The 52,576-nt window shown below is 66.9% G+C and carries 64 protein-coding genes (2 of these 64 running past the window's edge); 42 read left to right on the top strand and 22 right to left on the bottom strand.

The genetic code is table 11. The features are described 5' to 3' along the window. The 3 genes from CA833_RS04605 to CA833_RS04595 all read left to right on the top strand — a co-directional run. Window positions 1-377: the 3' portion of a Tim44/TimA family putative adaptor protein gene (locus tag CA833_RS04605; RefSeq protein WP_207079370.1), read on the top strand. It extends 331 nt beyond the left edge of the window; the window shows 377 of its 708 coding nt (coding positions 332-708); the start codon falls outside the window, past its left edge; its stop codon occupies window positions 375-377. Between the two features lie 112 nt (window positions 378-489). Continuing rightward, window positions 490-1,767 (top strand): murein transglycosylase A, encoded by a 1,278-nt coding sequence (locus CA833_RS04600; protein WP_207079369.1) that lies wholly within the window; start codon window positions 490-492, stop codon window positions 1,765-1,767. Then, window positions 1,764-2,384, top strand: coding sequence for a Smr/MutS family protein (locus CA833_RS04595; RefSeq protein ID WP_207079368.1), 621 nt, complete (start codon window positions 1,764-1,766; stop codon window positions 2,382-2,384). The genes CA833_RS04600 and CA833_RS04595 overlap by 4 nt, the downstream gene beginning before the upstream one ends. 86 nt (window positions 2,385-2,470) lie before the next feature. On the opposite strand, the gene CA833_RS04590 is transcribed toward CA833_RS04595, so the two are convergent. The 3 genes from CA833_RS04590 to ahpC all read right to left on the bottom strand — a co-directional run bounded on the left by CA833_RS04590 (window position 2,471) and on the right by ahpC (window position 8,041). After that, on the bottom strand, window positions 2,471-5,353 hold the full coding sequence (locus CA833_RS04590) for a TonB-dependent receptor domain-containing protein (RefSeq protein ID WP_207079367.1): 2,883 nt from the start codon (window positions 5,351-5,353) through the stop codon (window positions 2,471-2,473). A gap of 371 nt (window positions 5,354-5,724) precedes the next feature. Beyond that, the gene (gene ahpF, locus CA833_RS04585; protein WP_207079366.1) at window positions 5,725-7,314 is read right to left on the bottom strand and encodes an alkyl hydroperoxide reductase subunit F; all 1,590 of its coding nucleotides are present in this window, start codon (window positions 7,312-7,314) and stop codon (window positions 5,725-5,727) included. Window positions 7,315-7,474: 160 nt separating this feature from the next. Next, window positions 7,475-8,041 (bottom strand): alkyl hydroperoxide reductase subunit C, encoded by a 567-nt coding sequence (gene ahpC, locus CA833_RS04580; RefSeq protein ID WP_142632062.1) that lies wholly within the window; start codon window positions 8,039-8,041, stop codon window positions 7,475-7,477. Between the two features lie 201 nt (window positions 8,042-8,242). On the opposite strand from ahpC, the gene CA833_RS04575 reads away from it, so the two are divergent. Then, entirely contained in the window at window positions 8,243-8,635 is a 393-nt protein-coding gene (locus CA833_RS04575) for a hypothetical protein (protein WP_207079365.1), read from the top strand. A gap of 329 nt (window positions 8,636-8,964) precedes the next feature. Here the strand turns inward: CA833_RS04575 and aroC are convergent, their stop codons facing one another. Further along, a complete protein-coding gene (gene aroC, locus CA833_RS04570; protein WP_142632064.1) occupies window positions 8,965-10,032 on the bottom strand; it encodes a chorismate synthase in 1,068 nt (355 codons plus the stop codon). Window positions 10,033-10,126: 94 nt separating this feature from the next. Between aroC and CA833_RS04565 the strand changes: the two genes are divergently transcribed. Genes CA833_RS04565 through CA833_RS04550 form a run of 4 tightly spaced genes read left to right on the top strand, consistent with a single transcriptional unit; the run spans window position 10,127 to window position 11,904 of the window. Continuing rightward, complete coding sequence (locus CA833_RS04565) at window positions 10,127-10,441, top strand: antibiotic biosynthesis monooxygenase (protein ID WP_207079947.1); 315 nt, start codon at window positions 10,127-10,129, stop codon at window positions 10,439-10,441. Then, window positions 10,438-10,785 (top strand): ArsC family reductase, encoded by a 348-nt coding sequence (locus CA833_RS04560; protein WP_142632066.1) that lies wholly within the window; start codon window positions 10,438-10,440, stop codon window positions 10,783-10,785. The genes CA833_RS04565 and CA833_RS04560 overlap by 4 nt, the downstream gene beginning before the upstream one ends. 25 nt (window positions 10,786-10,810) lie before the next feature. Beyond that, on the top strand, window positions 10,811-11,392 hold the full coding sequence (gene pnuC / locus CA833_RS04555) for a nicotinamide riboside transporter PnuC (RefSeq protein WP_207079364.1): 582 nt from the start codon (window positions 10,811-10,813) through the stop codon (window positions 11,390-11,392). Beyond that, a complete protein-coding gene (locus CA833_RS04550) occupies window positions 11,389-11,904 on the top strand; it encodes an AAA family ATPase (protein ID WP_207079363.1) in 516 nt (171 codons plus the stop codon). Before pnuC ends, CA833_RS04550 begins: the two co-directional genes overlap by 4 nt. Before the next feature lie 151 nt (window positions 11,905-12,055). Here CA833_RS04550 and ubiG read toward each other — a convergent pair whose 3' ends face one another. Then, window positions 12,056-12,808: a bifunctional 2-polyprenyl-6-hydroxyphenol methylase/3-demethylubiquinol 3-O-methyltransferase UbiG gene (gene ubiG, locus CA833_RS04545; protein WP_207079362.1), complete on the bottom strand. Its 753-nt coding sequence runs from the start codon at window positions 12,806-12,808 to the stop codon at window positions 12,056-12,058. 96 nt (window positions 12,809-12,904) lie between these two features. Here ubiG and CA833_RS04540 point away from each other — a divergent pair, with 96 nt between their 5' ends. Next, entirely contained in the window at window positions 12,905-14,149 is a 1,245-nt protein-coding gene (locus CA833_RS04540) for an aspartate kinase (protein WP_185928744.1), read from the top strand. Window positions 14,150-14,228: 79 nt separating this feature from the next. Here CA833_RS04540 and CA833_RS04535 read toward each other — a convergent pair whose 3' ends face one another. Continuing rightward, window positions 14,229-14,756, bottom strand: a complete 528-nt coding sequence (locus CA833_RS04535) for a DUF2239 family protein (protein WP_207079361.1) — start codon at window positions 14,754-14,756, stop codon at window positions 14,229-14,231. Between the two features lie 91 nt (window positions 14,757-14,847). Here CA833_RS04535 and CA833_RS04530 point away from each other — a divergent pair, with 91 nt between their 5' ends. Further along, complete coding sequence (locus tag CA833_RS04530) at window positions 14,848-15,183, top strand: GIY-YIG nuclease family protein (RefSeq protein WP_142632072.1); 336 nt, start codon at window positions 14,848-14,850, stop codon at window positions 15,181-15,183. Between the two features lie 207 nt (window positions 15,184-15,390). Here the strand turns inward: CA833_RS04530 and CA833_RS04525 are convergent, their stop codons facing one another. Together CA833_RS04525 and CA833_RS04520 are read right to left on the bottom strand one after the other, a co-directional pair. After that, on the bottom strand, window positions 15,391-16,686 hold the full coding sequence (locus tag CA833_RS04525) for an acetyl-CoA hydrolase/transferase family protein (protein ID WP_207079360.1): 1,296 nt from the start codon (window positions 16,684-16,686) through the stop codon (window positions 15,391-15,393). A gap of 96 nt (window positions 16,687-16,782) precedes the next feature. Next, window positions 16,783-17,244 (bottom strand): hypothetical protein, encoded by a 462-nt coding sequence (locus CA833_RS04520; RefSeq protein ID WP_207079359.1) that lies wholly within the window; start codon window positions 17,242-17,244, stop codon window positions 16,783-16,785. A 143-nt stretch (window positions 17,245-17,387) separates the two neighbouring features. Here CA833_RS04520 and CA833_RS04515 point away from each other — a divergent pair, with 143 nt between their 5' ends. The 4 genes from CA833_RS04515 to CA833_RS04500 all read left to right on the top strand — a co-directional run bounded on the left by CA833_RS04515 (window position 17,388) and on the right by CA833_RS04500 (window position 20,682). Next, entirely contained in the window at window positions 17,388-18,407 is a 1,020-nt protein-coding gene (locus tag CA833_RS04515) for a nitronate monooxygenase family protein (protein WP_142632075.1), read from the top strand. A gap of 11 nt (window positions 18,408-18,418) precedes the next feature. After that, window positions 18,419-19,285, top strand: coding sequence for a formyltetrahydrofolate deformylase (gene purU / locus CA833_RS04510; protein WP_207079358.1), 867 nt, complete (start codon window positions 18,419-18,421; stop codon window positions 19,283-19,285). 9 nt (window positions 19,286-19,294) lie between these two features. Then, window positions 19,295-19,711, top strand: a complete 417-nt coding sequence (locus CA833_RS04505) for a VOC family protein (RefSeq protein ID WP_142632077.1) — start codon at window positions 19,295-19,297, stop codon at window positions 19,709-19,711. 95 nt (window positions 19,712-19,806) lie between these two features. Then, window positions 19,807-20,682 carry a dienelactone hydrolase family protein gene (locus CA833_RS04500; protein WP_207079357.1) on the top strand — a complete coding sequence of 292 codons (876 nt, stop codon included), beginning with the start codon at window positions 19,807-19,809 and terminating at the stop codon, window positions 20,680-20,682. A 93-nt stretch (window positions 20,683-20,775) separates the two neighbouring features. Here the strand turns inward: CA833_RS04500 and CA833_RS04495 are convergent, their stop codons facing one another. Further along, window positions 20,776-21,762 (bottom strand): CorA family divalent cation transporter, encoded by a 987-nt coding sequence (locus CA833_RS04495; RefSeq protein ID WP_207079356.1) that lies wholly within the window; start codon window positions 21,760-21,762, stop codon window positions 20,776-20,778. A 115-nt stretch (window positions 21,763-21,877) separates the two neighbouring features. Here CA833_RS04495 and msrB point away from each other — a divergent pair, with 115 nt between their 5' ends. Continuing rightward, window positions 21,878-22,282 (top strand): peptide-methionine (R)-S-oxide reductase MsrB, encoded by a 405-nt coding sequence (gene msrB / locus CA833_RS04490; RefSeq protein ID WP_142632080.1) that lies wholly within the window; start codon window positions 21,878-21,880, stop codon window positions 22,280-22,282. A gap of 89 nt (window positions 22,283-22,371) precedes the next feature. Here msrB and CA833_RS04485 read toward each other — a convergent pair whose 3' ends face one another. After that, a complete protein-coding gene (locus CA833_RS04485) occupies window positions 22,372-24,651 on the bottom strand; it encodes a transglycosylase domain-containing protein (RefSeq protein WP_207079355.1) in 2,280 nt (759 codons plus the stop codon). Between the two features lie 173 nt (window positions 24,652-24,824). Here CA833_RS04485 and CA833_RS04480 point away from each other — a divergent pair, with 173 nt between their 5' ends. Next, window positions 24,825-25,244, top strand: coding sequence for a DUF4440 domain-containing protein (locus CA833_RS04480; RefSeq protein WP_207079354.1), 420 nt, complete (start codon window positions 24,825-24,827; stop codon window positions 25,242-25,244). Between the two features lie 59 nt (window positions 25,245-25,303). Here CA833_RS04480 and CA833_RS04475 read toward each other — a convergent pair whose 3' ends face one another. After that, window positions 25,304-25,897: a hypothetical protein gene (locus CA833_RS04475; protein ID WP_207079353.1), complete on the bottom strand. Its 594-nt coding sequence runs from the start codon at window positions 25,895-25,897 to the stop codon at window positions 25,304-25,306. Between the two features lie 195 nt (window positions 25,898-26,092). Between CA833_RS04475 and CA833_RS04470 the strand changes: the two genes are divergently transcribed. Further along, the gene (locus CA833_RS04470) at window positions 26,093-26,488 is read left to right on the top strand and encodes a hypothetical protein (protein ID WP_142632084.1); all 396 of its coding nucleotides are present in this window, start codon (window positions 26,093-26,095) and stop codon (window positions 26,486-26,488) included. Window positions 26,489-26,628: 140 nt separating this feature from the next. On the opposite strand, the gene CA833_RS04465 is transcribed toward CA833_RS04470, so the two are convergent. After that, complete coding sequence (locus CA833_RS04465) at window positions 26,629-26,922, bottom strand: hypothetical protein (protein WP_142632085.1); 294 nt, start codon at window positions 26,920-26,922, stop codon at window positions 26,629-26,631. Between the two features lie 336 nt (window positions 26,923-27,258). Here CA833_RS04465 and CA833_RS04460 point away from each other — a divergent pair, with 336 nt between their 5' ends. Continuing rightward, a complete protein-coding gene (locus tag CA833_RS04460) occupies window positions 27,259-27,747 on the top strand; it encodes a COG3650 family protein (protein ID WP_242526268.1) in 489 nt (162 codons plus the stop codon). A gap of 394 nt (window positions 27,748-28,141) precedes the next feature. Here CA833_RS04460 and CA833_RS04455 read toward each other — a convergent pair whose 3' ends face one another. Then, window positions 28,142-28,570, bottom strand: a complete 429-nt coding sequence (locus CA833_RS04455) for an OsmC family protein (protein ID WP_142632086.1) — start codon at window positions 28,568-28,570, stop codon at window positions 28,142-28,144. Window positions 28,571-28,869: 299 nt separating this feature from the next. Between CA833_RS04455 and CA833_RS04450 the strand changes: the two genes are divergently transcribed. Both CA833_RS04450 and CA833_RS04445 read left to right on the top strand, forming a co-directional pair. Then, the gene (locus CA833_RS04450; protein ID WP_142632087.1) at window positions 28,870-29,259 is read left to right on the top strand and encodes a hypothetical protein; all 390 of its coding nucleotides are present in this window, start codon (window positions 28,870-28,872) and stop codon (window positions 29,257-29,259) included. Between the two features lie 214 nt (window positions 29,260-29,473). Then, complete coding sequence (locus CA833_RS04445; protein ID WP_207079352.1) at window positions 29,474-29,785, top strand: hypothetical protein; 312 nt, start codon at window positions 29,474-29,476, stop codon at window positions 29,783-29,785. A 48-nt stretch (window positions 29,786-29,833) separates the two neighbouring features. Here the strand turns inward: CA833_RS04445 and CA833_RS04440 are convergent, their stop codons facing one another. Beyond that, on the bottom strand, window positions 29,834-30,319 hold the full coding sequence (locus CA833_RS04440; protein WP_207079351.1) for a cupin domain-containing protein: 486 nt from the start codon (window positions 30,317-30,319) through the stop codon (window positions 29,834-29,836). A gap of 110 nt (window positions 30,320-30,429) precedes the next feature. Here CA833_RS04440 and CA833_RS04435 point away from each other — a divergent pair, with 110 nt between their 5' ends. After that, the gene (locus CA833_RS04435) at window positions 30,430-31,230 is read left to right on the top strand and encodes a sugar phosphate isomerase/epimerase (protein WP_142632090.1); all 801 of its coding nucleotides are present in this window, start codon (window positions 30,430-30,432) and stop codon (window positions 31,228-31,230) included. A 142-nt stretch (window positions 31,231-31,372) separates the two neighbouring features. On the opposite strand, the gene CA833_RS04430 is transcribed toward CA833_RS04435, so the two are convergent. Further along, a complete protein-coding gene (locus CA833_RS04430) occupies window positions 31,373-32,968 on the bottom strand; it encodes a GMC family oxidoreductase (protein WP_207079350.1) in 1,596 nt (531 codons plus the stop codon). Between the two features lie 495 nt (window positions 32,969-33,463). Between CA833_RS04430 and CA833_RS04425 the strand changes: the two genes are divergently transcribed. Then, window positions 33,464-34,744 (top strand): dipeptidase, encoded by a 1,281-nt coding sequence (locus CA833_RS04425; protein ID WP_207079945.1) that lies wholly within the window; start codon window positions 33,464-33,466, stop codon window positions 34,742-34,744. Window positions 34,745-34,757: 13 nt separating this feature from the next. On the opposite strand, the gene CA833_RS04420 is transcribed toward CA833_RS04425, so the two are convergent. From CA833_RS04420 to CA833_RS04395, 6 genes are all read right to left on the bottom strand, one after another. Beyond that, window positions 34,758-34,964 carry a hypothetical protein gene (locus CA833_RS04420; RefSeq protein ID WP_242526267.1) on the bottom strand — a complete coding sequence of 69 codons (207 nt, stop codon included), beginning with the start codon at window positions 34,962-34,964 and terminating at the stop codon, window positions 34,758-34,760. Between the two features lie 159 nt (window positions 34,965-35,123). Next, window positions 35,124-35,585 (bottom strand): DUF1810 domain-containing protein, encoded by a 462-nt coding sequence (locus CA833_RS04415; protein WP_142632093.1) that lies wholly within the window; start codon window positions 35,583-35,585, stop codon window positions 35,124-35,126. A 157-nt stretch (window positions 35,586-35,742) separates the two neighbouring features. After that, window positions 35,743-36,579, bottom strand: a complete 837-nt coding sequence (gene dapD / locus CA833_RS04410) for a 2,3,4,5-tetrahydropyridine-2,6-dicarboxylate N-succinyltransferase (protein WP_142632094.1) — start codon at window positions 36,577-36,579, stop codon at window positions 35,743-35,745. 225 nt (window positions 36,580-36,804) lie between these two features. Then, a complete protein-coding gene (gene gmk, locus CA833_RS04405; RefSeq protein ID WP_142632095.1) occupies window positions 36,805-37,458 on the bottom strand; it encodes a guanylate kinase in 654 nt (217 codons plus the stop codon). Between the two features lie 65 nt (window positions 37,459-37,523). Next, complete coding sequence (locus CA833_RS04400) at window positions 37,524-38,066, bottom strand: hypothetical protein (RefSeq protein ID WP_242526364.1); 543 nt, start codon at window positions 38,064-38,066, stop codon at window positions 37,524-37,526. A gap of 34 nt (window positions 38,067-38,100) precedes the next feature. Further along, window positions 38,101-38,604, bottom strand: a complete 504-nt coding sequence (locus tag CA833_RS04395) for an SspB family protein (protein ID WP_142632097.1) — start codon at window positions 38,602-38,604, stop codon at window positions 38,101-38,103. 205 nt (window positions 38,605-38,809) lie between these two features. Here CA833_RS04395 and hisB point away from each other — a divergent pair, with 205 nt between their 5' ends. The 20 genes from hisB (at window position 38,810) to rutA (ending at window position 51,996) form a co-directional block, all read left to right on the top strand. Continuing rightward, window positions 38,810-39,412, top strand: coding sequence for an imidazoleglycerol-phosphate dehydratase HisB (gene hisB / locus CA833_RS04390; RefSeq protein ID WP_142632098.1), 603 nt, complete (start codon window positions 38,810-38,812; stop codon window positions 39,410-39,412). Continuing rightward, window positions 39,412-39,705, top strand: a complete 294-nt coding sequence (locus CA833_RS04385) for a YciI family protein (RefSeq protein ID WP_207079348.1) — start codon at window positions 39,412-39,414, stop codon at window positions 39,703-39,705. The genes hisB and CA833_RS04385 overlap by 1 nt, the downstream gene beginning before the upstream one ends. Continuing rightward, window positions 39,702-40,340, top strand: a complete 639-nt coding sequence (gene hisH / locus CA833_RS04380) for an imidazole glycerol phosphate synthase subunit HisH (protein WP_142632100.1) — start codon at window positions 39,702-39,704, stop codon at window positions 40,338-40,340. The genes CA833_RS04385 and hisH overlap by 4 nt, the downstream gene beginning before the upstream one ends. Before the next feature lie 138 nt (window positions 40,341-40,478). Further along, a complete protein-coding gene (gene hisA, locus CA833_RS04375) occupies window positions 40,479-41,210 on the top strand; it encodes a 1-(5-phosphoribosyl)-5-[(5-phosphoribosylamino)methylideneamino]imidazole-4-carboxamide isomerase (protein WP_207079347.1) in 732 nt (243 codons plus the stop codon). Continuing rightward, window positions 41,207-41,452, top strand: a complete 246-nt coding sequence (locus CA833_RS04370; RefSeq protein ID WP_142632102.1) for a hypothetical protein — start codon at window positions 41,207-41,209, stop codon at window positions 41,450-41,452. Before hisA ends, CA833_RS04370 begins: the two co-directional genes overlap by 4 nt. 21 nt (window positions 41,453-41,473) lie before the next feature. Next, window positions 41,474-42,235, top strand: coding sequence for an imidazole glycerol phosphate synthase subunit HisF (gene hisF / locus CA833_RS04365; protein WP_142632103.1), 762 nt, complete (start codon window positions 41,474-41,476; stop codon window positions 42,233-42,235). A 125-nt stretch (window positions 42,236-42,360) separates the two neighbouring features. Then, complete coding sequence (locus CA833_RS26870; protein WP_242526266.1) at window positions 42,361-42,561, top strand: PEP-CTERM sorting domain-containing protein; 201 nt, start codon at window positions 42,361-42,363, stop codon at window positions 42,559-42,561. Window positions 42,562-42,611: 50 nt separating this feature from the next. Further along, window positions 42,612-42,938 (top strand): phosphoribosyl-ATP diphosphatase, encoded by a 327-nt coding sequence (locus CA833_RS04355; RefSeq protein ID WP_207079346.1) that lies wholly within the window; start codon window positions 42,612-42,614, stop codon window positions 42,936-42,938. Window positions 42,939-42,983: 45 nt separating this feature from the next. Next, the gene (locus CA833_RS04350) at window positions 42,984-43,361 is read left to right on the top strand and encodes a histidine triad nucleotide-binding protein (protein WP_142632105.1); all 378 of its coding nucleotides are present in this window, start codon (window positions 42,984-42,986) and stop codon (window positions 43,359-43,361) included. A gap of 133 nt (window positions 43,362-43,494) precedes the next feature. Continuing rightward, window positions 43,495-44,007 carry a YbgC/FadM family acyl-CoA thioesterase gene (locus CA833_RS04345; RefSeq protein ID WP_142632106.1) on the top strand — a complete coding sequence of 171 codons (513 nt, stop codon included), beginning with the start codon at window positions 43,495-43,497 and terminating at the stop codon, window positions 44,005-44,007. After that, on the top strand, window positions 44,007-44,717 hold the full coding sequence (gene tolQ, locus CA833_RS04340) for a protein TolQ (protein ID WP_207079944.1): 711 nt from the start codon (window positions 44,007-44,009) through the stop codon (window positions 44,715-44,717). The genes CA833_RS04345 and tolQ overlap by 1 nt, the downstream gene beginning before the upstream one ends. 77 nt (window positions 44,718-44,794) lie before the next feature. Beyond that, on the top strand, window positions 44,795-45,187 hold the full coding sequence (locus tag CA833_RS04335) for an ExbD/TolR family protein (protein ID WP_370584544.1): 393 nt from the start codon (window positions 44,795-44,797) through the stop codon (window positions 45,185-45,187). A 15-nt stretch (window positions 45,188-45,202) separates the two neighbouring features. Beyond that, window positions 45,203-46,195 carry a hypothetical protein gene (locus CA833_RS04330; RefSeq protein WP_207079345.1) on the top strand — a complete coding sequence of 331 codons (993 nt, stop codon included), beginning with the start codon at window positions 45,203-45,205 and terminating at the stop codon, window positions 46,193-46,195. After that, on the top strand, window positions 46,192-47,616 hold the full coding sequence (gene tolB, locus CA833_RS04325) for a Tol-Pal system beta propeller repeat protein TolB (protein ID WP_207079344.1): 1,425 nt from the start codon (window positions 46,192-46,194) through the stop codon (window positions 47,614-47,616). Before CA833_RS04330 ends, tolB begins: the two co-directional genes overlap by 4 nt. A gap of 152 nt (window positions 47,617-47,768) precedes the next feature. After that, entirely contained in the window at window positions 47,769-48,293 is a 525-nt protein-coding gene (pal, locus tag CA833_RS04320; RefSeq protein ID WP_370584573.1) for a peptidoglycan-associated lipoprotein Pal, read from the top strand. A 134-nt stretch (window positions 48,294-48,427) separates the two neighbouring features. After that, on the top strand, window positions 48,428-48,964 hold the full coding sequence (locus CA833_RS04315) for a J domain-containing protein (RefSeq protein ID WP_207079342.1): 537 nt from the start codon (window positions 48,428-48,430) through the stop codon (window positions 48,962-48,964). Between the two features lie 57 nt (window positions 48,965-49,021). After that, window positions 49,022-49,756, top strand: coding sequence for a pyrimidine utilization protein B (gene rutB / locus CA833_RS04310; protein WP_142632111.1), 735 nt, complete (start codon window positions 49,022-49,024; stop codon window positions 49,754-49,756). Then, a complete protein-coding gene (gene rutC, locus CA833_RS04305) occupies window positions 49,756-50,139 on the top strand; it encodes a pyrimidine utilization protein C (RefSeq protein WP_207079341.1) in 384 nt (127 codons plus the stop codon). The genes rutB and rutC overlap by 1 nt, the downstream gene beginning before the upstream one ends. Further along, on the top strand, window positions 50,132-50,914 hold the full coding sequence (rutD, locus tag CA833_RS04300) for a pyrimidine utilization protein D (RefSeq protein ID WP_207079340.1): 783 nt from the start codon (window positions 50,132-50,134) through the stop codon (window positions 50,912-50,914). Before rutC ends, rutD begins: the two co-directional genes overlap by 8 nt. 5 nt (window positions 50,915-50,919) lie before the next feature. Continuing rightward, entirely contained in the window at window positions 50,920-51,996 is a 1,077-nt protein-coding gene (rutA, locus tag CA833_RS04295; protein ID WP_207079339.1) for a pyrimidine utilization protein A, read from the top strand. A gap of 46 nt (window positions 51,997-52,042) precedes the next feature. Here the strand turns inward: rutA and CA833_RS04290 are convergent, their stop codons facing one another. Continuing rightward, on the bottom strand, window positions 52,043-52,576 hold the 3' portion of the coding sequence (locus CA833_RS04290) for a hypothetical protein (protein WP_207079338.1). It continues 180 nt past the right edge of the window; only the last 534 of its 714 coding nucleotides appear in the window; the start codon falls outside the window, past its right edge — the gene reads right to left on this strand; its stop codon occupies window positions 52,043-52,045.

The following is a 52,576-nucleotide window of genomic DNA, read 5'->3' as shown; positions in this document are numbered from 1 at the left end:
CGCGCAGTGCCTATCGCCTCATCCTCGAATCGTTCTGGAAGGGCGACAAGGCCGAGCTTCGCGCGCTGTGCGACGGCGATGTCTACGACAGTTTCTCCGCCGCCATCGATGCCCGCATCGCCGCCGGTGAAACGCTCGACAACCGCCTGATCCGCATCGAGGAAGCCGCGATCACCGGCGCCGGCGTCGACAATGGCCTGGCCCGCATCACCATCCGTTTCCGCGCGGACATCGCCGCCGTCACCCGCGATGCCGAAGGTCACGTGATCGCAGGATCGCTCGACGATGCGATCGAGGCGGTCGACATCTGGACCTTCAGCCGCCGCATCGATGCGGCAGGGCCCGACTGGCTGCTCGACGAGACGGACGCCGGGTAAGCCGGATACGCCCGATAGGCGGTTGATTTCAGGCATGTGATCCCACAAGGATCGAGAGGCCGGGCCGAAAGGTCCGGCTTCTTGTTTTGTGGCGACAGGCCGAGTGGGGAGAATGGTCTTGCAGGCAGCTTTGGCGACGCCGCGAAAAAGGGGGGCGCTGCGGATCGCGGCGATTCTGGCGCTGGCGCTGCTTTCGGGCTGCGTGCGCATGATCCCGGGCGCCGCCGGGCCCGGCACGGTCAGCCCGCCCACGCAGCCCGGGACAACGCCGCCCGGGTCAATGCAGCCCGTACCGCCGCCCGGGCCCCCGCCGCCGGCCAACGCCGTGGCGCTGGGGGTGCGCGCGGGGCCTGCGGTCACGGCGCTTGGCGTCGGCGCGATCGACGGCGCGGCGGCGCTCGCCTCGTTCCGCGAGAGCTGTGCCAGCCTGTCGCGCCGCACCGACAGCAGCGGCCTGACCCGCCCGGCCGACTGGCAGCCGGCCTGCGCCGCGGCCCGGACATGGCCCGGCGCCTCGGCCGCGCAGTTTTTCCAGAGCTATTTCGAGACGGTCAGGATCGGCGACGGACGCGGTTTCGCGACCGGCTACTACGAGCCCGAGATCGCCGGTTCGCGCCAGCACCTGCCGGGCTACGACGTGCCGATCTACGCCATGCCCGCCGATCTTGTCCGCGCCAGGCCCGGCGATGCCGCGCCCAATGCCAAAGGGCAGATGCCGCTCGGGCGCTATGACGCGGGCGGCACGTTCGTGCCCTATTTCGACCGCGGCGCCATCGAGGACGGGGCGCTCGCCAATCGCGGGCTGGAGATCGCCTGGGCCCGCGATCCGGTCGAGGTGTTTTTCCTGCAGGTGCAGGGCTCCGGTCGCTTGCGCGCGCCCGACGGCACCGTCATGCGCATCGGCTATGCCGGGCAGAACGGCTGGCCCTACACCGGGATCGGCGGCGTCATGCGGGACCAGGGCCTGATCGGCAGCGGGCCGGGGCAATACTCGGGCTCGATGCAGGGCATCATGCAGTACATCCACGAGCACCCGGTCGAGGGCGATGCGCTGATGCGGCAGAACCAGTCCTGGGTGTTCTTCCGCGAACTGACCGGCGACGGGCCGCTCGGCGCGCTGGGCGTGCCGGTGCGCGCGCGCGCCTCGGTGGCGGCGGATCCGATGTTCGTGCCGCTGGGCGCACCGGTCTGGCTCGGACTGGACCGGCGCGAGGCGAACGGCTTGTGGGTGGCGCAGGACACCGGCGGCGCGATCAAGGGCGCCAACCGTTTCGACACGTTCTGGGGCGCGGGTGACCAGGCGCGGCTCACCGCCGGCGGCATGAGCGGGCGCGGCGAGGCGGTGGTGCTGGTGCCCAAGGGCACGCTCGCCCGGTTGCAGCAGCCATGAGGAGACCCGGTCGGCGACTGACGGCGGATGAGGCACAGGTCTGGGCGCAGGTCGCCCGGACGGTGACCCCGCTCGACAAGCGCCGGCCGCGGGCGCAAGCGGTGGTGGCCGAGCCTGCCCCTGCCCCTGCTTTGGCCCCTGCTTTGGCCCCTGGGGCCGTGTCGGCGCCGCCCCCGCCCGCCAGGAAGGTGAAGGGCCGGGTGCCGCCGCCGCTGCCGCCGCCGCCTCCAAAGGCGATCGGGCCGGTTGCGGCCAGGCCCCAGGAATCGCAGCTGCAGCTCGACGGCTCGTGGGAGAAGCGCATTTCCAAGGGCACGCTGCTGCCCGATTTCAGCCTCGACCTGCACGGCTCCAGCCTCGATCAGGCCTATGTCCGGCTGATGCACGGGCTCACCCAGGCCAAGTCGATGGGCGCGCGGGTGGTGCTGGTGGTGACGGGCAAGTCGCGCCCGGTCGATTCGATGGACCGGGGCAGTGCGCGCGGGGCGATCCGCGCCAAGATCATCGACTGGCTGGCGGCCAGCGAACATGCCTACGACATCGTTGCGGTGCGCGGGGCCCATCGCCGCCATGGCGGCCAGGGCGCGCTCTATGTCGTGCTGAAGAAGCGCCGCTGATCGGCCGCTGATCGGCCCATAATCGGCCGAGGATCAGTCTGTGTCCGGCGCGGGAGGCCCTCCCGCGCCGGACATGGCGGTCTGGCCTACATCCGCACGCCGATGCGCAGGTAACCGAACTGGCCGGGGACGTCGTAAGTCGTCGGGTCGTAGTTCGGGCCGGTGCAGGTGTTGCAGGCCGGCGGGTCGGTATCGAAGACGTTGTTGACGCCGAGCGTGAAGGTGAAGGCGCTGTCCATGAAGCTGGGCGTGTAGCTCAGCTGCACGTCGCCGTAGAAGCGGTCGCCCAGCTTGTGGCCGTCGCCTTCGGTCACGCCCTTGATGTAGCGGCCGGTGAACGAGCTGTCGAAGCCGCCGATCGACCACGAGAGGATGCTGGTGGCCTTCCACTCGGGGTAGGACTGGTCGGGGAAGCCGCGGGTCGTGTCCTTGTAGCTGATGGTGGTCGAGCCGGTCCCGGTGGGGAACGATTCGGTGTACTTCATCAGGTGGTTGGCGTTGACCGAGAGGCCGAAGGTGCCAAGGTCGGTCGCCGGCGAGCTGTAGTTGAAGCTGACGTCGAGGCCGCGGGTGCGGATCGAGCCGATGTTCTGCAGCAGGCCCAGCACGCTGGCGATGCGGCCGCTGCCGGTGCGCACGACGTTGTCGCAGGCGGCGGTGTCACCCAGTTCGGCGCAGCGGGCGAGCGTGACCTGCGGGTTGATCGCCGAGATCGCGCCGTCGACGGTGATGTCGTAGTAGTTCACCTCGAGGCTGAGGCTGCGCGCGAAGCCGCCGCGCGCCCAGGCCGGGCTGTAGACCGCGCCGAACAGCCAGGTCGTGCTGGTTTCGGGCTTGAGGTTCTGGTTGCCGCCGGTCAGCGTGCCGATCTGGCCGCCGAGCGGTTCCTGGTAGCTGCCGTCGGCGGGAACGCCGTTGGCGATGCAGTTGGTGCGGATGGTGGCCGAGCTCTGCCAGCCCGAGCCGGTGACGTTGGTGCACGGATCGTCGATCGGCGCGTCGGCGCGCGACTGGGCGCCGAACAGCTCGCCGATGGCCGGGGCGCGGAAGCCCTCGGCATAGGAGGCGCGCAGCAGCAGGTCGGGCACCGGCTTCCACAGGCCGGTGGCGGTGAAGGTCGTGCTCTTGCTGCCGGTCGAGTAATCCGAGTGGCGCACCGCGCCGTCGGCCTCGAGCAGTTCGAAGAACGGGGTGTCCTTCAACAGCGGCACGCGCACTTCGGCGTAGACTTCGTCGGTGTTGTAGGAGCCCGAGGCCGCCTGCGCGGGAATGTCGGCGCCCAGGCCCGCCTGGATGACCGGGTCGGGCGTGAACGAGCCGTGCTGGTAGCGGTGCTCGTAACCCATCGCGAAGCCGACTGGGCCGGCGGGCAGGTCGAACAGGTCGCCGCTGAGGTTGGCGGTGTAGTCCTGCATGCTCTGGCTCGAACGGTCATGCTCGGTGAACGAGATGTAGTCGAGCATGGCCTGGGTGATCGAACCGGCGCCGCCGAAGATGTTGAGCGGCACGCAGTCGCCGGTGCAGTCGGCCAGCGGGCCGAGCGCCTGCGCCACCCGGGCGGCGTTGACGTTGCCGGTGAAGGTCTGCTTGGCATCGTTCCAGCCGAAGGCGGCGTTGACGTCCCAGTAGAACTTGCGGCTGCCGACATGGAAGCTGCCGTCGAGCGAGGCGTTGGCGGTCATCGTGTCGACGTGCTGCGTATACGTGCGCTGCCCGGCCTCGACGAGGCGCCGGCCGATGAAGCTGTAGGTCGCCGGCTGGCCGTTGGTGCCCGAGTTGAGCGTGATGCCGAAGGGGTTGTAGGGGTTGGTGGCGTCGATCGAGACGGTGTCGAGCAGGTTGCCGTTGCCCGCGTCGGGACCGATGAACAGCGGCAGGAACGCCGCCTGGTTCTGCGAATTGCGGCGGTTGTAGACCAGCTTGGCGCGGAACGTGACGTTCGAGCTCAGTTCCTGCTTGGCGCTGCCCCAGAAGCCGTAGCGTTCGGACGGCGTCAGGAAGTAGTTGTAGGGCGAGAAGTTGAAACGGTCGGCCGCGGTGAAGGCGCGGAAATCGCCGCCCGTCAGCGTCGGGTCATAAGTGCCCTGGCCCATGAGCGGGGCGTCGCGCACGGTCACGCTGCCGCCGGCGGGCAGCGAGGGGTTGCCCGGATTGAACACGATGCGCCCGTTCACCGCCGCCGAGGAACAGCCGCCGCGCGGATCGAGGCAGCTGGTCTGGCCGGGGTTGGGGAACTGCGAGAGGTCGCGGTCGGCGGTGCTGACCTTGCCCTGCTTGACGTAGCTGGCGCCCAGCACCACCGAGGTGGTCGGCCCCTTGATGCCGTAGCTGACGTTGTAGTCCTGGGTGTGCCCGTCGCCCTGGCGGTAGGTGCCGAACTGGCCCGAGGCGCGCAGGCCGTCCTGCTCGGACTTGGTGATGATGTTGACGACGCCGGCGATCGCATCCGAACCGTAGAGCGGCGACTGGCCCGATTGCAGGACCTCGATGCGCTCGATCTGGTTGGCGGGAATGGTGTTGAGGTCGACCGTGGAGGGAATGCCGCTGGCCGCCGTGGCGTTGACGTAGCGCATGCCGTCGACCAGCACGAGCGTGCGCTTGGCGAGCAGGTAGCGCAAGTCGATCTCGCTGGTGCCGGCGCCGACGCCGCCGCCGTCCTGCGGGTTGCCGATGTTGCCCGAGTTGTTGACCTTGGTGTTGAGGCCGCCCGCTGCGCTGGGCAGGCGTTGCAGCACGTCGGCGACCGAGGAGAGGCCGGTCTTGGCGATCGAGGCGCTGTCGAGCACGACGACCGGGCTTGGGTTGTCCAGCGGGTTCTGGCGGATGCGCGATCCGGTGACAACGATGGCTTCGCCCGGTGTCGTCGCGGCGGCATCGGCGTCCTGTGCCTGTACGGTGGCGGGCACCACCAGCGCGCCGAGCGTGAGCGCGGCAATGCTGCAGTGCAAATGGAAGTTCCCCGTCTTCATCTCACGACCCCCAAGAAAAAGCACCCGATATCGGGCTCTTGGGAAGGTCTCCGGCAGTATGGTGCTGCGCAACGAAATTCTGCAACATTGCAAAATATCTGCAACATTCATGCAAATATGTTGCTACGCGGCAACAATAATAACGTTTGCGTGTGGTTTTCTCGAATGAGGCGAACGAAAAATTAGAGCGCCCGGTCAGGAAATTGCGCGCCCTGCCCATACCCCCGCCCATACCCCCGCCCATACCCGCGCCCATACCCGCGCCCATACCCGCGCCCATATCCGCGGCCATATCCGCGCCCATAGCCACACAAAAACGGGCGGACACCTCCCGGTGCCCGCCCGCTTGCTCGGGGGGATGCTGTCTGTCGTCAGGCCACTTCGAGCGCGGCGACCGGGGCCTCGTTGCGGATCAGGTAGTCGAAGGCGGAAAGCGCGGCGGTCGCGCCCTGGCCCATGGCGATGATGATCTGCTTGTAGGGCACCGTGGTGGCGTCACCGGCCGCGAAAATGCCCGGCAGGCTGGTCGCCGCCTTGTCGTCCACCACGATCTCGCCGCGGGGCGAGAGGGCGATGCCGCTGTCCTTCAGCCACTCGGTATTGGGCACCAGGCCGATCTGGACAAACACGCCTTCCAGTTCGACCTTGTGCTCTTCGCCGCTGGTCCGGTCCTTGTAGACGAGGCCGTTCACCTTCTCGCCGTCGCCGGTGACTTCAAGGGTCTGGGCGCTGGTGAGGATCTGCACATTGGCCATCGATTCGAGCTTGCTCACCAGCACCTGGTCAGCGCGCAGCTTGTCGTCGAACTCGATCAGGGTGACATGGCCGACGATCCCGGCAAGGTCGATCGCCGCCTCGACGCCCGAGTTGCCGCCGCCGATCACCGCCACGCGCTTGCCCTTGAACAGCGGGCCGTCGCAGTGCGGGCAATAGGCCACGCCCTTGTTCTTGTAGGTGTCCTCACCGGGGACGCCGAGGTTGCGCCAGCGGGCACCGGTGGTCAGCACCAGCGAGCGCGCCTTGAGCGAGGCGCCGTTGGCGAAGACCACCTCGTGATAGCCGCCAAGCTCGCGGGCGGGCACCAGCTTTTCGGCGCGCTGCAGGTTCATCACGTCGATCTCGTATTCCCCGACGTGGGTTTCCAGCGCGGCGGCCAGCTTGGGGCCTTCGGTATAGGGGACCGAGATGAAGTTCTCGATGCCCATGGTGTCCTGCACCTGGCCGCCGAAGCGTTCGGCGGCGATGCCGGTCGAGAAACCCTTGCGCGCGGTGTAGATCGCAGCCGAGGCCCCGGCGGGGCCGCCGCCGACCACCAGCACTTCGAACGGCTTCTTTTCGGCCAGCCTGGCCGCCGCCCTGGCCTCGGCGCCGGTGTCGAGCTTGGCGAGGATCTCCTCGACGCTCATCTTGCCCGAACCCCACATCGCGCCGTTCAGGAACACGGCCGGCACGGCCATGACGCCGCGTCCCTCGACTTCGTCCTGGAACGCGCCGCCCTCGATCAGGGTGGCGGTGACATTGGGGTTGTTGAGCGCGATCAGCGTCAGCGCCTGCACCACGTCCGGGCAGTTGTGGCAGGAGAGCGAGAAGTACATCTCGAACTGATAGCTGCCTTCGAGCGCGCGGATCTGCGCCAGCGTCTCGTCGGAGACCTTGGGCGGATGGCCGCCGGTCCACAGCAGGGCGAGGACCAGCGAGGTGAATTCGTGGCCGAGCGGCAGGCCGGCAAAACGCACGGCGGCATCGGCATCGGCGGCGCGGCGGACGAGGAAGCTGGGCTTGCGCGCGTCGTCGCCGTCAAAAGTGGCGGTGACCTTGTCCGAGAGCGAGGCGATCACGGTCAGCAGCTCGCGGGTCTCGGCAGACTTGGTGTCATCGCCCAGCGAGGCGACGAGCTCGATCGGCTCGCGCAGCATGGCGAGATATTGCGAGAGCTGTTGCTTCAGGGCGGGGTCGAGCATGAGTCACAGGTCCTTATGAAATGCGTGGGGAGAGAAAGCGGCGGCCCGGAGTTCCGTCGGCCGCGAAGCGCACGGGGGTGCGGCTCCGGGGGAGGGATGCCCCGGGCCGCACACTGTCACCGCGCGACCCGGATGGCCTTACGGCCTGGTCGCGTACGTCTTAGAGCTTGCCGACGAGGTCAAGCGAGGGAGCGAGGGTTTCCGAACCTTCTTCCCACTTGGCCGGGCAGACCTGGCCGGGGTTGGCGCGGACGTACTGGGCAGCCTTGATCTTGCGGACCAGTTCCGAAGCGTTGCGGCCAACGCCTTCGCAGGTGATTTCCATGATCTGGATGACGCCATCGGGATCGACCACGAAGGTGGCGCGGTCGGCCAGGCCCGAATCTTCGCGCAGAACGCCGAAGGCTTCGGTCAGCGCGTGGTTCTGGTCGCCCAGGAACGCGTACTGGATCTTGCCGATCTTGTCCGAGGTGTCGTGCCAGGCCTTGTGGCTGAAGTGGGTGTCGGTCGAGACGCCGAACACTTCCACGCCCATGCCCTGGAGGGCGGTGTACTGCTCACCGAGGTCTTCCAGCTCGGTCGGGCAGACGAAGGTGAAGTCGGCGGGGTAGAAGAAGAACACGGCCCACTTGCCGGCGATGTCCTTCTCGGTGACGTCGAAGAAGTCCTTGCCGACCTGGAACGCGGTGTTCTTGAACGGCTTGATGGTGCTGCCGATGATACCCATGGATATAAGCTCCCTCGATTGGGTGTTGAAACTGACAAGAGCGGAGATAGGCCGCTCGTGTGACGATGTGTAGGGCCTTGATCCGATTGAGTTGATCGGATTGGCCGATCAGTGAGCGATGGACTGAGCGATTTCGTCGATAAAACCAGCGCAGTTGCGAAAATTCGTGCGGCGGTGCGGCAACTGGGGCAGAGGGGAGGCATGAACATGCTCCGACTTGGCCGTTCGGGCCGGCTTGCGCTGCTGCTCGCCGCCTGCACCTCGCTGGCCGCCTGCAACAGCTGGCCCACTTCGCTGGACAACCGCGCGGCGGGCGACATGACCTTCCGCTACCATCACCGTCTCTACGACCAGTGGTCGCTCTGGGCGCCGGTCTCGCAAGGCCATGCGGTGATGTTCGCGCACGAGCACCGCATCCGCGACATTTCCGGTTTCGAGATCACCGAGGGCGGGCGCACCTACCGTTATGGCGCGGGGGCGCTGGCGCCGGTGCAGCAGTTCTGCGCGGGCAGCCAGAGCTGCGTGCTGGTCTATCGCGGCGAGGGCCGGCTGGAGGCGCGCACCGCGCCGCTGGCGGACGCGAAAATGGATTGAGCGCGGGACCGGCGGGGGAGAGGGAGGGGCGATTTTCCTACTGGCCCCGGCAGCTGTAGTGTCGCTGGAATGTCACCCGCCCGGACCCTCGCGCCCAAGCGCCCGCACGCTCAGCCTGGCTCGCCGCAAGGTGACAGGTGGCCGCGCAAGGTGACACCTTTCGTGTGCAAGGTGACGCCGTCAGGGCGCAAGGTGACGGTTTCGGGACGCAAGGTGACGGTTTCGGGCCCCGGGGGGGCGTTTTTTCCCTGGACCGTGTCAACTGTGTCAACCGGCAGGCGGCCAGTTCAGCCGCGCCAGTTCAGCCGCGCCAGTTCAGCCGTGCCAGTTCAGCCGCACTGGCCGCGGTGCAGCAGCTTGTGATCGGCCAGCACCAGCGCCATCATCGCCTCGACCACGGGCACGCCGCGAATGCCCACGCAAGGGTCGTGGCGGCCCTTGGTGAACAGTTCGGTCGCCTCGCCGTCCCGGTTGATGGTCGGCTGCGGGGTGAGGATCGAGCTGGTCGGCTTGAACGCCACGCGCACGACGACCGGCTGGCCGGTCGAGATGCCGCCGGCAATGCCGCCCGCGTGGTTGGCGCTGAACTCGGGGCCGTCCGTGCCCGGATGCATCGGGTCGGCGTTCTGCTCGCCGGTCAGGCGCGCGGCGGCAAAACCGTCGCCGATTTCCACGCCCTTGACCGCGTTGATGCCCATCATCGCGGCGGCCAGATCGGCATCGAGCTTGCCATAGAGCGGGGCGCCCCAGCCGGCGGGAACGCCGGTGGCGACGCATTCGACCACCGCGCCGACCGAGGAACCGGCAAGGCGCGCATCGTCGACGATCTTTTCCCAGCGCTTCGCGGCCTGCGCGTCGGGGCAGAAGAACGGATTGCTCCCGATCTCGGCCGCGTCGAAGTTTGTCCTGTCGATGGCGTCGCCGCCGATTTCCGAGACATAGGCGAGGATCGTCACTTCCGGGATCACCAGCCGCGCCACGCCGCCCGCCGCCACGCGGCTGGCGGTCTCTCGCGCCGAGCTGCGGCCGCCGCCGCGATAGTCGCGGAAGCCGTACTTGGCGTCATAGGCATAGTCGGCATGGCCGGGGCGATAGGCCTTGGCGACGTCCGAATAGTCCTTCGAGCGCTGGTCGACGTTCTCGATCATCAGGCTGATCGGCGTGCCGGTCGTTTTGCCCTCGAACACGCCGGACAGGATGCGGACCTGATCCGGTTCCTGCCGCTGCGTGGTGAACTTCGACTGGCCGGGGCGGCGCGCGTCGAGGAAGGGCTGGATGCGCCCCTCGTCGATGGCAAGGCCCGGCGGGCACCCGTCGACGACGGCGCCGATGGCAGGGCCATGGCTCTCGCCCCAGGTGGTGAATCGCAGAAGACGGCCGAAAGTGTTCACGCTCATGCCTCGCGCCTTGGCGCGCAATCTTCGGATTGTCCAGCGTTGGCGGTGTGTCACATGCTTGCGGAATGGCCTGCGAAGGGCCATGAGCGCGACCATGTTCCTGGTAGTCTTCCGCAATCGCAAGCGCGCCGACATCGACGCCGCCGCCTATTCCGCCGATGCCGAGGCGATGGACGCGCTCGCCCGCGCCCAGCCCGGCTTCCTCTCGTTCAAGAGCTACACCAGCGAGGACGGCGAAGTGATCGCGCTGTCCGAATGGGAGGATGAGGCCGCCGCGCTGGCATGGCGGCGCGTCGCCGCCCATGCCGAAGTGCAGGCCAAGGGCCGCGACCACTATTACCAGAGCTACACCGCCTTCGCCTGCAACGAACCGAGGGTGCGCCATTTCGAAAGGGAAACCGAATCGTGAGCCTTGAATTCTACGGCATTCCCAACTGCGACACCGTGAAGAAGGCGCGTAAGTGGCTGGAAGCGCGCGGCAGCGACTACACCTTCCATGACTACAAGAAGGAAGGCGCCGATGCCGCGCGGCTTGAAAAGTGGATTGCCGTGGCGGGCTGGGAAAAGCTGCTGAACCGTGCGGGCACCACGTTCAGGAAGCTGCCGGATGCGGACAAGCAGGACCTCGATGCCGCCAAGGCGGTGGCGATCATGGTCGCGCAGCCCAGCACGATAAAGCGTCCGGTCGTCGAACATCCGGGCGGCTTGCTGGTGGGCTTCAAGGAGCCGGAATGGGAAGCCGCGCTTGGCTAAATCCTAAGGAATAACAGGGACGACAATGGATCCGGTAGAATGGATCGCGGCGGCACTGGGGCTCGCCAATATCGCACTTCTGGTGCGGCGCAGCGTGTGGAACTACCCGTTCGGCATGGCGATGGTGGCGCTGTACTTCGTGGTGTTCTGGCAGGCCAAGCTTTATGGCGAGGCGGGCCTGCAGATCTTCTTCTTCGCGGCGCAGGGCTGGGGCTGGCTGCTCTGGGTGCGCGCGGGCGGGGGTGAGAGCCGGGTGCCGGTGCGGCGGCTGGGCGGTTTCAGCCGTGCGCTCTGGCTGGTGGCGACGGCGGCGCTGGCGCTGAACCTCGGCTGGGTGATGCACAAGTTCACCGATGCCTCGTTGCCCTATGCCGATGCGGCGATCGCCGGGGCCTCGATCGCCGCGCAAGTCCTGCTGGCGTTCCGCCGGATCGAGAACTGGGTGCTGTGGATTGCCATCGATGTCGCCTCCATCGGGGTCTATGCCTACAAGGACCTGTGGCCGACGGCGGCGCTCTATGTGGTGTTTCTGGTGATGTCGGTGCTGGGCCTGATCGAATGGGCGGCGGCCGAGCGGGGCCAGGATCGGGAACTCAAGCCCGCGTGATCACGGTCTGCCTCCACGGCGCGGAAAGCACGGGCAAGTCGGTACTGGCGGCGCGGCTGGGGCTGCCGTGGGTGCCGGAATATGGCCGCATTTATTGCGAGGAACACGGCACCGACCTGGCGATGGCGGACCTCCTCGCGATTGCCGAAGGGCAGGCGGAGGCAAACCGCAAGGCGATGGCAGCGGCCCCGGCGGTGCTGTTGCTCGATACCGATCAGCTGATGACGGCGGCCTGGGCGCAGATGCTGTTCGGCGAGGTGCCCGAAGCGCTGATGGGCTATCCCAAGGCAGACCACTACCTGTTGTTTTCGCCGGACGTGCCGTGGCGCGACGATGGGACGCGGTTTTTCGGGACCGACGAAGCCCGCGCCCGGTTTGCCGCGCTGGCGGAGGAGATGCTGGTGCGGGCAGGGGTGCCGTTCTCGCGCATCGGCGGATCCTGGGATGAGCGTGAGGTGCAGGTTCGTGCGGCGATTCGCGATTTGAAGGAAAGCGAAAGTCCTGGGGGATGATCCCCCAGACCCTCGAAATGTCTTCGTTGCGCCCAGCCTGTCGGTAGTGCGCTCCTTGCGGTGCAGCCATTATGTCTCCCAGCGCAGCTATGGGCGCGGAACGGATCGCACAAGGGCACCACGGAGACGGTATTTCCCCCCTGCGTTATCCTTACTTCTTCTTCGTAGCCGTCACGATGAAGTTCAGCGAGAGATCGTCCGACAGGTGCAGCCCCTTCGTCGGCGACCAGGCGATGCCCCTGGGCTCGCCCAGCGTCAGGCCCGCGCCTTCGGCCAGTTCACGCAGTTCCTCGGGCGTCGCGAACTGATGCCAGTCGTGCGTGCCGCGCGGCACTTTGCCCAGCCGCTCGGCCGCCTCGACCAGCAGCACGCGCGAGGCGGGAGTGCGGTTGGGGCAGGAGAGGATCATCAGCCCGTCGTCCGCCAGCGCGGCGGCAAGCTGGCCGATGAACAGCGCCTTGTCGGTCACGTGCTCGATCACTTCCAGCGAGCAGACGAGGTCGTAGCCCGAGAGCCCCAGCGCGCCCAGTTCGCCGTGCCTGTAATCGATGGGGAGCCCCATCGCCTCGGCATGGGCACGGGCCGCCGCAACGTTCTCGGCCGCCGCGTCCACGCCCGTCACCGCCGCGCCAAGGCGGGCGAGGGGTTCGCAGAGCAGTCCGGCACCGCAGCCGGCATCGAGCGCGCGCTTGCAGGCCAGCGGTTTCAAGGCACGGGAATCGCTACCGAAATGCCGGTCGATCTCGGCACGGATGAAGCTGAGGCGCACCGGGTTGAGTTGGTGGAGCATCGCCGAAGTGCCCTTCGGATCCCACCACTCGGCCGCCAGCGCGCCGAAGTGGGCGGCTTCCTTCGGATCGATTGTTGCGCCAGAAGGCGTGTTCGAAGCAGTTGCATTATCCATGACTCCCCCCTAACAGCCCGCCGAACTCTTATCCACACGCGCATCGTTCATGCGCACAATCTCACGGGGAGCAACGGCACCTTGGCACGTATCGTGATGAAATTCGGCGGCACTTCGATGGCCGGGACCGAGCGAATCCGGCGCGTGGCGGGTATCGTCAAACGTCAGCAGGAAGCCGGCCACGAAGTCGCGGTCGTCGTTTCGGCGATGGCGGGCGAGACGGATCGTCTCGTCAACTTCTGCCGTGAGGCCAATGCGCTTTACGATCCCGCCGAATACGACGTCGTTGTCGCTTCGGGCGAGCAGGTCACTTCGGGCCTGCTGGCGCTGACGCTGCAGGCCATGGGCTGCAAGGCGCGCTCGTGGCTGGGTTGGCAGCTGCCGATCAAGACCGACGACGCCCACGCCAAGGCCCGTATCGAGGACTTCGATTCGGAAGCCCTGCTGGCCTCGATGGCGGCGGGTGAAATCGCCGTGATCCCCGGTTTCCAGGGTGTTTCGCCGGACAATCGCATCACCACGCTGGGGCGCGGCGGTTCGGACACTTCGGCGGTGGCCGTGGCGGCGGCGGTCAAGGCTGACCGCTGCGACATCTACACCGATGTCGACGGCGTCTACACCACCGACCCGCGCATCGTCGCCAAGGCGCGCAAGCTGCCGCTGGTGACCTATGAAGAAATGCTCGAACTGGCCTCGGTCGGCTCGAAGGTGCTGCAGACCCGCTCGGTCTCCCTCGCGATGAAGGAGAACGTGCGCGTGCAGGTGCTGTCCTCGTTCATCGACGAGAACGCCCCTGCGGCAGACACCCTCCCCGGAACGATGATCGTCAGCGACGAAGAACTTGAAGGAAGCGATATGGAACGCCAGCTGATCACCGGCATCGCCGCTGACAAGAACGAAGCCAAGGTTACCCTTACCCGCGTGCCGGACCGTCCGGGCGCCGTGGCCGCGATCTTCGCGCCGCTGGCCGAGCAGAACATCAACGTCGACATGATCATCCAGAACGTCGCCAAGGACAAGGGCGAGACCGACGTCACCTTCACCGTGCCGCAGGCCGACCTCGTCCGCGCGCAGGCGCTGCTGGAAGAGCGCAAGGAAACGATCGGCTTCTACCGCATGATCGCCGACAGCAATGTCGCCAAGGTCTCGGTCGTTGGCGTCGGCATGCGCAGCCATGCCGGTGTCGCCTCCACCATGTTCAAGACGCTGGCCGATCGCGGCATCAACATCATCGCCATCTCCACCAGCGAGATCAAGGTTTCGGTCCTGATCGACACCGACGAGACCGAACTGGCAGTGCGCGTGCTGCACACGGCTTACGGGCTCGACGCGGCGGCCTGACCCTTCGGCAAGCTCAGGGGGAGCGGCCGAACAGTCCGAGTTAGGGAAAGGCGGCGCAAGTAGCGCCGCCTTTTTCGTATCAGTCTTCCTGAGATGGCTGCGCGAGTTCGAGGACGTGATCGCGCAAGTCTGCCGGCCATGCGGCCATGGCGGCGGCGAATTCTTCCAGCTTGTCTGCAAAGAGCAGGCGGCTCGCTTCCTCGAAACCGGGCAGGTCTCCGCCGAGCGCGGACATAACGCGGTAGGCGCGTTCGTGGGCGGCGCGTTTCGCGGTGCGGCCGCCGTCAGCCTTGCGCGCCTCGTCGACAAGCCGGCGCAGGGCCTGCGAGGCGCCGCCGGGTTGCCGGGCCAGCCAGTCCCACTGGCGGGGCAGCAAGGTCACTTCGCGGGCGGTGACGCCGAGTTTCGGGCGGCCGCGACGGCGCGGTGCTTCGCTTTCCTCCGGGATGGGCGCAGCGCCTCGCCAGTCGAGATCGACAGGTCTTCCGGTGGCGTCGTCGAACACCAGCACGCCTTGTTCCTGTCCTGAAAGAGTGGCGATCAGCTCGGCGGGCGTTCCGCGCGCCAAGCGGGTGGTGCCGAGGAAGGCGGTGCAGGTCTGCGTCATGGAAGGGGTCCTGAACTATTTTTGTCCGGGTAAATTGAAATCGCGGCCCGGTCAATTTATCCGGGTAAAAATGACTTCAGGGAATCGAATCATGGATCGTGCCGATCGCAAGGCCGCGCTTGCCGAATATCGCGAACGCAAACCCGAGCCGGGCGTCTACGCGCTGCGCTGCAACGCCAGCGAAGAGGTGTGGGTGGGTCGCACGCCGAACCTTCCGGCGATCCGCAACCGGGTGTTCTTCACCTTGCGGCTGGGTTCCACGCCGCAGCGTTCGTTGCAGGAGGCATGGAACACGCACGGGGCAGCGGCCTTTGCCTTCGAAGTGATGGAAGTGGTGGACGCCGAGAAGATCGGCCTCGGCTGGGAGCGCGAACTCAAGAAGCGTCATGCCGATTGGGTGGAGCGTCTGGGCGCGACGGCGATCTGATTGCCTCGTACTCCCTGCTCCCCACTTTCTACTCCGGAAAGGGAATCCCGCGCTTCACCCGTCCCATTCCAACCTCGTCATCCCCGCGAAGGCGGGGATCCCGCTTGTTCTTCAGGCGTGGCTAAAGGTAAGCGGGGCCCCCGCCTTCGCGGGGGCGACGGATGGTTTTAGGTGAGGTCAGTTAAGTGAGGCCCGTTTTTGGTCGCTTCAGAGTGCCTTGGCCAGTTCATCCCGGAACTTCGGATCGGCGAGCCCGATCAGCAGTTCCGCCCGCTGACGCAAGGACTTGCCGCGCAAGTTGGCGGCGCCGTGCTCGGTCACGATCCAGTGGACATCGTTGCGCGGCGTCGTCACCGGGCCGTCCAATCGGGGCACGATGCGGCTGACGGTGCCGCCCTTTGCTGTCGAGCGGCAGGCGATCACCGAGACCCCGCCTTTCGACGCATTGGCCCCGCGCACGAAGTCGAGCTGGCCGCCGGCAGCCGAATGCTGCTGGCCGCCCATGAATTCGGAATTGCAGGCGCCCTGCAGGTCGACCTGGATCGTCGCGTTGACCGAGACCACCTTGTCGTTCCGGGCGATCACGGCGGGATCGTTCACCACGTCCACCGGCATCGAATAGACATGGGGGTTGGCGTTCAGCCAGCGGTAGAAGGGATCGTCGCCCATGGCGAAGGAATAGACGCTGAGGCCCGGCTGCGTCGTCTTCAGGCGATTGGTGACCGCCCCTTGCTGCGCCAGACGGGCGAGGGCCGGAGTGAGCAGTTCGGTATGGATGCCCAAGTCGCGCCGGTTGGCGATGCGGCGGCAGACAGCGCCGGGCAGGTTGCCGATGCCCATCTGCAGGCAGGCGCCGTCATCGATCATTTCCGCGATCAGCGCCGCGATGGCCTCGTCCTCGGGCGCGGCCTCGGCTTCTCCGAAGCCGAGCAACGGGACATGGTTCTCGACCACGGCGGTGACCTGCGAGATGTGCAGCGGCGCCGGGCACGCGACGCGCGGCATCGCCGGATTGACCTCCACGATCACCGTCTTCGCGCTATGGGCGGCAGCGGAGGTATAGTCGTTGGCGGCACCGAAGCTGAAATAGCCGTCGGCGTCCATCGGCGAGACGGCCAGCACGCAGGCATCCATGCCCACTTCGTCGCGCATCACGCGGGGCGATCCGCTGAAGGCCGTGGGAATGAAGTCAATCAGTGCTTGGGTGGAGGGATCGGCCTTGATGAGGGCGCGTTCCACCCCGCTCATGAACAGGCATTGCGGGCGGATGCGGCCGAGCAGGTCGCGGCGCAGGATCGTCGATCCGGCGTGGGCCTGCGAAAGCAGGTACCAGACACGCAGGCCGGTGAGCGTCCCCGCTTCGGCCCGGCGGGCAAGCGCGGCAAGCAGGGCAGGGGGTTCGGCCACGACCATGCCCATGGCAAGGTCGCTGTTGCTGGCGATCGCCTCGACCGCTCTGTCGGCGGTGGTCAGGCGGGCTGCGTAGAGAGTTCTGGCATCCATCCCCCCATGGCTCTCACCATGGGGGGGCCAGATCAAGTGCCACCTAAGTCGTAGGGACGACGGGAAGCAGCACCCCGCCCGGTCAGGCTGATCCGCTCAGGCCGAGCGCGCGGCCGCCATGCGTGTGCTCAGGTCGTTCAGGATGCGGGCGGCCTCTTCGGTCTCGCCCTGCGCCGCGGCATCGCGCGCACGGGCGATTCCCGCCGCGATCGTCTCGCGCATGGGCGCCGGCACGCCTTCGCCCAGTCCGTCCACCGAGCCGGCCAGCGTGGCAAGCTGGGCGGTGGCCAGGGCGCGGTCTTCATGCTTGTCGTCGAGGCGGGTAGCCGTGCGGGCGGCGGAGACCTCGATGTCGAGAAGGGCGCTGCGTGCGCTTTGCGGCAGGGCTGCGAAGCGCAGCGAGGTGTCCTGGGGGACGGCGATCTCGGCTGCTGGGGTAGCGGTTTGCACGCGCTCGATTGCCAGCCAGGCGATCACCAGGCCGGAAACGGCGGCCAGCGTGAGGAGGAACAGGCTCGAGGGCTGGAGCAGGGCGCTGCGGCGGGAGGCTTTCGACATAGGGGGTGTCCGGAGGTTTTGATCGATCAAAAGGCATTATAGACGGGCGGAAGTGGGGGCGGTGCGGGTGCTGCCGCTTGTGCGGCGGCATTCCTCATCCTATGGCGCAGGCTCGTTTATGACTGCGGGCTATGGGAGCATCGATGGCCGCCACCTCTAAGACCGCCGCGCTGATGGCGCGGGGCCGTGAATTTCTTGGCAGCGAATACGCGATCCTGTGCGGCGCCATGTCCTGGGTTTCCGAACGCAATCTGGTTTCGGCGATCAGCAATGCCGGCGGTTTCGGCGTGATCGCCTGCGGGGCGATGAATCCCGAGCTTCTCGACAAGGAGATCGCCGGGACGCGCGCCCTGACCGACAAGCCTTTTGGTGTCAACCTGATCACCATGCACCCGCAGCTTTTCGAACTGATCGAGGTCTGCGCCAGGCACGGTGTCAGCCACGTCGTGCTGGCCGGCGGCATTCCGCCCAAGGGCAGTGTCGAGGCGATCAAGGAATCGGGCGCCAAGGTCATCTGCTTTGCACCGACACTGGCGCTGGGCAAGAAGCTGCTGCGTTCGGGCGCGGATGCCCTGGTGATCGAGGGCATGGAAGCGGGCGGCCACATCGGCCCGGTCTCGACGTCGGTGCTGGCCCAGGAAATCCTGCCGGCGCTGGCCGAGGAGCATCTGGTGTTCGTGGCCGGCGGCATCGGCCGCGGCGAGGCGATGGCCGGTTACCTCGAGATGGGCGCAGCGGGCGTGCAACTCGGCACCCGGTTCGCCTGCGCCAGCGAATCGATCGCACACCCCGACTTCAAGAAGGCCTTCTTCCGCGCCAATGCCCGCGATGCCGTGGCCTCGGTCCAGGTCGACCCGCGCCTGCCGGTGATCCCGGTGCGCGCGCTCAAGAACAAGGGCACCGAGGAGTTCACCGCCAAGCAGATCGAAGTGGCGCGCCTGCTCGACGCCGGTGAAGTGGACATGGGCGAGGCCCAGCTCAAGATCGAACACTTCTGGGCCGGTGCGCTGCGCCGCGCGGTGATCGAGGGTGACGTCGAGAACGGCTCGATCATGGCCGGCCAGTCGGTCGGCATGGTCAGCAAGGAAGAGCCGGTGGCCGACATCATCGCCGCACTCATGGCCGAATCCGAAGCGGCGCTCGCCAGCCGCGCCGCTGCCTGAGGCCTGCCGCGATGCCTGAAGCGAAGTCGCAGCCGCTGGTCCTTGCGCTGTCCTGCGCCGATCGCCCGGGCATCGTTGCCCGGGTGACCGGTTATCTTGCCCAGGCCGGGGGTAACATCATCGAGGCGCAGCAGTTCAACGACCTCGATGAAGACAAGTTCTTCATGCGTGTCGCCTTCGATCCGGGCACCGCCAACCGCGAGGAATTCAGCGAGGGTTTCGGCCCGATCGCGCATGAATACGGCATGGCCTGGTCGATGACCCGCCGCGACCGGCCGCGCCGGGTGCTGCTGCTGGTCAGTAAGTTCGACCACTGCCTTGCCGACCTGCTCTATCGCCAGCGCATCGGCGAGATGCCGATGGAGGTCGTCGGCATCGTTTCCAATCACCCGCGCGAGGCGATCAGTTCGCTGATGATCGGCGACGTGCCGTTCCATCACCTGCCGGTGACGAAGGACACCAAGGCCGCGCAGGAAGCGCAGATCCGCGCGCTGGTGAACGAGACCCGCGCCGAACTCGTGGTGCTGGCCCGCTACATGCAGATCCTGTCCGACGAGATGGCGGCGTTTCTCTCGGGCCGCTGCATCAACATCCACCACTCGTTCCTGCCCGGCTTCAAGGGCGCCAAGCCCTACCACCAGGCGCATGCGCGCGGGGTGAAGATGATCGGGGCAACGGCGCACTACGTGACCGCCGACCTCGACGAAGGGCCGATCATCCATCAGGATGTGGAAGCCGTGACTCACGCTGACACGCCCGAGGACATGGTGCGCAAGGGCCGCGACATCGAGCGGCGCGTGCTGGCCGAGGCGGTGCGGCTGCATCTTGAGGACCGCGTGCTGCTGAACGGCTCGCGGACGGTCGTGTTCAGAGGGTAAGAGGGTTTTATGGCGGTCAGCGGTATCGATCATGTCAATGTCCTGACCGACGACCTGGAGGCCACGGCCCGTTTCTACGAGGACGTGCTAGGCCTCTCCCGCAGCCCCAACCCGACCGTCGCCGCGCATATTGCCGGTTACTGGATGCGCGACGGCGAGGGCAACGCGGTTGTCCATCTGGTCGACCGCACGACCGCGCGCGGGCGCTACGACGCCTATCGCCCCGGTGAGCCGACCAATGCGCTTCACCATTTCGCGCTGCGCTGCTCGGGCTACGCGGAGATGCGCGCACGGATCGCGGCGCTCGGCCTGCCGCACCGAGTGAACGAACATCCCGCACTTGGGCTCGCGCAGATCTTCCTGGTCGATCCCAATGCGGTGAACATCGAGCTCAACTTCCATGGCGCACTGACTGAGGCCGATTGATTCTGCTGTCGAAAGCCAGGCCGGGGCTGGTCATCGGCCTTGCCGCGGGCTAGCCTCGGCGTCTTCCTCGAAGCAGCAGCGGACCCGCCCTTTCGATGTGTGACGACTTCACCGCCGAGGCCGAAGAGGCCAACCTCGCCCGCCGCGGGCTCAATCGCCGCGAATTTTCCGCGCTGGGCGCCAGCATCGCACTGGCAGGCTGCGCCGCCGGGCTCGGTCCCAAGTCCGCCGGCAGCGACGTGCAGGAAAAGATGGTCTCGATCACCACCGACGACGGGGTGGCGGACGCCTTTTTTGTGCACCCGGCCAAAGGCGCGCATGGGGGTGTGATCATGTGGCCCGATATTGCGGGGCTGCGGGAGACGAAGAAGATCATGGCGCGCAGGCTCGCGGCGGAAGGCTACGCGGTGCTATGCGTGAACCCCTATTATCGCGGCGGCCCGGCGCCAACCTTCGAGAGTTTTTCGGACTACCGCACGGCGGAAGGCCAGGCCAAGGTCGCGCCGCTGCGCGCGGCGCTGACCCCCGATGCGATCACCCGCGATGCCAGGGCCTATGTCGCCTTCCTGCGGGGCGATCCTGCGGTCGACGGCAAGCGCGGCATCGGCAGTCATGGTTATTGCATGGGCGGTCCTTTCGCCGTGCGCGCCGCCGCTGCCGAACCTGTCCATGTGCGCGCGGCGGCCTCGCTCCACGGGGCGGGGCTGGTGAGCGATGCGCCGGACAGTCCGCACCGCCTGATCGCCAGGACGCGGGCCGGGTTCCTCTTTGCCATCGCCCGCAATGACGACGCCAGGCAGCCCGACCAGAAGACCGAACTGCAGAGGGCCGCAGCCGCTGCGAACCGGCCCGCCGAAGTCGAGGTCTATCCTGCCGACCATGGCTGGTGCGTGCCCGATTCGCCCTCGTGGGATCCCGATGCGGCAGACAGGGCGTGGCAGCGGATGCTGGCGCTCTACGAGACGCTCTGAGTTTCCGGTTTTTCACGTTTTCCGGGTTCTCGGGTGGGGGAGCGGGCTGGTGCCGCTCTAAAAATGCCCTTTCGGGTATTTTTCAAACAGACTCTAACGGAAGAACCCGCGCCCCCTGAGGAACAGGAAGGTCGCCAGCGCCGATCCGGCCGCCAGCACCGTGGCGCCGACGGTGCCGTGGTGGCCGACCAGCGGCAGGTCGCCGGTGTTCATGCCGAAGATGCCCGTCACCAGCGTGGCGGGCAGCATCAGCGCGGTCATGACCGAAAGCAGGTAGAGGTTCTGGTTGACCCGCTGGTTCGACTGGTCGTTGATCTCGTCGCGCACCGAGCGCAACTGGTTGAGCACGCTGATGATGTCGCCGCCCACGCCCTGTACCCGCTGCGAGAGTTTCTCGACCGTGGGCAGCATGTCGGCGGGCAGGTCATCGTCGATTTCGAGCCGGCGGAACACGCTTTTCATGCCGTCGAGCATCCGGTGGAGCTGGGCGAGGCGGCGGCGCACGTCAAGCAGGCGGTGACTGCCGGGCACCGGGCGGTCTTCGACCAGCGCGTCCTCGGCGGCCTGCACTTCGCCCGAGAGGCGGGCGATCACGCGGCCGAAGTTCTCCAGCATCGCGCTCACCATCATGTCGAGCGCGCGCGGCGGCGTCATCGCCATCTCGCTTCCGCTGAGGCGGCGATGGACGATGTCCGCCGAGCCGACCGGATGATGGCGCGCCGAGACGATCAGGTTGCCGGTCAGTGCCATGTGCAGCGCGCCGATCCGGCCGGTGTCCTCGCTATCGAAATCGCGCTCGAAATCGTGCAGCACGCAGGCAACGGTGACGGGATCGACCAGCGCGCGCTGGTGGCGGTCCTGCGAGAGCAGGACCTCGCGCGCGGCGGCGGGCAATTCGGGCGTGGTCTCCACCCACAGGCGGGTGCCGTGATCGGCAAGGTTGAGATGCAGCCAGCGCAGGCGGCCGTCATGGGGGCTGTTGCAGTCTTCCACCGCGCGGTTGCCCTCAGGCGTGAATTCGATGCCCCAGATCAGACCGGGGCCGAGAGCGGGCGGTCCCCGTTCACGCGGTTCGCGCATGGTGTTTCCTCAAGCGGTTCCAGACCTTCTTCTAGCACAGCGATGGTGCATCGCCATTGAAGGAGACTGGAAAGGCGGGCCCCGCCCTCCCATATGCGCGCTCAAGGAGACGCCGATGACCGACAAGATCCACCTCACCGATGCGCAGTGGCGCGAGAAGCTGAGCCCCGAGCAGTATCATGTGCTGCGCGAGGCCGGCACCGAGCGCGCCTTCACCGGCAAGTACGACGGCAACAAGCAGGCCGGGCTCTATACTTGCGCAGGCTGCGGGGCGCCGCTGTTCCAGTCGGACGACAAGTTCAATTCCGGCTGCGGCTGGCCGAGCTACACCGCGCCTGCCGAGGCCGGTGCGATCGACGAGCATATCGATACCTCGCATGGCATGATCCGTACCGAAGTGCGCTGCGCCAGGTGCGAGGGACACCTTGGCCACGTGTTTCCCGATGGCCCCGCGCCGACCGGCCTGCGCTACTGCATCAATAGCGCCTCGCTGGACTTCACGCCCGAGGCGCAGGGCTGAGCCCCGGCAGCGGGCGCACCAGCGTATAAAAAAAGGGGCCGGATTTCCGGCCCCTTTTCGTGTGTCGTGATCGTCTGGCCAATCCGGCGTCAGGCGCCTGGGGTGCGTTCCGGCGCCGGGGTGCGGACGGCGCGCGGGGCGTTGGTGTTGGCCGGGCTCTGGCGCGTGCGCTGGCTTTCTTCCGAGGAAGAGCGCCCGGTGGCACGGTTGAGGAAGTCGGGGCTGGCGGCAGGTGGCACGCTACCGGAGCCGGAGCCGTTGCCGGAACCGCCGCCACCGTTACTGGGCGTACGCTGGCCAGGAGCCGATGCCGCACCGGGGCCGTAGTCGGGCATCTGCGGGGCACCGGGGCCGGGGCCCGGACCGACGCTGCCATCCTCGTAGCGGGGCTGGTCGTCGCCCTGCTCGCCATTGGCGCCGGGATGGACGACGTTGCCGTTCTCGTCGACGTAGTAATAGTCGTCCGGGCTGCCCTGCAGGGCTTCGTCGTCGGGTTCCAGCTGCCATTCGGGCAGCTTCACTTCGGTCTGGAACTGCTCGACCGGGCGGTTCGAGACGGCAACCTTCATGTAGTCGGCAAAGGCGCGCGCCGGGGCATGGCCGCCGGAGAGCCCGCGCACCGGCTTGGCATCGTCGCGGCCCATCCACACGCCGGTGGTGATGCCGCTGGAGAAGCCGAGGAACCAGCCGTCCTTGTTCGAGCTGGTGGTGCCGGTCTTGCCCGCCACCGGGCGCCCGATCTGCGCGGCGCGGCCGGTGCCGGTGGCAACCGTTGTCTGCAGCAGGTCGGTGATCTCGGCAGCCACGTTGGGCGGCACGAGGACCTGGCCGCGCGCCGACTTGTGCTGGTAGAGCACTTCGCCCGAGGTGGTGGTGACCTTGACGATGCCGTAGGGCTCGACCGAGGTGCCACCGGCGGAGATCGCCGCGAAGGCGCGGGTCATGTCGATCACCCGCACTTCGGAGGTGCCCAGCACCATCGCCGGCTTGGTGTTGATCGGAGTGGTGATGCCGAAGCGGCGCGCCATCGAGGCAACCGTGCCGAAGCCCACTTCGCTGCCGAGCTGGGCGGCGACGGTGTTTTTCGAATAGGCAAAGGCGGTGCGGATATCGATCTGGCCGGCGAAGTTGCGGCCGTCGTTCTGCGGGCTCCATCCGTCGATGGTGACCGGTTCGTCCATCACCCGGTCGTCGGGGGTGTAGCCGGCTTCGAGCGCCGAGAGATAGACAAACAGCTTCCACGACGAACCGGGCTGGCGCACGGCATTGGTGGCGCGGTTATAGTTCGAGTTCACGTAGTCGGTGCCGCCGACCATGGCGAGCACGGCGCCGTCGCGGTCAAGGCTGACCAGTGCGCCCTGCGCCCCCTTGGGGGCATTGGCGGCGATCGAACTGGTGGCGGCCTGCTGCATCTTCGGGTCGAGCGTGGTCCAGACCTCGATCGGCTCGTTGGTGTCGGGCAGCAGCATGTCGAGCTGGGGCAGCGCCCAGTCGGTGAAGTAGCGGACCGAATTCTGGCCCTTTTCGTGGACCACGGCAACGTCGGCGATGTCGGCCCGATCGGCGTCTGCTTGCGTGATCGCGCCGTTCTTGACCATCAGGCCGAGCACCACTTCGCCGCGCGACTTGGCGGCGTCGAGGTCTGCCGTGGGCGAGTAGTTCGAAGGCGCCTTCACCAGACCGGCGATGATCGCGGCCTCGGCAGTCGACAGTTCGGTGGCGGGGTGGCCGAAGAACTTGCGGCTGGCCGCGTCGATGCCATAGGCGCCGCCGCCGAAATAGACCTTGTTGAGATAGAGTTCGAGGATCTGGTCCTTGGAGAACTTGCGTTCCAGCGCCAGTGCCAGCACCGCTTCGCGGGCCTTGCGGGTCATCGAGCGGCTGTTGTTGAGGAACACGTTGCGGGCAAGCTGCTGGGTGATCGTCGAGGTGGCCTTGGCGCGGCCACCGGTGGTCAGCGAGACGTAGACCGCGCGCACCAGGCCAAGCGCGTCGATGCCGATATGCTCGCGGAAACGGCGATCCTCGACCGAGACCATCGCACCGCGCATGACCGGCGGGATCTCGTTGTAGCTCAGCCACTTGCCATAGCTCGGCCCGAGCGAGACGAGTTCGCTGCCGTCACGCGCGCGCACGACGATCATCTGGCCGTTCTGGCTGCTCTTGAGCGCGTCGAAGGCGGGCAACTGGCTCATCGTCACGGCAACCGCGGTGCCAAGGCCGATCGCGGCCAGCAGGACCAGTGCGCCGCCCCAGATGGCCACGCGCCGCGCAAGACGGCCGAGGAACGACGATTGCTGCGGTTTCGAGCGGTTCGGATTCGAGGAGGGCTCGCCGGGCGAGCGGCTCCGGCCGGTATTCTTGGCCATTTTCTAGGTGCAGATCCCTTTTACGGACCGAGCGGTCCGAGCGCTCTCTAGCCCATGGACGCGGGTTTTGTAACCCGCCCTTAACAGAAAGCGCCGCCATATTGCGGAGAGTGGCAGGGGCGAGACGCTCCGTCGCACTGGAAACACCGTGCGCCGGCTGGCACAAGGCGGGCATGGCCACAGACCTCCCGACAAACCGTGCTTCCGCCGATGTTTCCGCCGAACTGGCGATCCGCGCGCGCCGCGCTGCCTTCAACCGGGCGATAGCCGATGGCGATGCGGCTGCGATCGGTCCGATCCTCGCACGCGACTGCGTCATGGTGACGGGCACCGACAGCGCGGTGATTGCCGGGCGCATGGGGCAGGTGAAAGTCTGGCGCCGCGAGTTCGCGGGCGACGGGCGCATGGTCTATGTCCGCGCGCCCGAACGCCTGGAGATCTCGCCGGCACTGCCGATCGCCATGGAATACGGCGCCTGGCAGGGCCGCGATGCAGCAGGCACCACTACCGCTTCGGGCAGCTATGTCGCCAAATGGCGCGAGGCGGGCGGCGACTGGGTGATCGAGGCGGAGATCTTCCTGACGCTGGGTTAGGGGCGGGCTGGCGCAGCCCTGGAAATGACCCTGCGGGCATTCATGGATGAGTTTACGGCCTAGCTCGTCGCGTGTTCGGCGGCGGTCACTTCGTCGGCGGCGGCGCGGGCGCGGGCGGCCGCGGCCGCAGCGGCATCGTCGAGCGGGGGTGAGGCAGGCAGGCGCGCGGCGGGCGAGCGAGAGAGTGGCAGGGCTTGCGGTACCGGTGTGAACTGGCGCTGGCGGAAGCCCGGCGGGGCATCGGCATTGTCGTCCCGGTCGTCGCCAGGGTCGTCGCGATCTGCCCAGCCCATCGGGCGGTAACGTCCGTCCGGCCCCTGCAGGATCATCATCTGGTCCGGCGGCGGCGCCTGCTGGAAGGCCGGAGCGCCGGGCGGCGCGGCATAGGCGAAGTCCTCGCCGCTGCCTTCGAGCGGATAGCCCTGTTCGTCGTCGTAGCCGTGACCGTGCGGGCTGCCGCGATCGCGCGCGGCATCGCCGCCGGCGCCTTCGAAGCGCACGAAGTCGCTGCCTTGCGCCGTGTCATGCTGGCCGAAGCGCTCGGTCCACTGACGCAGCGGCCCGGCGGTGAGGCCGCTGGCGACGACACCCAGTCCTACGCCGGCGCCACCTCCCGCCACCAGCAGCAGAACCATCCATTTACCTGCACCCATAATCACTTGCGTCCCGTCTGCATGCCCTGGCTTGCGGCAAGGCGGGTAGCCCGCCTGCCCTGTCGGTGCGGTGAATGGAAAGGCGCCATGGCAGGCGCGCTCCCGGGCTCCGCATAGTTCCGCATGCCGCCTATAACCGCACGGCAAGAGGCCTTGTGAAACGATTAAGTTCAATCCGTGAGGGTATTTTAGAAGATGTACACACGGCGCGACAGCTTTGCGATGACACCTTGCTGGTTCAAGGGCGCTCACCAGCCCGAGGGACGGCGACGGCGGGAGGAAGACGGCTCGGTGCTGTGTACCTGCCGGTTTTGCCGCAAGGAGATCCGCTCGCGCGAGGGCAAGACCTGGAGCCTGGCGGAAGGGCTGGACCTCGATGCCCTGGCGGCGGCCTGCCTGTCGAGCCACTTCAGCGTGGTCGATGTCGTCGATGGGCTGGTGATCGCCCGCTACCCGATCGGCGCGGATCTCGGCGAGGACGAGATCGCCGTGCTGCGGGCCCGGATCGGCGAGACCCACGGGGTTGACGACGACGGCGATCTCGAAATCCGCCTCGTCTCCCACAAGGCCCTGCTCGACCGGCGGCATTGAAGTGCGTCTGGTCTTCCGGTCCGGAGCCGCGTGAGCGACCGGACATGCAAAAAGGCCGCCGTTCCCATGGGAGCGGCGGCCTTTTTTAAACCTCGTGGCTGCGCTGGCCGGCCCGGGAGGGGCGTCAGCGGCGCCTCCCCTTACTGGGTGAGGGCGGCAGCCTGCTCGGTGGCGAGGGCGTTGCGGGCGTCGGCCAGACGGAAGTCGACGTTGCGCGAGTTGTAGGTGCCGGTCACGCGGTTGCCGCTGACGTAGAGGCGGAACGGAACCTGGCCCGAAGCGGTGCCCGAGATCACGGTCACCTTGCCCTTCTGGGCGGTGGTGTAGTTGTAGTGAACGCCGTCATGCGAGAAGCTGCGGGCGTCTTCGGCCTGGGCAGAGGTGGCGAAAACGGCGGCAAGAGCGGCGGCACCGGCAAAGACAGTCTTGAACATGGCAAAATCCTTTTTCTCAAGAAGCGGGAGATTGCCTCGGGGCATCTCTTATCTTGTTGCAGTGCAACATGTGTTGCGCGGGAGTTGTTCGCAATGGCAACAAATGCCACCAGTGTTGACAAAAGTGCAACTGTATGGAAAAACTCCGACAAGTTATGTGCTTAGCCTCTAACCCGTGCAAACCGTGTCATTTCGGGAAAAACGGACGGTTTTCTCGTGCCGGGCGCGGCAATCTGCTCCCATTTCGCAGGATGCGCCAAGTGCAATCGGGCGTCTCTTGCGGGGGTGCGGTGGCCCGGTTAGGCTTCCGGCATGTCAATGCGATCCGATACTTGCATGAAGCGCAGCCGTTTCGGCGGCGGTGAGCCGGGCCTGGTGGTCGCGGCACTGGCGTTCTGCCTGCTCCTGGGGGCATGTCACGACCGCAGCGGCGCCAACGCGGTCCCCGGCGATGCCGACGATCACCACCCATGGAATGGCATTGCAGCGGGCGAGGGGGTGCGAATCGCCGGAACCGAACCGTTCTGGAGCGCGGAGATTCGCGGCGAGGTGCTGACCTACCGCACGCCCGAACGCCCCGATGGCGAACAGGGCCGCGTCTCGCGCTTTGCCGGACGCGGCGGGCTATCCTACAGCGGGGAGTTCAAGGGCGGCGCAGGCGGGCAACCGGCGCGCACGTTCACGCTGGCAATCGGGCCGGGGCCGTGCAGCGACGGCATGTCGGGCAAGCGTTACCCGTTCAGCGCGATGCTCAAGATCGATGATGACGTGCGCAAGGGCTGCGCGTCGAGCGACCGCGCGCCCATTGCCGGCGCTGCTTCCTAGGGAGCAAGCTCGATCCGGGCGCTCGCGCCTCGGTCCCCGGGGGCGCTCGGGGGCTGGGGAGTTGGTGACGTCCCCTTCGAGGCGAGCGCCCTTTGCGCAGGCTGGTGTGAAATCGCGGCGGTGCGGCGCACTTGTGCCGGAGCAGGCCGATCGGAGCGGGCCGAAGCCGAATCGGTTCCGGCGGGCAAAACGGCGCCGGTCAGCGCGCCTAGCGTGATGGCGCCTGCCGCAGCGACAACGGCGCCGGCGGTCAGTGATGTACGGTGTGCCAAGGGCGGTCCTCTGTTCTCCCTCCTCCGCCGACACAACGCCCGGGGCAACTGGCCGTTCCCGGGTGAGCCGGGTCTGGCGCCGTTCCCGGTGCCAGACCTTACGCTCCATTTTTCGGTGGGCCTTAGCCTTCCAGCGACTTTTCCAGCGTGATCTCGCAGTCCAGCAGCTTGGAGATCGGACAGTTCTGCTCGGCCTCCTCGGCGATCCGCGCGAAGTCTTCCGCCGAAATGCCGGGGATCGCGCCCTTGAGCACCAGCGCCGACCGGGTGACGGCAAAGCCGCCATCGGCCTGATCGAGCGTTACCGTGCACTGGGTGTCCAGCGTGCCTTCGGAAAAGCCCGCCTTGGCGAGGCCGAAGCTGGTTGCCATCGTGAAGCAGGCGGCATGGGCGGCGGCGATGAGTTCCTCGGGATTGGTGCCGGGCTTGCCTTCGAAGCGCGTGCCGAAGCCGTAGGGCTGGTCCGACAGCACGCCAGAGCGGGTGGTGATCGAACCCTTGCCGTCCTTGCCGAGTCCTTCGTAGCGGGCGGAGGCGGAATTGGTGGTCATCGCAAGGTCCTTTTGCTGCTGCGCCCAACGCTGGAACCGGCGCGGGTGGGAGAAAGCTCTCACGAAACGCGGCAACTGTCATGACGGTGCCCGGCCGGATCGGTCGAGGATCGGCGGACAGGGCAGGTTTTGCGGCCGGTGGCGGGATGAGGAGAGGCGGCCACTGCTCCGAACGGATGACGCCGGAAGCGGCAGCCATGGCAAACAGCGCTTTGGAATTGTGCTGCCGGCTGGTATGGTCGCCGCTCAGGACAAGGCGGGCCGCACGAACGGTACCGCCACTGGAAGAGGATGATGTCATGAAGCGATTCCTGGCAGCATTGCAGGTGGGCCTCGTGGCCTTCGCGCTGGCGACAACCATGTCCGTCCAGGCGCGGGACCTGTCTGCCGCAGTGCCGCTGCCGGCCCTGTCCGAAGGGGCGGTCTCGGAGGTGTCCAATCCCGAAACGGCAATGACCGGCGCCTATCTCCTGCGCGATACCCTGGTTCCCCGAGCGGACGATCTCGCCCTCATCCAGCGCAAGCCCACGCTCTACCTGTCGAGCTTCAACGACGACATGGCGACCGTGGCCTATTCGCTGGAAGGGGGGCGGATCGTCTACCGGGTGGTTTCGGGTACCGTGGCGGGCGCCGCGCGTGATGCCATCGATCGGGCGCTTGCCCGCATGCAGCGCAGGGTGGCGCTCTAGTTTGCAACTCGCGCACCCGGACAACCGGGGCGCCGAGCCGAGGCTTGGGGAGAAGGACAAGGCGCGGCGGAGAAATCCGGCGCGCCTTGTGGCATCAGGGCCTCTTTTCAGGGTCTCTTTTCGGGGAGCGGCTGGGGGTAAGACGGCGTGTCATGCACAGGGCAGGTCGGCATGCTCTGGACCGGAATGCTGCTGTGCAGCATAAGCCTGCGCCATGGAACTGGTTCACCAATATGAGCGGCTGATCAGCTGGATCGTCAGCCAATGTCCCTCTCCCGACAAGTTCGCGCATACTTATGCAGGGCTGGCCATCTGGTTGCTGGCGGCGATGATCGTGCGCCGCAAGCTGAGTACGCCAGCGCCGTTCCTGGTGGTGGCCCTGGCGGAAGGCATCAACGAATATGTCGACCGTCTTGCCCACGGTTCGTGGAATTGGCCCGATACCCTGGGCGATATCGCGGCAACCCTGTTCTGGCCGCTGGCGATCATGCTGGCGCTGCGTTTGCGGCCCGCCATTCGCGGCTGAGGGCCCCGCTTGCGGGTGGACAGCGGCGGCGGCTGTTCGGTCGGCGGATCAGCGTTGCGCCGGAACGCCCGGCGTCTGCCCGGGGGCCCAGCCCGGAGCGGCAAGTTCGAAGCCGCCGAAGTGAAAGCCGGGTGATACCACGCAGCTCACCAGGGCCCAGCCGCCGATCGGTTCGCTGGCCTGCCAGTGACCGGTCGGGACCAGCGCCTGTCCGGCCTCGCCTTCCAGGACCTGCGAACCCAGCACGGTGCGCGTGACCGGGCCCCGATCGCCGGGGGCGGTCAGCAGCGCGACCGGGGCTCCGGCATGCCAGAACCACAGTTCGGCACCGTCTACCCGGTGCCAGTGCGAGCGCTGGTGCTCTTCCAGCAGGAAATAGATCGCCGTGGCCGTGGGGCGACCGCCTTGCCCTTCCGTTGCCGTTTCCGCCCGCCAGGTCTGGCGATACCAGCCGCCTTCGGGGTGCGGTTCGAGGCCGAGCCGGGCGATGATCTGGGAGGGGAGTTGGGCGGGGATAGGAGCGGGATCGGGCATGCAATCCTTTCATGCGTGCATTGGCTCGCGGGGCACGATATTGGGAAGCATTGCAGTGCACTGCAAGGTTCACAAGTCTTACGGTCCATGAGGGACGAGAGGATCCGATAATGCCCCATCCGCTCGGTATCGAGTCGCGCACGGTCGCCGGAATGGGACCGGTCGAGCATATCCGGCTGGCTGCCGAACTGGGCTGCACGCGGGTCTCGCTGGGGCTGGCGCAGGATGCGGGCAGCAACACGGGCTATCCCGCATGGTCGCTGCGCGAGGATGCGGCCTTGCGGCGCGCGGTCAGGGCGGCGCTGGCCGAAACCGGGATCTGCATCAAGGTGGGCGAGGGCGTGGCCGCCTCCGATCTGGTCTCCCCTGCCCAGCGTGCGGGGGACTTCGATCTGTTCGCGGAGATCGGCGCCAAGCGCATCTCGGCGCACGACAACGGGCTCGAGCGCGCGCGCGCGCGTGACCAGTTGGGCGAACTGGCCACCATGGCGCAGGAGCGCGGCATGGACCTGTCGATCATCTTCGCCCCGGTGCTGACGATCCGCAGCCTGCCCGAAGCGCTCGAACTCGTGCACGAGATCGGCGAGGACAAGGTCAGCCTCACGATTGACGCGCTGCACTTCTTCCGCACCGGCGGGACGGTGCGCCAGATCGCCGAGCTGGACGCCGCGCTGGTCGGTCATGCCCGCATCTGCGACGGGGCGCTTTCCGGCAATGCCGAAGGCGATTCGCGCAGCCCGCGCCTGATCCCCGGCGAGGGCGACTTGCCCTTGCGCGAATTCGTCGACGCCTTGCCGCGCGGCAAGACGCTGGGCATCGACGTGACGCTGCCGCAAGCCGCGCTCGGGTTCGAGGCGGCAAAGGACTATGTGGGCGAAGTGGTGGCGCGCACGCGGGCACTGCTGGCCTGAGAATTTGTTTGAAAAATGCCCGGAGGGCCATTTTGGGCGCGGCACCGGCCCTCTACCCCATCCAGCCTCCCAACAGGGTAAACTCGCGGGAGGCTGGGTGAGGGAGAGGGCCGGTGCCGCAAAATTCGCCTGCGGCGAATCTTCAAGCGGCCTGGTGTTTTGCGTCTTCCAGCAGCATCTCGGCGCCCTTTTCGGCGATCATCATCGTCGGCGCATTGGTGTTGCCCGAGGTAATCGTCGGCATCACCGAAGCGTCGATCACCCGCAGGCCGTCGACGCCCCGCACCTTGAGGCGCGGGTCGACGACACGGCCCATCGCAGCGGTGCCGACCGGATGGAAAATCGTGGTGCCGATCATGCCCGCGGCTTGACGCAGGTCTTCCTCGCTCTGGAAGCCGATGCCGGGGCGCAGCTCTTCGGGCGTGAAGCGGGCCAGCGCCGGCCGGGTGACGATCGCGCGGGTCAGGCGGATCGCCTGGGCGGCGACACGCAGGTCCTCTTCGGTCGAGAGGTAGTTGGGACGGATCTGCGGGGCCAGCGCCGGGTCGGCGCCGGCGATATGGGTCGAGCCCCGGCTTTCCGGCCGCAGGTTGCAGACGCTGGCGGTGAAGGCGGGGAACGGATCGAGCGCGCCGCCGAAGGCCTCGAGGCTGAGCGGCTGGACGTGGTATTCGAGGTTGGGCGTCGCATAGTGCGGGTCGCTGCGGGTGAAGACCCCGAGCTGGCTCGGCGCCATCGCCATCGGCCCGCTGCGGCGGAGCGCATATTCGAGCCCGATCAGTGCCTTGCCGAATAGCGTCGCGGCCCGCTGGTTGAGCGTGGACACGCCGCTGACACGCCAGGCGCAGCGCAGCTGCAGGTGGTCCTGCAGGTTGCCGCCGACTTCGGGCCGGTCGAGCAGCGGCACGATACCCATGGCGGACAGCCGCGCCGCATCGCCAAGGCCGCTGCGCTCGAGAATCGCCGGCGAGCCGATCGCGCCTGCCGCCAGCACCACTTCGCCGCGGGACCGCGCCGAGCGGATGGCGCCGCCCAGGGTATAGTCCACCGCGACCGCGCGGCCGTGCTCGAACACCACCCGGTCGACCAGCGCGCCGGTCTCGACCTTGAGATTGGCACGGCTGCGTACCGGCTTCAGGAAGGCGTCCGCCGCGCTCCAGCGCCAGCCGCTTCGCTGGGTGACCTCGAAGAACCCCGCGCCGTTGTTGTCGCCGGTATTGAAATCCTCGCTCGCCGGAATGCCCTGTTCGAGACAGGCGGCACGGAAAGCCTCGAGAATGTCCCAGCGCAGCCGCTGCCGTTCGACCCGGATCTCGCCGCCGCTGCCGTGGAAGGGGCCGGTGCCCTCGAAGTGGTCCTCCGCGCGCTTGAACAGCGGCAGCACGTCGTCCCAGCCCCAGCCGGGATTGCCCGCCTGCCGCCACCCTTCGTAGTCGGCCGCCTGACCGCGCATGTAGATCATGCCGTTGATCGACGAGCAGCCGCCCAGCACCCGCCCGCGAGGATACCTGAGCGCGCGGTCGCCGAGATTGCGTTCGGCCTGCGTCGTATAACACCAGTCGGTGCGCGGATTGCCGATGCAGTGGAGGTAGCCGACCGGGACCTTGATCCAGATGTAATTGTCCTGCCCGCCGGCTTCGAGCAGCAGGACCCGGTTGTTCGGGTCGGCGCTGAGGCGGTTGGCCAGCACGCAGCCGGCACTGCCGCCGCCCACGACGATGTAGTCGAACTCTCCCATGCCCAAGGGCTAGGCCGCGCCTGCGGGGCGATCAAGCCAGGCCGCGAAACCCGCCAGGGCGATGCACATTGGGTGCCATTTGGTTCCAGGCTTACATTATTTTAATCGGCCGCCCTCTTGCCCTGTGCGCTCAGAGTTTTAACCAGTGATCAAGGGAGTGTACCTATAGGTCGATCCGCAAGGGATGGCCGGGGTAAACGGTCTCGAACAGAATTTGTCCTAGGGGATGGCGAGAATTCGCCATTTTACCGGGAGCCGTCGGTGCTTGGTCCGTGTGGTCGTCGGGGGGCGATCCGCGCTGGATAAGGTAGAACGAGAACGGGAGGTCGCGCCCGCCTCGCGCCTTCGCCGACGGCTCCTTTTTCCTCCTGCGGCGGATTTCCCAGCCCGATCATGTATTTTTCGCATTGCTGCACTTGCACAAATGGCCTGCCTGTCGTTTTCTTCTGCCCGGCCCGCAAGGTTTGGGCAGTGAGGTCGCAACAGGGGGCAATGATGGCAAAGTACCGGAACCTTCGGCTGGCGGGCGTTAGCCTGGCTTTGGCCGCGACGATGTCCGCTCCTGCGGCTCTTGCCGCGCCGACCCCCGAACAGGTTGCCGAGGCTGCATTGCGCGCCGCGCCGGTATGGGACGGGCACAACGACGTCCCCGAACAATTGCGCGAACGTCGCAAGGACGTGCTGGCGGGTTTCGACTTTCGTGACACCACCAGGACCGCCGATCCCGCGAAGGACGAGCAGGCCATGCACACCGACCTTGCGCGGCTGCGCAAGGGCCATGTCGGCGCGCAGTTCTGGTCGGTCTACGTCTCGGCGGCGCTCGACGATCAGCATGCGGTGCAGGCGACGCTGGAGCAGATCGACGTGACCCGGCGGCTGGTCGCAGCCTATCCCGGCGACATGCAACTCGCCACCAGCGCTGCCGATGTCGAGAAGGCGATGAAAGCGGGGAGGATCGCTTCGCTCATCGGCATGGAGGGCGGCCATTCGATCGGCGGTTCGCTGGGGGTGCTGCGCCAGATGTATGCGCTCGGCGCGCGCTACATGACGCTGACCCACTTCAAGAACACCCCCTGGGCGGACAGCGCCACCGACAAGCCCGAGCACGATGGCCTCACCGATTTCGGCCGTGACGTGGTACGCGAGATGCAGCGCATCGGCATGCTGGTAGACCTCAGCCACACCAGCGAGGCGACCATGATGGACACGCTGGCCGTGGCCAAGGCGCCGGTGATCTTCAGCCATTCGAATGCACGCGCGATCAACCACCATACCCGCAATGCCTCGGATACCGTGCTCAAGGCGCTGGCCGCGAACGGGGGCATCATCATGGTCAACGTGTTCCCGACGTACGTGGTCGAGGAGACGCGCCAGTGGAACGCCGCGCGGGCCGGCGAGAAGGCACGGCTCGACGCGCTTTACCTCGGCGAGCCCGAGGCGGCGGCGAAGGGGCTGAAGGACTGGGAAGCCGCGCATCCGATGCCGCGCGGCTCGATCAAGGACGTGGCCGACAACATCGACCATATCGTGGCCGTGTCAGGGATCGACCATGTCGGCCTCGGCGGCGACTTCGACGGGGTGGGCACAACGGTCGTCGGCATGGAGGATGTCTCGACCTATCCGGCGCTGTTCGCCGAACTGGCGCGGCGCGGCCATTCGCAGGCCGATCTCGAAAAGATCGCCAGCGGCAACATGCTGCGGGTGATGAAAGCGGCCGAAGCTTATGCGGCGGCGCACCGGGCAGACCCGCCGATCGAATCGCCGACCGCCTTCTGAATGCCGCTTTGCCTCAGCTGCCGAGGGCGTGTTCCTCGGCCGTGACCGGATCACCCTGGCGCGGCTGCTCGTGGATCGCGCGGGTGATCCAGATCGCCGACATCGCCAGCACCGCCAGCAGCAGGCCGAAGATCAGCATCCAGCGCACGACATGCGGGGTGCTGCCCGAGCGTGCTTCATCGTCATCGAGGTGAACTTCGTCGCCAACGCGTTGCATCATGGCTCTCCCGAAGGCCGGCGGACCGACGAGGGGCCGCGCTTCGCGCATGCAGGGATGGCCACCGGGCCTCGCTGCATCACGGGCCAATCCGGGAACGCCACAGGGCGCCAGCCGGTTCCCGGCTTCTCGGCGCCTTTTCCGACCGGATGAAATCACCGCCTAGCCGGGAAGCGGCGCGGGCATGGCGAGCACGTCCAGCGTGCGCGCGTCGCGCTGGCCCCCGCAGAAGGCATCCAGCGCGCGGGAGTAGCGATCGCCGCCGCCCGCCGCCTCGAACAGGGTCATCGAGGAGCGGAACTTCATCGCGTCCACCTCGCCCAGGATCGCGCCTGCGCTGCGCTCTGCGGCCCAGCCGAGCATCACGTCGGTACACTCGTCCAGCCGGGCACCGAGCAGCAGGTGGGCCAGATAGGCATGGGCCTCGGGCAGTCCGGTGATGGCATAGCGGCGGGCGTTTTCGCTCTGTCCGAGCCCGATGATCTGGGGGAAGACGAACCACATCCAGTGGCTGGACTTCTCGCCGCGCTCGAGTTCGGCAAGGGCACCTGCATAAGTGGAGGCTTGGGCCGCGATGTAGCGGTCGAGATCGACCGTCGCCAGGGCCGGGCAGGGAATTTCCATGTCGCTGCTCCCGCAATGCCAATGGTTTTCACCAGTGGCGTTCCGGGGGGAAACGCGCCGGGGCCGCCTCGCGTTCCGTGTCGGGGCAGGGGAAAAGGAAAAGGGCCGGATGCGTCGGCATCCGGCCCTTTTTCCGCATCGTGTACTGGCGGCGGGATCAGTCGCGCAGCAGTTCGTTGATGCCGGTCTTCGAGCGGGTCTGCGCGTCGACGGTCTTGACGATCACCGCGCAGTAGAGCGACGGGCCGGGGGTGCCGTCGGGCAGCGGCTTGCCGGGCAGCGAGCCGGGGACAACCACCGAGTAGGGCGGAACCTTGCCGATGTGGACTTCGCCGGTCGCACGGTCGACGATCTTGGTCGAGGCGCCGAGGAACACGCCCATCGAGATCACTGCGCCTTCGCCGACGACCACGCCTTCGGCCACTTCCGAACGGGCGCCGATGAAGCAGTTGTCCTCGATGATGACCGGGCCGGCCTGCAGCGGCTCAAGCACGCCGCCGATGCCGACGCCGCCCGAGATGTGCACGTTCTTGCCGATCTGCGCGCAGGAGCCGACGGTCGCCCAGGTGTCGACCATGGTGCCTTCGCCGACATAGGCGCCGATGTTCACGAAGCTGGGCATCAGCACGACGCCCTTCGAGATGTAGGTGCCGCGGCGGGCGACGGCGCCGGGAACCACGCGGAAACCGGCCTTGCGGAAGTCTTCCTCGGCCCAGCCGTCGAACTTCACCGGCACCTTGTCGAAGGCGGGCGCGCCGCCGGCGCCGTGGGCGACGGGAGCGTTGTCGTTGAGGCGGAACGAGAGCAGGACCGCCTTCTTCAGCCACTGGTTGACCTTCCAGCTACCGTTGCCGTCCGGTTCGGCGACGCGGGCGGCACCGGATTCGATCAGGCCGAGCGCTTCGTCGACGCGCTTGCGCACGTCTTCGCTGGCGGGGGTCACGGTGTCGCGCGCTTCCCAGGCGGCTTCGATCGCGGTTTCGAGTTCGGTCATGTTCGCGTCTCCAGAAAGTCGGCCAAATGGCATGTTTGCAGGCGCGCCTAGAGGGTGGGGACCGGCGCGACAAGCAGGAAGGATGCGGCGGCTATAAGCAGCGCATCGTGAGGACAGGGAAATTCACCGGATTGAACGGAAAGTGCGCGACGGCGCAGTTTCCGTTCGGGTGTTTGTTTGGAAATCCGCACTGGGCTGGTGCCGCCTCTGGACGTCAGTCCGGACTTAGGGCGCCATCAGTTCGCGCACGAAGCCGATCAGGCCGGTCTGGCGGGCGCGGCGCATGCGTTCGGCGGCGAGGATCTGCTTCACCTTCTCGAAGCACTGGTCGATGTCATCGTTGACGACGACGTAGTCATAGCCGTCCCAGTGGCTGATTTCCGAGCGGGCGCGTTCCATGCGGGCGGCGATCACGTCCATCGAATCGGTGCCGCGCCCGGTCAGGCGGCGGCGCAGTTCGTCGATGCTGGGCGGCAGCAGGAACACGCGCACGACGTCGCGCTCCAGCTTCTGGTAGAGCTGCTGGGTGCCCTGCCAGTCGATGTCGAACAGGTAGTCCTGCCCGTCCTTGAGACCGGCCTTCACCTGGGCCTTGGGGGTGGCGTAGCTGTTGCCGAACACGGTCGCCCATTCGAGGAACTCGCCTTCGGCGGCCATCCGGTCGAATTCGGCCTGGCTGACGAAGTGGTAGTCCTTGCCGTCGACTTCGCCGGGGCGGGGCGGGCGGGTGGTGCAGGATACCGAGTTGCGGATGTGGGCATCGTGCTCGAGCAGCATGCGCGAGATCGTTGTCTTGCCCGCGCCCGAGGGCGAGGACATGATCAGCATCAGGCCGCGTCGGGCCAGCGTATCAGCGGGGTTTTCGGGAGAGTTGACCATGGGCCCCGATGCCGATGGTTGCGCATCAAATCAAGAGGGCAAATCAGGAGGCAAGGTCGGCCCGATCAGCTTTCGGTGCCGTCCTCGGCCATTTCGGCGAGCTGTCTTTCGCCGCTGGCACGGGCCTTGCGGGCGCGGGAGCGGTCGTAGAGCGTCTTGATGGCAAGCCCGCCGACAACCGCGATGGCGCCGGGGACTGAGTTCAGGGCGACCCGTGCGAGAAGCCCGTGGGCAATCGATTCGCCGAACGAACGACCGTCGAGAATCGCCTTGGCCTTGCGGGGGGTATAGGCCTTGCCGAGTACGGCCTGTTCCATCGCGCGGCGCGCAATCGCGGCGCCGCCGCGCAGGGCGACGTCGGCAATGATGAGGTTGGTGGCCGAATTGGGGCTGGGGCCGCGGATCTCGGGGGGCTTGGCCTTCGCCTTGAGCTTGTCCCTGACCCGGGCGGCACGGCTCCGGGGTTTGGCGGCGCCGGGCGCCTGTTTTTCGGATGCCTGTGTGCCGGATGCCTGTATGCCAGGGGCGGCAAGAGCGACGGTTTCGGCGATTGCCGCCTGCCGCTCCTGTTCATCGCTGATTGCACGCTGGAACTTGCCCGGGGCCATGCCCTTCACGCTTTCCCGGGCTGACGCTGCCCGCCTACTTCTTTTTCCCGAAGTCGACCGAAACGACGTTCGATCCGTCTTCGCTGGGAGTAATGCGCGAGGCGACGTCGCGTTCCGCGTCGTTGCCGGGCTCCACGATCGGCTCGTCGTCCAGCTCGTCGTCGGCGATGGCCTGGAACTGCAGGCCGAAGTCCACCGCCGGGTCGACGAAGGCGGTGATCGCCGAGAACGGGATCACCAGGTTCGAGGGCCGCTGGTTGAAGCTGAGGCTGACCGAGAAGCCCTGTTCGCCCACCGCCAGGTCCCAGAACTTGTTCTGGAGGACGATCGTCATCTCGTCCGGGAAACGGGCGCGCAGTTCGGCGGGAATCGAGACCCCCGGAGCGCCGGTCTTGAAGGTGATGTAGAAATGGTGGCCCCCCGGAAGGGCGCCGCCGGAGGCTTCCACCTGGCCGAGCACGCGGCCAACGACGGCGCGCAGGGCTTCCTGTACGATCTCGTCGTAAGGGATCAGGCTGTCTTGAGGCGTATCGTTCATCGCGCTCTAGGTGCTGATGCAAGACCGGCGGGTCAAGCATGTTCGACCAGAAAATAGCATGACCAGTCGGGTTTTCCCTAGGTCGTTTTGCCTGAATGCGACCAAAGGAGGGTGTGGGAGGGGAGGTTCGCCCACCGAAGATTGCCGGGCGGCGGCGCGATACGCACAATTGATTCCACGCAGCATCGGTCTATAGGCCCTTCGCATGCGCACTGCCTCGATCAATCGCAACACCCACGAGACCCGCATCGCGGTTTCGGTCAATCTCGACGGCACCGGGACTTACGACGTCTCGACCGGGATCGGTTTCCTCGATCACATGATCGAGCAGTTCTCGCGCCATTCGCTGATCGACATCACCTGCCATATCCAGGGCGACCTTCATGTGGACCAGCACCACACGGCCGAGGACAGCGCCATCGCGATCGGTCAGGCGATCTCGCAGGCGCTCGGCGACAAGGCCGGCATCGGCCGCTACGGCGACGTCCACTCGCCGATGGACGAGGCGCTGAGCCGTGTCTCGCTCGACATTTCGGGCCGCCCCTATTTCGTGTGGAAGGCCGGTTTCACCCAGGAGAAGCTGGGCGAGTTCGATACCGAGCTGGTCGAGCACTGGTTCCACTCGATCTCGCAGGCGGTGGGCATCACCCTGCACATGGAACTGCTCTACGGCACCAACAACCACCACATCTGCGAAGGCCTGTTCAAGGGCTTTGCCCGCGCCATGCGCACCGCGGTGGAGCTTGATCCGCGCAAGGGCGGGGCGATCCCCTCGACCAAGGGCATCCTCGGCGGAGACACCCTGTAATGGCCCTCTTCATCATCTCGCTTCGCTACATCGCCCCCGTCGAGCAGGTCGACGCGCTGCTGGACGAGCATGTCGCCTGGCTGCGCGGCCATCATGCCGCCGGACGCTTCGTGGCCTGGGGCCGCAAGGTCCCGCGCGAGGGCGGCATCATCCTCGCCCGCGGTGACAGCCGCGAGGCGATGGCCGCGCTGGCCGCAACCGATCCCTTCGTGGCGGGCGTTGTCGCCGAAGTCGAAGTGATCGAGTGGGCGCCCGGTTTTCTCGATGACAGCGTGGCAGGGCTCGCCGGATGACGGGAGGCGGTCAGACTCTGGCGCTGATCGACTACGGCGCGGGCAATCTGCACTCGGTGGCCAACGCCCTGCGCGCCGCTGGTGCCCGGAACGTGGCGATCACCGCCGATCCCGCCGTTGTCCGCGCGGCCGACCGCATCGTGCTTCCCGGCGTCGGCTCGTTCCGCGCCTGCGCTGAAGGGCTCTGGGGCATTGCCGGCATGGTCGAGGCGATGACCGAGCGCGTCCATGTCGGCGGTGCGCCGTTCCTCGGCATCTGCGTCGGCATGCAGCTGCTCGCCACGCGCGGGCTGGAGCACGGCGTGACCAAAGGGCTCGACTGGATCGGCGGCCAGGTGCAGATGATCGAGCGCACCGATCCCGCGATCAAGATCCCGCACATGGGCTGGAACGATGTCTCGCTCGGCCTCAAGGATCCGGCGCAGGGGCTGATCGATGCGGGGGAGGCCTATTTCCTGCACTCCTACCACTTCCAGCCCGACGACGGCGCGCATGTGGCGGCGATGACCGACCATGGCGGCGGCCTGGTCGCGGCGGTGGCCAGGGACAATGTCGTCGGCGTGCAGTTCCACCCGGAAAAGAGCCAGGCTTACGGCCTCGCTTTGCTGACGCGGTTTCTGGAATGGAAGCCGTGAGCTTCGGCAGCATGCACTTTCTTCGTCATCCCCGCGTAGGCGGGGATCCCGCTTTTCTTCTGCTCTCGTCCCGCCCAGCCGCCAGCGGGGCCCCCGCCTTCGCGGGGGCGACGAAGTAGTATAGGTCAGGATCGCCAGATGATCGTATTTCCCGCCATCGACCTCAAGCAGGGGCAGGTCGTCCGCCTTGCCGAAGGCGACATGGATCGCGCCACCGTCTACGGGGACAATCCCGCCGCGCAGGCCATGCTGTTTGCCGAAGCCGGATCGCAGTATCTCCACGTCGTCGATCTCGACGGCTCCTTCGCCGGCCGCGCCGAGAACCGCGAGGCGGTGGAAGCCATCCTCGAGGTGTTCCCCGGCCATGTGCAGCTGGGCGGCGGCATCCGCACCCGCGAGGCGGTGGCGGGCTGGTTCGACCTTGGCGTGTCGCGCGTGGTCATGGGCACCGCCGCGCTGAAGGACCCGCAGTTCGTCAAGGACATGGCGCGGGAATACCCCGGCGGCATCGTCGTCGCGGTGGACGCGCGCGACGGCATGGTCGCGACCGAGGGCTGGGCGGAAGTCTCCGACGTGTCGATCGTCGACATGGCTCGCCGCTTCGAGGACGCGGGCGTGGCCTCGCTGTTGTTCACCGACATCGGCCGCGACGGCCTGCTCAAGGGCGTGAACATCGACGCCACCGTCGATCTGGCGCGCCGCACCGACTTGCCGGTGATCGCGAGCGGCGGCGTCAAGGGCCTCGACGACATCCGCCTGCTGGCGCTTCATGCGCGTGACGGGATCGAGGGGGTCATCACCGGCCGCGCGCTCTACGACGGCCGCCTCGACCTTGCCGCCGCGATCCAGATAGCCGAGCGCGAGGGATGAACGAGAACCGCCTCATCGCGGTGATGGCGCTGGTGGTGCTGGTGCCGAGCGCGCTCTGGGCGCTGCGCGATTTTCGCGAGGGCAAGGCGAAGCTGCTGCTGTTCAGCCGCGCGCGCTCGAAAGTCGAGACCACGCTGGCGGACAATCCGCAGAGGTTCTGGGGCTATTCGGCGTTCAACCTTGCCGTGTGCCTGACGCTGGGCGCATTGTGCGTGATGCTGTTCTTCAAGCCGGTAGAGTGAAGTCATGCCAAGGATCTTGAAATGACAGTTCGTATCCGCGTCATCCCCTGCCTCGATGTCCGCGACGGGCGCGTGGTGAAGGGCGTCAACTTCGTCGACCTGATCGATGCCGGCGATCCGGTCGAACAGGCCCGCGCCTATGACAAGGCCGGGGCGGACGAACTGTGCTTCCTCGACATTTCGGCCAGCCACGAAGGCCGCGGCACCCTGCTCGACGTCGTGCAGCGCACTGCCGAGGTCTGCTTCATGCCGCTCACCGTGGGCGGCGGCGTGCGCACGGCGGACGATGCCCGCGCGCTGCTGCTGGCGGGCGCCGACAAGGTGGCGGTCAATTCCGCCGCTGTCTCGCGCCCCGAAGTGGTGGCCGACATTGCCGAAAAATTCGGCTCGCAGTGCATCGTCGCCTCGGTGGATGCGCGGCGGGTGGCGCCGGGTAAGTGGGAAATCTTCACCCACGGCGGCCGCAAGGCGACCGGGATCGATGCGCTGGAGCATGCGGTGAAGCTCGCGGACTACGGCGCCGGCGAACTGCTCGTGACCTCGATGGACGGCGACGGCACCCAGAACGGCTATGACCTCGCGCTCACCCGCGCAATCGCCGAATCCGTTTCGATTCCGGTGGTTGCCAGCGGCGGCGTTGGCAATCTCGACCACCTCGTGGCGGGCGTGACCGAGGGCAAGGCGAGTGCGGTGCTGGCCGCCTCGATCTTCCACTTCGGCAAGCACTCGATCGCCGAGGCCCATGCCGCCCTGCGCGCCGCGGGATTGCCGGCGCGGGGTTAGAATCGGTCTTCATGGTTAGTTAACGCCATGGCCCGAATCGAGACATTCCCTTATACGTACTTGCCGCATGCCGCTCCCCGGCCAAGATCGGGACATATCTGTCGGCAGCTGATTGGAGAGGCCCGTTGCAGCGCTTTCATGGCACCCCGTTCCCGATTGCACCCGCTTCGCTGGGGGTTGTCGTCGCGGGCGCCCTGATGCCGCTGCCTGCCCATGCGGCCGATGCGATCACCCTGCCGGAGCCGAGCGGGATGCTGCTGCTGGGTATCGGTGTGGCCGGTGTCTGGCTCGGCCGGCGCTTTTCGCGCGGCAAGGGCAGCGATTGACGCATCCGCGGGCTTGACCCCGGACATGGCCTTGCCCATGGCTTGCCGCGATGAGCACTTCCGAAACCCTGGCGCGCCTTGAGGCAACCATCGCCGAACGCCGCGATGCCGATCCTTCGTCGAGCTATGTGGCCAAGCTTCATGCCAGGGGCATCGGCAAGATCGCGCAGAAGCTGGGCGAGGAAGCCACCGAAACGGTGATTGCCGCGCTGACCGAGGACGACAAGGCGCTGGTCGGCGAGGCTGCGGACCTGATCTTCCACCTCATGGTGCTGTTGGGGGCCCGCAATGTCCCGTTCGCCTCGGTCCTCGACGAGCTCGACCGGCGCGAGGGCGTCTCGGGCATCGCCGAGAAGGCTTCCCGGCCCCGGTCGTGATGGCCGATCCTGACGGCAAGATACTGAAGTAAAGCGGAGATTTCGATGCCGATCGACCCCAGGCAGCCTTACGACGACAGCAACATCTTCGCCCGGATCCTGCGCGGCGAACTGCCCTGCGGCAAAGTCTACGAAGACGCGTTCGCGCTTGCCTTCAACGACATCCGTCCGCAGGCGCCGGTCCACGTGCTGGTCATTCCCAAGGGCCGCTACGTCTCGTGGGACGACTTCACCGCCAGGGCGGAGGACGGCGAGATCGCCGGCTTCATGCGCGCGGTGGGCAACGTGACCCGCCAGCTCGAACTTGACGGGCCGGGCTACCGCCTGATGGTCAACATGGGTACCAACGGCCACCAGGAAGTGCCGCATCTGCATGTCCACATCTTCGGCGGGCGGCAGTTCTTCCAGATGATCGCCGACTGAGCGGGATCCTCGACAAAACCTGAGGAAAACCGGGCTGCCCGCCTCGCGCGGGCGGCATGACGTCGGCATTCTTGCCGTGTGAGCCCCGCGCAGGGTTGCACCGCGCCCCCCTCCCGTTACACAGGCCCCCGGCATGAGTGCACAGACCCCCATCCCCCCCGTTTCATCGCGGGATCCCAGCCCGCAAGGCGGGGTTTTCGACGGTCCCGTCCACCGCTACGCGCTGCGCGTGTTCTACGAGGACACCGACGCGGGCGGGGTGGTCTATCACGCCAATTACATCCGCTGGTTCGAACGCGCGCGTTCCGACCTGCTCGACCTGCTGGGCATCGACCAGCGCGCCGCGCTGGATTCGGGCGCGGGGCTCTACACGGTGGCGGAAGTCAACGTGCGATACCTTTCGCCCGCGCGCCTTGGCGACGCGGTGGTGATCGAGACCCATGCCCTGCAGGTCGGCCGCGTCAGCTGCACCTTGCGCCAGATTGCCCGGCGCGGCGAAATCCGGCTTGCCGAAGCGACGGTAAAGGTCGGGTTCATCAGTCCTGAAGGACGACCGCGCAGACAGCCCGAGGCCTGGCAACAGGCCTTCGCCACCCTACTCGACAGCTCCTCGCAGGACCTCCAGACCGGCCCGGAAGGACAATGATGACCTTTGAAATGCTCGCCTCTGCCATCTCCATCGGCAGCGATTCCAACCACCTCAACCCCATCGAACTGTTCCTGCACGCGGATATCGTGGTGCAGGCGATCATGGGCGGGCTGCTGCTCGCGAGCCTCTGGGTCTGGACGATCATCATCAGCTTCATGCTGCGCATGGGCTCGGTCTCGCGCGCCTCGGACGATTACGAGGACGGTTTCTGGGAGGCCCAGAACTTCGAGGCCTACCAGAAGGACCGCCGCCGCGGCGACGTGCCGATGGGCAAGGTGGCCGGCGCGGGTCTGGCCGAGTGGCGCCGCAATGCCTCGATGAAGCAGATCGACCTCGAAGGCGCGCGTGAGCGTATCGCCATGGCCATGGGTTCGTCGGTCGGCGAGGAGGCCGACAAGCTGTCCGCCCGCCTGAACTTCCTGGCGACGGTGGGGTCGGTAGGTCCCTTTGTGGGCCTGTTCGGTACCGTCTGGGGGATCATGAACAGCTTCTTCCAGATCGGCCAGCAGCAGAACTCCTCGCTTGCGGTGGTTGCCCCCGGCATCTCCGAGGCGCTCTTCGCCACCGCCATCGGCCTGTTTGCGGCAATTCCGGCGGTTATCGCCTACAACCGTTTCTCGCACCGGGTGAACATGTTCGAATCGCGCATGCAGCGCTTTGCCGACAAGCTGCACTCCGCGCTGACCCGCGAGCTGGAGCAGCGCTGATGGCGATGGGTTCTTCGGGGGGGATGTCCGGCGGAGGACGGCGAGGCGGCCGTCGCGGTCGGGGCGGCAGAGCTCCGATGGCCGAGATCAACGTGACGCCGCTGGTCGACGTCATGCTGGTGCTGCTGATCATCTTCATGGTCACCGCGCCGCTGCTCAAGGCGGCGGTGCCGATCGACTTGCCCGACAGCCGCGCCAGCGCGACCAACGACGAGAGCGACCAGCTGACCATCTCGATCAAGCGTGATGGCACCGTCTATTACGAAGAAGACGCGCTGGCCCCCGGTGAGCTGGCCGAACGCCTTGCCGCCGTGCCTGCGGGCGCGGACGGCAAGAAGCCGCAGGTCACGCTGCGCGCCGACAAGGCGCTCGACTATGGCCGGGTGATGGAAGTCATGGGCGAACTCAATCATTCCGGGTTCACTTCGATCGCGCTGGTGACGGGTGTCAGCGGCGGTTCAGGCCGCTGAGCTAGGCTGGACACGATGGCAACGGTTAGAACCAGGTCCGGACTGAGCAAGGAAGAGGGGCTCGGCCTTGGGGTGGCGCTGGCGCTGCACGCGGGGCTGCTGGTGCTGCTGCGCGCGCAGCCGGGCGAGCCACCGGTGATTCCGCCGCCGCAGCGTATCGAGGTGACGCTGAGCGACGATGTCGCGCCCACCTCGACCTCGCCCAACCCGTTCGAGCAGGCCGCTCCCGATATCGCGCCGACCCTGGGCGAGGCCGTTCCGGCCCCGGCGCCCGAACCTGCACCCGCTCCGGCGCCGGTGCCGGCTCCAGCCCCCAAGCCCGCGCCGCCGCAGCCTGCGCCCAAGCCGGTCCCGGCACCGAAACCCGTACCCAAGCCGGTTCCAAAGCCCGCGCCGGTGTCGCCCCCAAGACCGGCACCCAAACCGGTCGCGAAGCCGGTTCCCAAGCCTGCGCAGCCGGCTGCGAAACCGGTTGCCAGGCCTGCCGCGAAGCCGGCCACGCGCACGCCGCCGCGCAAGAACCCGATCGACCAGATCCTCACCGGCATCGACCGTTCGGCCAATACCGCCGCAAAGCCCTCGGCCACGCCGAAAAAGGCGGGCGGAAGCCGTGTCGGCTCCGACTTCCTGTCCGGCGTTTCCGGCGCGACCAGCAACCAGGGCAAGGGGACGCCTGCCGCCGCTATCGGCCCGCAAGTGCGCTCGGCGCTGTCGGGGGCGATCACCCGGCAGCTCAAGCCGCACTGGAGCCCGCCGGATGGCGCCGATGCCGATCAGCTGGTGACGATCCTCTCGTTCAATCTCAACCCGGACGGCAGCCTTGCCGGTCGGCCGATCGTCGTGCGCCAGATGGGTATCACCGATGCCAATCGCGCGCAGGCGCAGCGCCATGCCGAACAGGCGATCCGCGCTGTGCAACTCGCTTCGCCTTTCAATCTTCCCTCGGAATACTACGATGCGTGGAAACGCGTTTCGTCGTTCCGTTTCGACCTGAGGCTTTCGCAATGACTTCTCGTCCGCTTACGCTCGTCCTGTCGTTCGCTCTGGCTTCGACTGCACCGGTCTACGGTGTCTATGCCCAATCACAGCCGGCACCGGTTCCCGCCCAGTCGGCGCCTGCTCCGGCGGGGCAGGCCGATCAGGGGCTCGAAGCCGACGATGCCGGACTCACCGGCTCGGTTTCCGCCGACGGTGCCTGGCAGGACCTCGGTATCGCGATCACCAATTTCGCGACCGACAACGACGTGCCGACCCAGACCAATGCCGGCTCGACCGGCGCGCTGGGCCGCGCCCTGTCGCAAGTGGTTGCATCCGACCTTCGCAACAACGGCCTGTTCAAGCCCTCGGGCCCGGACGGCCTGCCGCAGCCCGCTTATGCCCAGGTGCAGGCGCCTGACTATCCGACCTGGTCGGCACGCGCGGCGAACATGCTGGTGCAGGGCTATGTGCGCGCCGGAGCCGACGGCAACCTGACGATCGGCTGCTATCTCTACGACGTCCAGCTCAAGCAGCAGCTGATGAAGGGCGGTTGGCAGGTCGCTCCTTCCGACTGGCGCCGCGCGGCGCACAAGTGCGCGGACATGGTCTATTCGCGGCTTTCGGGTGAAAGTCCGTTCTTCGATTCCAAGATCGCCTACATTGCCGAGACCGGGCCCAAGGATCACCGCATGAAGCGGCTGGCGATCATGGATTCGGACGGCGCCAACCACCGCTATCTGACCAGCGGCCAGGCCACCGCGCTCACCCCGCGCTATTCGCCGGACTATTCGAAGATCCTCTATCTGTCGTATCTCAACGGGCAGCCGAGCATCTACGTCTACGATCTCGCCAGCGACAGCCAGAAGCTGATCGCCCGCACGGGCAATCCGACGATGGCGCCGCGCTGGTCGCCGGACGGCAAGTGGATCCTCTATTCGATGGCGAGCGGCGGCAATACCGACATCTACCGCATCTCCTCGAGCGGCGGCACGCCGATCCGCCTGACCAACACGCCCGGCATCTCGATCGGCGGTTCCTATTCGCCCAACGGCTCGCAGATCGTGTTCGAGAGCGACCGTTCGGGCACCCAGCAGATCTACGTGATGAACGCGGATGGTTCGAACCAGCACCGCATCAGCTTCTTCGGCGGCCGCGCGGCGACGCCGGAATGGAGCCCGCGCGGTGACCAGATCGCCTTCACCCATATCGCGGGCAATCTGCGTGTCGCGGTGATGAGCCCCAGCGGCGGGGGGCTGCGCTACCTGACCAATTCCTGGCAGGACGAGGCGCCGACCTGGTCGCCGAACGGGCGCATCGTCCAGTTCTTCCGCACCGAAAAGACCAGCGGCAAGAGCTCGATCTGGCAGGTTGACCTCACCGGCAAGAACGAACGCAAGCTGCCGACCCCGGTAGGCGCCTCCGATCCGGCCTGGGGGCCGGTTCGCCCCTGACGCCGCGGCCGATTTTGCTGTAACCTGTGCGTTGCCGCTCCCTCGGACGGCAACCGTTCAGGTTGACAGTGTTTACATTTGCACGAACACCTAAACAGACGCGGTCATTCAATTGGCCGCGCACCACAGGAGATTGCCTCATGCCTGCCCTCATGTCCGCCAACCGATCCGTGAAGACCGACACCACCGTGCTTCTCGTTGCCGGTGCACTGGCCCTTTCGGCTTGCGGCACCAAGGCACCCAAGCAGCTCCCGCCCGAGCCCGGCCCGGCCACCACCACCCAGACCCCCGGGCAGCCCGCCGGTCCGGTCCCCGGCAGCCAGGCCGACTTCCTCGCCCGCATGATGGGTTCGGACACCATCCACTTCGGCCTCGACCAGTACGACATCGACGCCGAAGACCAGGCTGCTCTCGCCAAGCAGGCGCAGTGGCTGATCCAGTACCCCAGCAAGCGCGCGACCATCGAAGGCCACTGCGACGAGCGCGGCACCCGCGAATACAACATTGCGCTGGGTGAGCGCCGTGCCAATGCGGCCAAGAACTACCTCGTCAGCCTTGGCGTCGACGCTTCGCGTCTCAGCACCGTGAGCTTCGGCAAGGAACGCCCGATCGCGCTGGGTTCGGACGAGGCTTCGTGGGCGCAGAACCGCCGCGCGGTGACCGTCACGATCGACTGATCGGCCCCGGTTTTCCGGTTCGGCAAAGGCCCGGCTCGCATGCGCGAGCCGGGCCTTTCGTTTTCTGCCTGATTTGTCGCGGGGGGGCAGTTGGGGCTTGCAATGGTTTCGAGTCGGCAGGTATCGGCGGTCGAATGAGCAGAGCAGGCCGATCCATGGACTGGGGGTTCCCGCGCTGGCGCAGCTATGGCAGCTCGCGCGAGGCGGCGCAGGTGCGCCTGTGCGACCGGCATGGCTGCACCGAGCCGGGCGATTGCCCAGCACCCAAGACCCCCAACAGCCGCGATCGCTGGTATTTCTGCCAGAAGCACGCCGCCGAATATAATGCGGGCTGGGATTACTTTGCGGGCCTCGATGCCGAGGAAGCGGCGCGGCGCGAGGCCGAGGAGCGCTCCGAGGCCGAAGGCTACAAGGAATCGGCGCACTACGGCTGGGCGGGCTCGGGCGACGGCAGCCGCAGCCGGGATGAGCTCAACGCCTTGGAAGCGCTGGGCCTCGATCCCGATGCCGACTTCGATGCCGTGCGCAAGGCCTGGCGGATGAAGGCCAAGGAAGTCCACCCGGATGTCCGGCCCGACGATGCCGAGGCCGCCAAGGCCTTTCAGACCTATCAGCTTGCCTATGAAGTCCTGCGCGCGGCGGAAGAGCGCCGCGAGTGGAAGGGCGCGTAAACACGCGATTTTTCGAAGCGGCTTGACGATTTGCTGCACCTGCTCAATCCTGCGCGGGTGAGCGAAGCAATCGTCGATCCCGTGCCAACGCGTTCCGGCCCCTCGGTGGTGCTGCCGGCGCGTCCCGAAGCGATCCGGCTCGATGCCGCGACGACGGCGGTGATCGTTGTCGACATGCAGAACGCCTACGCCAGCAAGGGCGGCTATGTGGACGAGGCTGGCTTCGATGTCGGTCCGGCGGCCAGCGTGATTCCGAAGATCGCCGAAGTCGTCGAGGTAGCGCGCACGGCGGGCATGCCGGTGGTCTTCCTGCAGAACGGCTGGGATGCAGGCTATGTCGAGGCGGGAACGCCGCTCTCGCCCAATTATCACAAGTCCAATGCGCTGAGGACCATGCGGGCGCGGCCCGAGCTTGCCGGAAAGTTCCTGGCACGGGGCGGGTGGGATTACGAACTGGTGGAGGCGCTGGCGCCGCAGGGCGATGACCTGCGCGTACACAAGCCGCGCTATTCGGCGTTCTTCAACTCGCAACTCGATTCGGTGCTGCGCGCACGCGGAATCCGCACGCTGATCTTCACCGGCATCGCCACCAACGTCTGTGTCGAATCGACCCTGCGTGACGGCTTCCACCTCGAATACTTCGGCGTGTTGCTGGAGGACGCGGTGCACCACCTCGGGCCCGACTTCATCCGCGAGGCCAGCCTCTACAACGTCGAGAAGTTCTTCGGCTGGGTGAGCAGCGTCGCCGATTTCCGCACTGCCGTCGGCCAGCTCCCACCAAAGGAACCGTGATGCCTTTCGAACCGATCAATCCGCCGCAGTTCCCCACCCCCATCGCGCCCTATTCGGCCGGGGCCAAGGCGGGCAATGTTGTCTACGTCTCGGGCGTGCTGGCGCTGGGCGAGGGCGGTGCGGTGCTCCATGTCGGCGATGCCGCCGCACAGACGCGCCATGTGCTGGAGGTCATCAAGACCACGGTAGAGGCCGCCGGGGGGACGATGGCGGACATTGCCATGAACCACATCTTCCTCAAGGACCTGAACGATTACGCCGCTTTCAACGCGGTCTACGCCGAGTATTTCCCGGGCGATAAGCCCGCCCGCTACTGCATCAAGTGCGAACTGGTGAAGCCGGATTGCCTCGTCGAGATAGCCTCGGTCGCCCACCTTGCCTGAGGCTGGCGGGCTCTACTACGAAACGTATGGGAGCGCGGAGGCTCCCCCGCTCATCCTGTCGAGCGGCCTTGGCGGCTCGGCGGGCTACTGGGCGCCGAACCTCGCGGCACTGGCCGCGCATTTCCGCGTCCTCGCCTATGACCACCGCGGCACCGGCCGCAGCGAGCGCGCTTTGCCGGAGACCACATCGGTCGAGGATATGGCGGGCGACGTGATCCAGTTGATGGACACTCTCGGCATTGAGCGGGCGCATTTCATCGGCCATGCGCTGGGCGGCGCCATCGGCGTCGAGACCGCCATCCGCAGCGGCCGGATCGACCGGCTGGTGGTCGTCAACGGCTGGCGCTCGCTCTCCCCGCATACCCGGCGGTGCTTTGCCGCCCGCCTGGCCCTGCTGCACGGCGCAGGCGAGCGCGCGTTCCTCGAAGCGCAGCCGCTGTTCCTCTACCCGCCCGACTGGATTGCCGCGCACGACGGTGACCTTGCGGCCGAGCTCGATCACCACCTCGCCGCCTTCCCCGGCATCGCCACCACCGCCAAGCGCATTGCCGCGGTGCAGGCCTATGCGCCCGATCCTGCAGGGCTTGCCGCGCTCGAAAACCTGCTGGTCGTTGCCACGCGCGATGATTTCCTGGTGCCCTATGCCTCTGCGCTCGATCTCGCCGAGCCGGTAGAGCATGCCGATGTCGCCACATTCGACTGGGGCGGCCACGCCTGCAACGTGACCGATCCGGAAGCTTTCAATCGCCTCGTTCTCGAATTTCTCAGGAGCTGAAGCCCATGCAAGTCGGCGTTTTTGTTCCCATCAACAACAATGGCTGGCTGATCAGCGAGAATGCCCCGCAATACCTGCCCAGCTTCGATCTCAACAAGGAGATCGCCCGGCGGGCCGAGAAATACGGGCTCGATTTCCTGCTCTCGATGATCAAGCTGCGCGGCTTCGGCGGCAAGACGCAGTTCTGGGAATATGGCCTCGAAAGCTTCACGCTGATGGCGGGGCTCGCGGCGGTGACCGAGAAGATCAGGATCTTCGCCACCTGCCCCACGCTCATCATCCCGCCCGCCTTTGCCGCGCGCATGTGCAACACCATCGACAGCATCAGCCACGGTCGCTTCGGGCTCAACCTCATCACCGGCTGGCAGCCGCCCGAGTATACGCAGATGGGCCTCTGGCCGGGCGACGAGCATTTTCGCAACCGCTACGATGTGCTGGGTGAATATGCGCAGGTGCTGCGCGAACTGTGGGAGACCGGCCGCTCGGACTTCAAGGGCAAGTACTATGAAATGGACGATTGCCTCGTCCGCCCGCAGCCCGAAGCCGACATGAAGATCATCTGCGCGGGCTCGTCCGATGCGGGCCTCGCCTTCTCGGCCCAGTGGGCGGACTATGCCTTCTGCCTCGGCAAGGGCGTCAACACCCCCACCGCCTTCGCCTCCAACAACGACCGCCTTGCCAAGTTCACCGCGGAAACCGGCCGCGACGTGTCAGTCTTTGTGCTGGTCATGGTGATCGCGGCCGAAACCGACGAGGAAGCGATGGCCAAGTGGCAGAGCTACAACGACGGCGTCGATCTCGAAGCCATCGCCTGGCTCGCCGACCAGGGCGCGAAGGACACGGTCAACACCGACACCAACGTACGCCAACTCGCGGCGCCGGAAGGGGCGGTGAACATCAACATGGGCACGCTGGTCGGCAGCTACGAAAGTGTGGCGCGCATGCTCGACGAGATGGCCGAGGTGCCCAACACCGGCGGCGTGCTGCTGACTTTCGACGATTTCCTTGAGGGCGTGGAGGCCTTCGGTACGCGCATCCAACCGCTGATGAAAAGCAGGGCCGCAGCGGTACGTCCTGCCTGAACGGGGACTTGCGCTGCGGTCATCGGGGGGAGGGCAACAGTGTCCATCAGGGGGCGGCGATCCGGCGCAGGGCCAGCACATCGGGCGCATGGCGCAGGCGCTGGGCGGTCTGGCGGTCGCCGGAAGCAGGGCAGTCGAACACGACGTTGAGGCGGTCGCGGCGGCCAAATTCGAGCCACTGGATGGTGAGTCCCGCGTCCCGGGTCGGCAGTGTGCAGGCAAGGCCGGACATGTGCACGCTCGCCTCGCCCGTGGGGCGGTCGGCCTTCAGGCCGGCGGCAAAGGCATTGGCGGTGTTGCGCTTCACCCTGGCCTTGTAGTGCTGGTAGTCCCAGTCGCGCTGTACCGCGTCCCAGTGGCCGAGTTCGATCAGCACTTCGCCGGTCGGGGAGACGGTGATCTTTGTCAGCCGGCATTGGGGGCACGTCCCCGCCGGTGTGACCGTGAAGACGATCGTCGCGCTGGTATCGGGGAAGACCTGCGGCTTCGGCTTGCGCGGCACGGCGCCGGTCACGAGGATCGGCGCGGATGTTGTCTCGGCCGTCCTTGCCGCCGCCGCTGACGCAGGCTCGGGCGCGAC

It is taken from the genome of Novosphingobium sp. KA1 (assembly GCF_017309955.1).
In the GTDB taxonomy this organism is placed as follows: domain Bacteria; phylum Pseudomonadota; class Alphaproteobacteria; order Sphingomonadales; family Sphingomonadaceae; genus Novosphingobium.
The sequence above is the reverse complement of the archived record's forward strand: the minus strand, read 5'-3'. Positions and strand labels throughout refer to the sequence as shown.

Excerpts from the sequence above, each read along its gene's own strand:
- gmk (WP_142632095.1), bottom strand. The coding sequence starts at position 37,458 with ATGGTCAACTCTCCCGAAAACCCCGCTGATACGCTGGCCCGACGCGGC.
- CA833_RS04600 (WP_207079369.1), top strand. The coding sequence starts at position 490 with ATGGTCTTGCAGGCAGCTTTGGCGACGCCGCGAAAAAGGGGGGCGCTG.
- ahpF (WP_207079366.1), bottom strand. The coding sequence starts at position 7,314 with ATGCTCGACCCCGCCCTGAAGCAACAGCTCTCGCAATATCTCGCCATG.
- CA833_RS04485 (WP_207079355.1), bottom strand. The coding sequence starts at position 24,651 with ATGGCCAAGAATACCGGCCGGAGCCGCTCGCCCGGCGAGCCCTCCTCG.
- CA833_RS04455 (WP_142632086.1), bottom strand. The coding sequence starts at position 28,570 with ATGACCACCAATTCCGCCTCCGCCCGCTACGAAGGACTCGGCAAGGAC.
- aroC (WP_142632064.1), bottom strand. The coding sequence starts at position 10,032 with ATGAGCGTGAACACTTTCGGCCGTCTTCTGCGATTCACCACCTGGGGC.
- CA833_RS04350 (WP_142632105.1), top strand. The coding sequence starts at position 42,984 with ATGCCGATCGACCCCAGGCAGCCTTACGACGACAGCAACATCTTCGCC.
- CA833_RS04430 (WP_207079350.1), bottom strand. The coding sequence starts at position 32,968 with ATGGGAGAGTTCGACTACATCGTCGTGGGCGGCGGCAGTGCCGGCTGC.
- CA833_RS04460 (WP_242526268.1), top strand. The coding sequence starts at position 27,259 with ATGAAGCGCAGCCGTTTCGGCGGCGGTGAGCCGGGCCTGGTGGTCGCG.
- CA833_RS04530 (WP_142632072.1), top strand. The coding sequence starts at position 14,848 with ATGGATCGTGCCGATCGCAAGGCCGCGCTTGCCGAATATCGCGAACGC.
- CA833_RS04470 (WP_142632084.1), top strand. The coding sequence starts at position 26,093 with ATGTACACACGGCGCGACAGCTTTGCGATGACACCTTGCTGGTTCAAG.
- CA833_RS04505 (WP_142632077.1), top strand. The coding sequence starts at position 19,295 with ATGGCGGTCAGCGGTATCGATCATGTCAATGTCCTGACCGACGACCTG.
- CA833_RS04395 (WP_142632097.1), bottom strand. The coding sequence starts at position 38,604 with ATGAACGATACGCCTCAAGACAGCCTGATCCCTTACGACGAGATCGTA.
- purU (WP_207079358.1), top strand. The coding sequence starts at position 18,419 with ATGCCTGAAGCGAAGTCGCAGCCGCTGGTCCTTGCGCTGTCCTGCGCC.
- CA833_RS04515 (WP_142632075.1), top strand. The coding sequence starts at position 17,388 with ATGGCCGCCACCTCTAAGACCGCCGCGCTGATGGCGCGGGGCCGTGAA.
- CA833_RS04450 (WP_142632087.1), top strand. The coding sequence starts at position 28,870 with ATGAAGCGATTCCTGGCAGCATTGCAGGTGGGCCTCGTGGCCTTCGCG.
- CA833_RS04535 (WP_207079361.1), bottom strand. The coding sequence starts at position 14,756 with ATGACGCAGACCTGCACCGCCTTCCTCGGCACCACCCGCTTGGCGCGC.
- CA833_RS04345 (WP_142632106.1), top strand. The coding sequence starts at position 43,495 with ATGAGTGCACAGACCCCCATCCCCCCCGTTTCATCGCGGGATCCCAGC.
- ubiG (WP_207079362.1), bottom strand. The coding sequence starts at position 12,808 with ATGGATAATGCAACTGCTTCGAACACGCCTTCTGGCGCAACAATCGAT.
- CA833_RS04575 (WP_207079365.1), top strand. The coding sequence starts at position 8,243 with ATGAACATGCTCCGACTTGGCCGTTCGGGCCGGCTTGCGCTGCTGCTC.
- CA833_RS04315 (WP_207079342.1), top strand. The coding sequence starts at position 48,428 with ATGAGCAGAGCAGGCCGATCCATGGACTGGGGGTTCCCGCGCTGGCGC.
- CA833_RS04445 (WP_207079352.1), top strand. The coding sequence starts at position 29,474 with ATGGAACTGGTTCACCAATATGAGCGGCTGATCAGCTGGATCGTCAGC.
- CA833_RS04495 (WP_207079356.1), bottom strand. The coding sequence starts at position 21,762 with ATGCGCGAACCGCGTGAACGGGGACCGCCCGCTCTCGGCCCCGGTCTG.
- pal (WP_370584573.1), top strand. The coding sequence starts at position 47,769 with ATGTCCGCCAACCGATCCGTGAAGACCGACACCACCGTGCTTCTCGTT.
- CA833_RS04435 (WP_142632090.1), top strand. The coding sequence starts at position 30,430 with ATGCCCCATCCGCTCGGTATCGAGTCGCGCACGGTCGCCGGAATGGGA.
- hisH (WP_142632100.1), top strand. The coding sequence starts at position 39,702 with ATGACGGGAGGCGGTCAGACTCTGGCGCTGATCGACTACGGCGCGGGC.
- CA833_RS04565 (WP_207079947.1), top strand. The coding sequence starts at position 10,127 with ATGTTCCTGGTAGTCTTCCGCAATCGCAAGCGCGCCGACATCGACGCC.
- CA833_RS04355 (WP_207079346.1), top strand. The coding sequence starts at position 42,612 with ATGAGCACTTCCGAAACCCTGGCGCGCCTTGAGGCAACCATCGCCGAA.
- CA833_RS04425 (WP_207079945.1), top strand. The coding sequence starts at position 33,464 with ATGGCAAAGTACCGGAACCTTCGGCTGGCGGGCGTTAGCCTGGCTTTG.
- ahpC (WP_142632062.1), bottom strand. The coding sequence starts at position 8,041 with ATGGGTATCATCGGCAGCACCATCAAGCCGTTCAAGAACACCGCGTTC.
- CA833_RS04480 (WP_207079354.1), top strand. The coding sequence starts at position 24,825 with ATGGCCACAGACCTCCCGACAAACCGTGCTTCCGCCGATGTTTCCGCC.
- pnuC (WP_207079364.1), top strand. The coding sequence starts at position 10,811 with ATGGATCCGGTAGAATGGATCGCGGCGGCACTGGGGCTCGCCAATATC.
- CA833_RS04595 (WP_207079368.1), top strand. The coding sequence starts at position 1,764 with ATGAGGAGACCCGGTCGGCGACTGACGGCGGATGAGGCACAGGTCTGG.
- hisF (WP_142632103.1), top strand. The coding sequence starts at position 41,474 with ATGACAGTTCGTATCCGCGTCATCCCCTGCCTCGATGTCCGCGACGGG.
- msrB (WP_142632080.1), top strand. The coding sequence starts at position 21,878 with ATGACCGACAAGATCCACCTCACCGATGCGCAGTGGCGCGAGAAGCTG.
- CA833_RS04475 (WP_207079353.1), bottom strand. The coding sequence starts at position 25,897 with ATGGGTGCAGGTAAATGGATGGTTCTGCTGCTGGTGGCGGGAGGTGGC.
- CA833_RS04370 (WP_142632102.1), top strand. The coding sequence starts at position 41,207 with ATGAACGAGAACCGCCTCATCGCGGTGATGGCGCTGGTGGTGCTGGTG.
- CA833_RS04330 (WP_207079345.1), top strand. The coding sequence starts at position 45,203 with ATGGCAACGGTTAGAACCAGGTCCGGACTGAGCAAGGAAGAGGGGCTC.
- CA833_RS04385 (WP_207079348.1), top strand. The coding sequence starts at position 39,412 with ATGGCCCTCTTCATCATCTCGCTTCGCTACATCGCCCCCGTCGAGCAG.
- dapD (WP_142632094.1), bottom strand. The coding sequence starts at position 36,579 with ATGACCGAACTCGAAACCGCGATCGAAGCCGCCTGGGAAGCGCGCGAC.
- CA833_RS04520 (WP_207079359.1), bottom strand. The coding sequence starts at position 17,244 with ATGTCGAAAGCCTCCCGCCGCAGCGCCCTGCTCCAGCCCTCGAGCCTG.
- CA833_RS04420 (WP_242526267.1), bottom strand. The coding sequence starts at position 34,964 with ATGATGCAACGCGTTGGCGACGAAGTTCACCTCGATGACGATGAAGCA.
- tolQ (WP_207079944.1), top strand. The coding sequence starts at position 44,007 with ATGACCTTTGAAATGCTCGCCTCTGCCATCTCCATCGGCAGCGATTCC.
- CA833_RS04500 (WP_207079357.1), top strand. The coding sequence starts at position 19,807 with ATGTGTGACGACTTCACCGCCGAGGCCGAAGAGGCCAACCTCGCCCGC.
- CA833_RS04440 (WP_207079351.1), bottom strand. The coding sequence starts at position 30,319 with ATGCCCGATCCCGCTCCTATCCCCGCCCAACTCCCCTCCCAGATCATC.
- CA833_RS04335 (WP_370584544.1), top strand. The coding sequence starts at position 44,795 with ATGGCCGAGATCAACGTGACGCCGCTGGTCGACGTCATGCTGGTGCTG.
- tolB (WP_207079344.1), top strand. The coding sequence starts at position 46,192 with ATGACTTCTCGTCCGCTTACGCTCGTCCTGTCGTTCGCTCTGGCTTCG.
- hisA (WP_207079347.1), top strand. The coding sequence starts at position 40,479 with ATGATCGTATTTCCCGCCATCGACCTCAAGCAGGGGCAGGTCGTCCGC.
- CA833_RS04415 (WP_142632093.1), bottom strand. The coding sequence starts at position 35,585 with ATGGAAATTCCCTGCCCGGCCCTGGCGACGGTCGATCTCGACCGCTAC.
- CA833_RS04400 (WP_242526364.1), bottom strand. The coding sequence starts at position 38,066 with ATGGCCCCGGGCAAGTTCCAGCGTGCAATCAGCGATGAACAGGAGCGG.
- CA833_RS04465 (WP_142632085.1), bottom strand. The coding sequence starts at position 26,922 with ATGTTCAAGACTGTCTTTGCCGGTGCCGCCGCTCTTGCCGCCGTTTTC.
- hisB (WP_142632098.1), top strand. The coding sequence starts at position 38,810 with ATGCGCACTGCCTCGATCAATCGCAACACCCACGAGACCCGCATCGCG.
- CA833_RS04525 (WP_207079360.1), bottom strand. The coding sequence starts at position 16,686 with ATGGATGCCAGAACTCTCTACGCAGCCCGCCTGACCACCGCCGACAGA.
- CA833_RS04590 (WP_207079367.1), bottom strand. The coding sequence starts at position 5,353 with ATGAAGACGGGGAACTTCCATTTGCACTGCAGCATTGCCGCGCTCACG.
- rutC (WP_207079341.1), top strand. The coding sequence starts at position 49,756 with ATGCCTTTCGAACCGATCAATCCGCCGCAGTTCCCCACCCCCATCGCG.
- rutA (WP_207079339.1), top strand. The coding sequence starts at position 50,920 with ATGCAAGTCGGCGTTTTTGTTCCCATCAACAACAATGGCTGGCTGATC.
- CA833_RS04540 (WP_185928744.1), top strand. The coding sequence starts at position 12,905 with ATGAAATTCGGCGGCACTTCGATGGCCGGGACCGAGCGAATCCGGCGC.